We start from the raw sequence: 56,915 nt of genomic DNA on the forward strand, positions 1-56,915 counted from the left end.
CAAGCACCACACAACACCCGGAGGTCCTCTTATTGCGTCACATCAATCCCGTGTCACCAACCTGCCGGGACACTACAGCTAGGCTGCCAGCTGGCGGAAGCCCGCGCCGTGATAGATGAGCGGCTTGGACTCGAGGTTGATGGTGGTGGCTTTGACTTCCAGGACAACGATCGCGTGATCCCCGGCGGGCGTCTCCGACACAACTTCGCATTCGAAACCCAGCACTGCGCCGTCTATGAGAACCGCGCCTGAATCACTCACGCTGGTATCGAGCCCGGCAAAGCGATCACGGGTCTTGGAGGCCAGCTGAAGTGCGGCTGCTTCCTGTCCCTCGGCGAGGACTGAAACCCCCATCCGCTGGGCCTGGCGGAGCTTGGGCCAGGTGGTTGAGGAGTTCTGCACCGCGAACATCACCAGCGGCGGCTCCAGCGAGACTCCCACCGTGAAGGACGAGGCCACCAGCGCTTCCGGAGTGAAGTCCACCATCGCGCTGAAAGCAGCAACTCCGGACGGGAACTGCGCAAATGCTGCCTTGATGGCCGCCGTTTCTTCCACTGTGGTCTGTGTCATTCCGCTGTCCCCTTCGTGCGTTGCTTGAGTTCCCTTCCCATAATTCACGTGCTTCCCGGAACGGCAATATTTGTTGATCCGCAAGACATTTGTGTTGCCGCATGTCAAGAAATATCGCGAAGTAAGGCCGCTTCCATTACCCCGCAAGACGAAAAACGAAGAACTTCTACCATTTGCGTTTATGCCTCCGACGGCCGTGTGTAGCCTCGATTGAACATCCCGTCCACACCGCTGACTCAGTCGTGGACACCAGCACTGTCCCACCACAGGAAGCCGACATGAGCCTCAACGAGCTACGAACGCTTGGACGCACTGGCGCCCTGATCAGCCCCCTCACCCTGGGAACCCTGAACTTCGGCACCGGCGCCGCACCCACAGGTCCTGCCGAGAGCATCCGCATCATCAAAGCAGCCCTCGACGCCGGTATCACCAGCGTCGACACCGCGGACATCTATTCCCAAGGCGAGGCCGAGACCGTCGTGGGCCAGGCCATCCACAGTCGCCGCGACGACGTCTTCCTCGCCACCAAGTTCCACGGGCAGATGGGTTCCAACCCTGCGCACGCAGGCAACTCGCGCAGGTGGATCGTCCGGGCTGTGGAGGACAGCTTGAGGCGGCTGAACACCGACAGGATCGACCTTTACCAAGCGCATCGCCCCGACTACAACACCGACCTCCTTGAGACCATCACGGCCCTGAACGACCTCATCCGGCAGGGCAAGATCCTCTACTACGGCACCTCCGTGTTCAGCCCCGCCCAACTTGTCGAGGCCCAGTGGATCGCCAACACCAACCACCTGACCCCGCCGGTGGTGGACCAGGTTCCGTACTCGCTCCTGGTGCGCGCCAACGAACGCGACGTTTTCCCCATCACCCAGCAGTACGGCGTCGGGGTCTTAAGTTACGGTCCGCTCGACGGCGGGTGGCTGGCCGGCGGATACCGCGTTGGCGCCGGGCAGCCCGAGAGCTCCCGGTCCGCGGCAGTTCCCGGCCGCTTCGACGTAAACGCACCTTTCAACCAAGGCAAGCTGCACGCCGCCGACGCTCTTGCGCAGCTTGCGGCACGCCACGGTCTCACGCTCATCCAGCTCGCCGTCGCCTTCGCCCTAAACCATCCTGCAGTGACCAGCGTTGTTATCGGGCCGCGCACGGAGGAGCACCTCACCGACTATTTGAAGGCCGCGGATGTGGTGCTCAGTGAAGCCATCCTCGACGACATCGACGACATCGTGGCTCCCGCGGTCAACTTCCTGGAGCGCGACGCCGGCACCGTTGCCCCGCACCTTGAGTACCCGGAATTACGACGCCGGTAGCCACCTTCCGTTGTGGGGCCTGCTCTGCGTTCTTTGCGCCCGTCTTAGCGCGCAGAGCGGGCCTCGCAACGAGGTATTGACGCAGGTTCGCCCCCGGCGTGATCCTTGTCCTAAGTGCTGCGGCACTCCGCAGCGTTTAGCTTCCAGTAGAACGCCGCCGTCCCATGTCCAAACACCACACCAAGCAAAGAGCAGCGAAAACCGCAGCCCCCGGGCAGCCGACCGAAGGTCCCCTGACCCACGAAGAACTGCAGCTTTCCGGGCGGAACCATTCCATGCCGCTGGAGGCCCTGCAGGACGACATCACCCCGGCGGGCCTGCATTACCTGCTGATCCACTTCGACATCCCGCACCTGTCACCTGAGACTTGGCGGTTGCGACTGGGCGGGGCTGTTGACCATACCCTTGAACTCACCCTCGAGGACATCAAAGCCCGGCCGGCTGTCACCATGCCCGTCACTCTTGAATGCGCGGGCAACGGCCGCTCGCTTCTGGAACCCCGCCCCCTGAGCCAACCGTGGGTGCTTGGCGCGGTGGGCACAGCCGAGTGGACCGGAACTCCCCTGGCACCGCTGCTGGAGGAGGCAGGGTTGGCGAGTGACGCCGTCGAACTTGTTTTTACCGGTGCCGATAACGGCATCCAAGGCGGAGCCGAAGAGCCGTATGCGCGCAGTCTTTCTGTCGCCGAGGCCATGCATCCGGAAGTCATGCTGGTCTACGCCATGAACGGCCAGCCCTTACCACTGCAGCATGGATTCCCCTTGAGGCTCCTGGTCCCTGGCTGGTACGGGATGGCAAGTGTGAAGTGGTTGACGTCGATCGAAGCGGTGACATCGCGGTTCATGGGATGGCAGCAGTCTGTGGCCTATCACTATTTGCAGGGTCCGGACGGGCCTGGCATCCCTGTCACCCATATCCGCGTGCGCTCCCTGATGGTGCCGCCGGGGATCCCGGAGTTCTTCACCCGGCGACGGATCGTGGACGCCGGTCCGGTGATGTTGCACGGCCGTGCATGGTCCGGGCACGGTGAAGTGGAGCGGGTGGAAGTGGGGATCGACGGCGAATGGATGCCTGCGCATCTCGACGCGCCTTTGGGGGACTTTGCGTGGCGGTCGTGGTCCATGGTGTGGGTCGCGAGCCCAGGGGAACACGTGTTGCGGTGCCGGGCGATGGATACCTCGGGCGCGCTGCAGCCTACCGAGCAGGTGTGGAACTATCAGGGCATCGGGAACAATATGGCACAGCGGGTTGAGGTGACGGTGCGCTAGTTTCCTTGGCGCCCCTTGCGCCCCTTGAGAGCGCTGCGACGGTGCGAGTTCGCTGGAACGTTGCGAGTACGGTGGAGCGTTCCAGCGAACTCGGCACCTTTCCCGCGTTCCGGACTTCTTCCAGCGTTCTCGTCGTGCGCGTGACGCCCGGTTAGACTCGTTCAGATCATGAGTATTCCGTCGTCATCCCCAGCAAACGTCCGCGTTGATGCCTGGTTGTGGGCGATCCGAGCCTACAAAACCCGCTCCGCAGCCACCGCGGCTTGCCGAGCCGGGCACATCCGTATCAACGGCAATCCGGTCAAGGCGTCACAAAGCGTAATCATCGGCGACACCATCCGGGTCCGGGAATCCGGCTGGGAACGGATCCTCGAGGTAAGGCGGCTCATCGCGAAGCGCGTCGGAGCCGAAGCCGCCTCCCACTGTTTCACCGACCACACTCCGCCGCGCCCCGTAGCGCCCAAGCTGGGCCTTCCCCAGCGCGACCGCGGTGCCGGCCGGCCCACCAAGAAGGACCGCAGGGATATGGAGAAGCTGCGGGGGTAACCTTGCGGTGCACCACGCAAATTTTGCTGGATCATCAGGCTGGGCGCCGGCCAGAAACCGCGGAATCCCAAGCATTTTGCGATATCGACGTCCCGATCATCCAGCAGAAATTACCTGGCACTTATCCACAGGACCATTTTTCTGACGTGAATCCCCCCGCGCACGCTGCTTAGACTGGCCGCCACACCGTCGAACAGCTGTTGGGGAGCTTGCCATGTCACGCCTTTCGTCTGCCATGTTGTCGTCCATCCTGGCGGCGGTTCTTCTGAGCGGTTGCCAGGGCGGGTCGCCCGGTACGGGCCCTTCGGCAACACACACGACGACGGCGTCGCCCATCTCAAGCGCTTCGTCACCCGCTGCTTCGGCTGCTCCGTCTCAGTCGGCTGCGTACAAACCGGCGGATGCGAAGGGGAAAGCCCAGAATGTGCCGGTGCCTGTGATGCCCGAGCTGGCGAAGGAAAACTCAAAGGCCGGGCTGGAGGCCTTTATTGGGTATTGGTACGCGACGTACTCTTATGCGACTGAGACCGGTGACCTCGGCCCATGGAGTCTGGCAACTGATACGGCTACGGAGTCCGGAGCCGCCTATAAGAAGGCCATCGATGCAAACTACGCCAGCGGAAGCTGGCTGGTGGGAGGGCGGATTTCCGTACCTAGGATTGAGGTGCTTTGGCAGCCGGGAGCTGGCTCCCAAGTTGCCAAAGTGCAGGTTATCCAGGAGGAAATAGGTTATCTGGATGCACATGCAACTGTCAGACAGCGGACCTCGGAAGCATCAAACACAGCTGAGGCCGTAAAAGTCACCTTCAGAAACGGCGCTTGGCAAGTAATCGACAACGGCCTGATCTTGGGCTCATGACGCGAATCCGTCGATGCGCTGCGGGCATGCTCCTTCTCGGCATCGCGCTGTTAGTCCCGATTTGCCCTACGGCCGCGATAGCGGCAGATGAGCCGGAAATCCGGGCGAATAGAGGCGAAACGGGGATGACTTTGAGCGCCCACTACATACTCGATGGCAAAACCGGAGTACCCACCGCCGAGCTTGGCAATGATGCCGGCGGGGAAGATCCCTACCAATACAAGCCGGACTTTCGATGCAGTCTCGGTGGCCCCGGCGCGCGCGAAATGGGCTGCCTGACCCTTGAATGCCCACCTACAACACCCGACGGTGAGAAAGGCTCACCTGTCATCTGGTTGAAAGCACCGAAAGCCGTCACTAACCCGACATTCACCGATTGGCAGCCTGTCGATGGTAAGCCCGCGTGTCTCTATGACGCAGAGCCGCAAAACGTCCTGGCCAACATCGCAGCCAGAATCCTCAACGACTTCCGACAACTCCCCGTCAACCCCGGAACCCTCCAAGTCCAGCCCTTCCCCCACACCCTCAAAGGCGGACCCACCAACTTCTACACCACCGCCGGCGAACAGGCCTTCGACATCACCATCCTCGGCCAAGCCGTCCACCTCACCGCCACACCGGCCAGCTACACCTACACCTACGGAGACGGCACCACCCTAGGCCCCACACCAGCCGCAGGCTACGCCATCCCCGAAACCGAATGGCTCACCACCGAAACCCGCACCAGCCACAGCTACACCGAAACCGGAAACTACCCCGCCACCATCACCACCAACTTCACCGGCACCTACTCCGTCAACAACGGCCCACCACTACCCATCAACGGAACCCTGAACCTGACCACACCCACCAAAACCATCCACGTCTGGAAAACACAAAGAGCACTCGTCGCCGACACCTGCCAACAAAACCCCCACTCCTGGGGCTGCCCCGGGACTAGGACTGACGGCGATCCGGCACTCTTCACGAATGAAGGCTGCCTCGTTCCGACATGCCCAAAAGCCGTGGAGTCACAGACCGGTTCCACCGCTGTAGACCAGACCGGATTTGGCGCCACTCCGAACGATATCCACAGGGCCCGGACCATCACATCGCCTGGTTCCATTCAACCGATTTAGGCTGTTCGACACATCTCAACACATCGCCAAAACCACTGGGAGACCAACACATGGATCTGAGCCTCATTGCCCGCGTCACAACATCTGTTCACTGGCGCACGGCGGCGCTGGCCATCACGGGGGTGCTTCTCTTGAGCGGGTGCCAGAGCGGCGGGAACCCGGCTGGTTCGGCAACTACCGATCGGATGTCGGCCGATCCGACGTCCAAATATCCGGAGTTGGCGTCCGGTTCCATCGTGTCGGCCGATGGCCTCTATCAACTCATGCCAGATTTCCACTGCCGTGACGATGGTCCTGACTCCAAGGACGCCGGATGCTTGACCATGGAATGTCCAGCCACCGCAGACGGCGCTACAGAGGGTCGGCCAGTCATTTGGAAGCGGGCACTCCGCACGATAGCCAACCCCGGGTGGCAGGACTGGATTCCCGTCGGCGGGCCGACATGCTTCTACGATCCCCATGCCTAACACGCAGCCCCACCACCACTTTGACCAACGACGCCCCGGCAACACACCCACAACACGGCGTGTCCAGGCCGTCCAGGATTCAAAGTGGGTGTGAAGGCCAACGCCGGGAGTGAACCTTAAAGAAGAAAAGCACCAGTTCCAAAGAACCGATGCTTTCCGCCAGCTGAATCCTAGGAGAACCAGGTGCCTGGAGGGCCCATGAACAACAGGAAGCTGAACACTGCACCCACAGCCACCAGGGTCACCACAACAGCGAGAACCGGGTTCCGCAGGACCCAGGCCTGAGCCTTTTCAAAGCCCCCACGCGGCGTATCTCCCCCAGCGGCCAAACGCCATCCGCCAGCCAGGAGACCCCGGCGATCCAGCGACTTCTCCATCGGGATGGTGGCATAGGGAATCACAGCGGAGCCGATGGCGAGCAGGCCGGTCCGCATCGTCCACTTCTGGTTGATCCAGGTGAAGGCGGCCGTCGCTGCGTAGCAAAGGAACACGAAGCCGTGGATGCCTCCGGCGATACTCACGCCGAGGTCAGTGGTCTTCGTGACGTATTTAAGGAACAGCCCGATCAGCAGCAGCGTCCATGTCACGGCCTCGGCAAAAGCGACGGTACGGAACAGGGCACGGGGCTGCATGGAAGTCCTCTGGTTGAGATCTGGAGTCATGTCCAATTTACCGTGGCGGCCGGGCTCCGTCAGAATCACCCCTGCCCAGGGAGCGCCAGCCTGTTCCGGATGCGCGAGTCGCCGAATTCAATGGCCACCGGAGCGATCTCCACGGGCGGCTCGTGTCGCGACCGCGCCCTTCCCACGGCAATGTGCGGCAACCAGCGCGGAGACCTGTAGCCCAAAGCGGGTGAGCCCAGGATGAAGTCATCAATGTTGTCGAGGCCAAGATCATCAAGAAGCACGTGCAAGCCTTGCACCAGAAGCGCTTGGTAGTCGTGAACTTCCTGGGGAACGTCCACCTCAAGCCCCATCAGCCGACCGCCACCCAGCGGGACCACTTTGTCCGACTTACCCAGAAACCCCTGCAGCACCGGCAGTTCCGTCAACCAGCTCGTAATCTCGGGCAGAACCCTCTCCGGCGTCGCCCTTCCTTTGGTCCACGCGGCAATATCATCAGCGAGTTCGTCGAGGATCCCCACGTGCAGCAGCGTCATGTGGAGCCCTTGCGGCTTGCGCAGCGAATCAACGAATCGCTTGAGGCCCTCGTAATCGGCCTGCCCGCCACCGATCCGAAGGACAGGAACCTCTACCGTGATGCGCGGTTGACCCGCGGTGCTTCCAGTGGGGGTGCTGGCCGTCATGGACGCCATTATCCGCCGATCACCCACGCAGCGGGAGGCCGACGGCGGAAGGCACCTCCCGCCGTCGGCCTCCTTGGGCTATTTCCTGGCGCGCGCCTGGACGAGATTGGCGAACGGAAGGCGTCCGTGAGCGGAAATGAACGCGGCGTGATAGTCGGCTTCGGCTGCACTCAGCCCCTCCGCCGGCAGTTCCTTCCAAGCGATGACCAGGTCCAAGGCGTCCCGCAGCTGCCAAATGAGGCGCGCATCCCACACGACGGTTGGTCGCCCGCGGCCGTAGTCCATGAATTCCTGGATCTGCTTCCGGAGCCCCCGGTTGCCCTGACTGCCCGCGCTGGCTTTGCCGATGTAGAGCGCTGAGGCGTCTGCAAGCCACTCGGCCGCGAGTGCTTCGCGCTTCAATGATGGGTCCTTCTTCTTGAAGGTCCCGGCGGTGCTCTTGTTCAGAAAGACCGGTTCAAATCCGGCCGGGCGAAGGACCACGAATATCCCGGGGCCTTGTGGGATCCGCATGGGATCGAGTTCATCGAACACGCGAAATCCGGTGAATCCGTCCTCGGTGAGGGCCTTTTTGGTGAAGAGCATGGTCCATTGTGTCAAGCACCCGTCACACATCCCGCTACCACCCGGCCCGAAGCCTCGCCAAGACCACTTGTAGCTTAAAGTGTTCACGGCTGCTGAGCAGCCGACTCATCACTCCATTCGCATAAATAGGGGGACTATTTGCGCACCCAGAACCGGCTGTCCCACAGCCACCCTCCACTTCAGGCCCCAGTTGTGGGAGGCCAGACATCATGCGGAAGCTAATCATTGGAGCTACGGCAGCAGTCGCGATCGTGACTGGCTCCCTGGTAGCGGCGGCTGCCGCCAATGCCGACAGCGGAACCGTCGTCCGGGTAATCGATGGCGACACCATAGTCGTATCCATCAACAACATCGATCAGACAGTTCGCCTGCTGAACATCAATACTCCGGAAACTAAGGATCCGAACAAGCCCACCGAATGCCTTGGGCCGGAGGCGACAGATCATCTCGAGGGAGTACTGCCGGTGGGCAGCAAGGTCAGGTTGGAGTTCGACGTCGAACGCCATGACAAATACGGCAGAACCTTGGCGGGTGTCTTCAATGCCAAGAACCAGCTGGTCAACGCTGAGATCGCACGCCGGGGACTGGGGGTTCCAATGGTCGTCGGTGAAAACCGAAAGTTCCTGCCTCCTGTCGAAGCCGCCTTTGAGGAAGCGCGTACTGCCAAGTCCGGGCTCTTCGGAGAGGGCATCGAATGCACCCTCCCTGCGCAACTGGCAGCTGCCAACGAAGCACTGACAGCGGCACAGAGTGCGGCGCCGGCAACCACGTCGGCCGGAGCGGGAGCATCGGCTACTGGACTGGCGACGGCCATCGTTACTGCCAAGGCAGCAAAAGACCTTCTGTCCGCAGCCAGAGAAACAGAGAACTCCATCCTTTGGGCGGCTTACTCCGCCAGCGAATCAACCGCCAAGTTGACCGGCCTGACCGCAGTAATAAACCGGGCTGAGTCTGCACACAACCAGCTCAAGGAACAAGAGAAGACACTTGCCGCGGCCGAGAAGAAGGCAGAGGAAGAACGAGTAGCCGCTGTGGCGCGAGCGGAGGCAGAACGAAAGGCTGCTGCGGAAGCAGAGGCGGCAGCAAAGAAGGCTGCCGATGAGGCCGCCGCGGCGGAACAGGCTCGGGCAGCAGCAGCGGCTGCCGAGGCTGAACGGATACGCAACTTACCCGTACCAGCTCCCTATGTTCCGCCAGTCCAGCCGTATGTTCCGCCAGCTCAGAATTACGTACCGCCGGCGCCACCGGCCCAATCGAATCCCTACCCGGGGTACACGGGCCCCCGCTGTTACGCTCCCGGCGGCAAGTCCTGGCGTCCCTGCTGACAACCGGCTTGGCTGAAGGCCTGGTGTCCCTTAGGGGATGCCAGGCCTTCTCACCGATGGGCGTGGCTCACATGAGAACGCACTAAACTCGCATGAGTGATCACAGGTGAAATCAAGTCCCAAGTAGACAAAGTCTGGAATACGTTCTGGAGCGGCGGTATCTCGAACCCGCTGGAAGTCATCGAGCAGATCACGTACCTTCTGTTCCTCAAGCGCCTGGACGAGAACCAGACTCGGGCGGAGAAGCAGGCCAACATCTTGGGCGAGCCGATCGAGAACGCGGTGTTTCCCGAGGGTGTTGACCCCCAGGGCCGCCCCTATTCGGACCTCCGCTGGTCGAACTTCAAGGACTTTGGTCAGATTGAGATGTTCACGGTCTTCCAGCAGAACATCTTCCCGTTCCTCCGAACTGAGCTGACCAAGCAGTCCAACGGCGAAGACTCCACTTATAGCCACCACATGAAGGATGCGCAGTTCAAGATCCCGAACGCGGGTGTCTTGAAGCAGGTGGTGGATGTCATCGACTCCATCAACATGGAGGGCCGCGACACCAAGGGCGATCTCTACGAGTACATGCTGTCTAAGCTGGCATCGGCGGGTACCAACGGACAGTTCCGAACCCCACGGCACATCATCGACCTCATGGTCGCGATGACAGCACCCCAGCCACTCGAAGCCATCTGCGATCCGGCCGCTGGCACCTGCGGCTTCCTGGTTCAGGCCGGCGAATACCTCCGTAAGAACAACAGCAATCTCCTCACCAATGACGAGACCAGTAAGTTCTTCCATCACGAGCAGTTCCATGGCTTCGACTTCGACTCCACCATGCTCCGCATCGGTTCAATGAACATGCTGCTCCATGGGGTCGAGAACCCGGATGTTTCCTACCGCGATTCACTTGCCGACCTGCACTCCGTCGAGGAAGAGAAGTACAACGTCATCCTCGCCAACCCGCCGTTCGCTGGCAGCTTGGACTACGAGAACGTGTCGAAAGAGTTGCTGAACGTCGTCAAGACGAAGAAGACCGAACTCCTCTTCCTGGCACTTTTCATCAAGCTGCTTAAGCCAGGTGGACGCGCTGCGGTTATCGTTCCAGACGGCGTCCTCTTCGGCTCCACCGGCGCACACAAGTCCCTCCGCAAGACACTGGTCGAAGGCCACAAGCTCGACGCCGTCGTCAAACTCCCGTCCGGCGTGTTCAAGCCCTACGCCGGTGTCTCCACCGCCATCCTCTTCTTCACGAAAACCAACTCCGGCGGCACGGATAACGTCTGGTTCTACGACGTAAAGTCGGACGGGTTCAGCCTCGACGACAAACGGACGCCGATCGGCTCTTCCGACCTTGAGGACGTCCTCTCGCGTTGGAATCAGCGCACGACGGCGGAACTTGAGCGGGCGCGCACGGAACAGTCCTTCTGTGTTCCGCTTTCAGAGATCGTGGCGAACGACTACGACCTGTCGCTGAACCGGTACAAGGAGATCGAGTACGAAGAGGTCGAGCATGCTGCCCCTGAGGAGATCCTGGCTGCACTGGATCAGCTCGAGACTGAAATCACCGAGGGCATGAACGAGCTGCGGGAGCTGCTGAAGTGAAGCTTGTGCCACTCGTCAAGGTCGCTCGTGTCGTCTCTGGCGGGACGCCCAAGACTGCCGTCGCAGAGTACTGGGACGGGGACATTCCATGGGCAACACCCAAGGACCTAAGCAGCCTCAGGGCTGTAGAAATCCACTCAACTCCCCGGGGACTGACCCCGGCGGGTTTGAATGCTAGCAGCGCCGAGGTTCTACCCGCTAATTCGGTTTTGTTCAGTTCCCGTGCGCCAATCGGTCTGTTGGCCATCAACAGCGTTCCCATGGCAACAAACCAAGGGTTCAAAAGCTTTGTTCCCGACCCTACCCAGCTTGAGGCCCGGTATCTCTACCGCTGGCTCGAATTCAACCGGAAATGGCTACAAAGTCTTGGTGTTGGTGCGACTTTCAAGGAGGTTTCAAAAGCCACTGTTTCGCGGATTGAACTTCCTCTGCCATCCTTAGCGGAGCAGCGGCGGATTGCGGCGATTTTGGACAAGGCCGATGAGCTCCGCGGCAAGCGCCGCCAAGCAATCGCCCACCTGAACACCCTCACCCAGTCGATTTTCCACTCCATGTTCGGCACCACGACTTGGCCTACGAAAAACCTGGGTGACTTAGCAATGTTCCGATATGGATCGTCCAACAAATCCGCTGGCGCCGGAGAAGAATGCTTGCGAATACCTAATGTGGTGGGAGGGCAAATTGATTGGTCGAACTTGAAACTGGTGCCCGTCACGAATGACGAACTCGACAGGCTTCGTCTGCTGGACAACGATCTTCTGTTCGTGCGGAGTAACGGTAATCCGGATTACGTCGGAAGGGCCGCTGTTTTCAGCAGTCGCGATGAAAGCAATGTAATCTACGCGTCTTATCTCATCCGAGCCCGGTTCCACGACTTCAACGCTTTGTCACCTCGCTTTGCTCACGCCTATCTCGAGTCGACCAGTGGACGAGACCAGCTTCGTTCTGGAGCCAAGACCTCGGCTGGACAATACAACATCAACACTCAGGCTCTAGGGGCGCTGAAAATCCCAGTGCCCCCGCTTGAACTGCAGCAGACCTTCGCAAACCGAGTTGCCGCCGTCGAGCGCTTGAAGGAAACCCACCGCAAGCACCTGGCGGAATTGGACGCGCTCTTCGCTTCGCTCCAAAGCCGCGCGTTCAAGGGTGAACTCTAGGCAGGAACCCGGCGCTCAGACAGGTCTGTCGCCGTACGGCAACAAATGCTAAAGTCGGCGTACGGCGACATTCGTGAAAGTTGCCGTACGGCGACAGGAGCAGCTATTGCGTACGGTTCGAGAGGCAGGGCCCTTGGTCCGGGAACTCAGGGAAGAGCGAGCCTGGTCACAGGCAGAGCTGGCCCGACGGGCCAGCGTCTCACGCACCTTTGTCATCGATCTTGAATCCGGTAAAGCATCGGTGGAAACGTCCAAGTTCATGGATGTCTTTCAAGCCCTTGGTTTCGAGATCGCCATACGCGACAGCGAGACGGGCGCAGTTCGGTGGTGAGTGCGCGCGCTCTTGAAGTGTTCATGGACGGGACACTTTGCGGCCGGGTTGAACAGTCGTCGTCGGGGAATCTGACGTTCCGCTACTACCCCGAATACCAGGCAGCCCCCAACGCGACACCGCTGTCACTGTCCATGCCCTTGGCCGCCACCCTCCACAAGAAGCGAAACGTCCTGCCCTTTCTCCAGGGCCTCTTGCCCGACAGTGAAGGGGCCCTCCAGACGATTGCCCGACGGTTCCGGGTGTCCCCGTCCAACCCCTTCGCCATCCTTGAACATATCGGTGCCGATGTCGCGGGTGCGCTCCAGTTCATGCGGCCGGGAACCGGATCTTCGGATGGCACCCTCGCAAGAACGGCGGTGAAGCCAGTTTCGGACAGGGATGTGGCCGAGATGCTGGACCACGTCGTGACTGAGTACAAAGACGGCACGCCCTACGACGACTCCGCAGGACGCTTCAGCCTCGCCGGGGCTCAGCCAAAGATCGCCCTGCACCAACTTCCCAACGGCGACTGGGCGGTACCCGAAGACGCTACCCCCACGACGCACATCCTCAAACCGGCAGCTGGCACATTCAGTCGCTTGGATATTGTGGAACAGCTGACCATGAGGGCAGCATCTTTTCTGGGGCTCGAGGTGGCCAAGTCCGAACTCCGCCGCATCGGCGACTGGGACGTCTTTGTGACACGTCGCTATGACCGCCAGGAAGTGGGTGGAACCTGGCGTCGCATCCATCAAGAAGACTTTTGCCAGGCATTGAGCGTTCCTCCAGCCAAGAAATACCAGCACCGTGACGGCGGGCCGGGCGCGAGCGATATGGCCGCCCTTATCCGGTCGCTTCCTTTTGAAGCGGACCGCCGGGCAGCAGGAGCAGGGCTGTACCGGGCCTTTGTTTTCAACACAGTGGCCGGTTGCACCGACGCGCACGCCAAAAACTACTCCCTCCTCCTCAATGGCAGTAGAGCGCAGCTATCGCCACTCTACGACCTCGCCACCTATGCCCCGTATTGGGACGCGGACTCAGGTATCGACTTGGCCATGAGTGTGAAAGCCGAATACAGGCTTCAGAAGATCAGCAAGCAGATGCTGGTCTCGACAAGCACTCAGTTTGGCGTTGATGCTGAAGCAGCCCGGGAAATGGTCGAACACTATTCTCGCGGCATAGTGGAAGCATTCGAAGCTGCCAGGGAAGGGCTGAAATCCCAGCTGGGATCCCTGCCGAAAATCACCGATGACACTATTGCAGGTACGACTGCTGCCACTCGTCGAGGCCACGGGTCTGAAATAAGGCATAAACGGTCGCAGTCCCATGATTGACTACCTTCAGGACATCGGAGCAACGGATCGGAGACGGCTGCATGGGGGCAGTTACCAGCAACTTTGGGTTCATGCTGGGCGAGTGGCCCGAGTTGGCCCAGCAGGCACGCCGGGCCGAACAATTCGCCCGGGTCGATCCACGAGCTTCCGTGTTCTACGCCCGTTACACCATCGAACGTATTGTTGAGTGGCTTTATCAAGTGGAGCCAGGGTTGGTGACCCCCTACAAAGATGACCTCAACGCGTTACTGAACGAGCCCACCTTTAAGAATCTTGTGGGCGGTCCTATTGCCAACAAGCTCACGATCATTCGCAAAGCCGGCAACAATGCGGTCCACAATTCCGTTGGCCCCACCATCCAGGGCGCTGAGCTCGTCCTTCGCGAGCTGCACCACGTTTGCTATTGGCTCGCCAGGAACTACGCCAGAACCGGTAGCCAGCTGCCGCCGTCGTTGGTCTTCGACGCCAGTATCCTGGCCCCAAAGCCGAAGACGCCGGCACAGCAGCAGTCGCCCGAAGAACTCCAGGCACTCGAGAGCCAACTCAAAGCCCAAAACGAGGCCCTTGCACAAGCAGCAGCGGATTCGGCAGACCTTAAGGCCCAGCTGGAGATTCTGCAGGCTGAAGTCGCGGAGGCCAAAAAACAGAACCAGACCGTCCCTGACCACCACGACTATGACGAAGCCCTGACCCGCAGGCACCTCATCGATCTTGAGCTGAACGAGGCAGGCTGGCCGCTCACCAATACAGAAGACCGCGAGTTCAAGGTAGACACCATGCCCACGGCGAGCGGCACGCTCAGCGGAGTGGGTTACGTGGATTACGTGCTGTGGGGCGCTGACGGGCTGCCCCTCGCAGTGGTCGAGGCGAAAAGGACAACCAAGGATCCCCATGTAGGGAAGCAACAAGCCAAGCTGTACGCCGACTGCCTGGAACGTCGCTATGGTCGACGACCGATCATCTACTACACCTCCGGTTACGAGACATGGATCTGGGACGACACCATGTACCCGGAGCGCTCGTTGCAGGGCTTCCACACAAGGGATCAACTTCAACTGCTGATCAACCGCCGTCAGAGCCGAAAGCCTCTGGCTGAACAGACAATCGACAACTCCATCGTCGAACGCCCCTACCAGCACAACGCCATCCGGGCCGTCACGGAGGCCTACGAAAAGGACTTCGAGCGCAAGGCGCTTGTAGTCATGGCGACAGGCACGGGCAAGACGCGCACCGTCGTCGCACTCGCCAAGCTCCTGCAGGAAGCCAACTGGGCCAAACGCGTTCTGTTCCTCGCGGATCGGGTTGCGTTGGTCAAGCAAGCGGCCAACGCGTTCAAGGCCCACCTTCCCGGTTCCAGCCCTGTCATTCTGGGCTCGGGCGACGAAGCAGACAGCCGCATCCATGTGGCTACATATCCGACGATGATGAACCTCATCAACCGGACCGAGGGAAAGCTCGGCCAGCGGACCTTTGGCATTGGCCACTATGACCTCATCATCGTTGATGAAGCCCACAGGTCGGTCTACCAAAAATACAGGGCCATCTTCCACTACTTTGACTCACTCCTCATCGGGCTGACAGCCACGCCACAGTCAGAGGTGGACCGCAACACCTACAGCCTTTTCGGCATCGAGGACAACGTTCCAACGTTTGCCTATGAGCTCAGCGAGGCCATCGAGGCCGGATATCTTGTGCCACCGCGGGTCGTTCCGGTTCCGCTGAAGTTTCCTGACCAAGGCATCTCGTACGAGGACCTCCCAGAAGCTGAAAAAGAGCAGTGGGACGAGCTCGAATGGGACGAAGACGGCGAGATCCCGGACTCGGTCGATTCAAGCGTTATCAATACCTGGCTGTTTAACGCCGACACAGTGGATAAGGCACTGGAAGTCCTTATGACCCGCGGCCACAAAGTCGCCGGCGGGGATCGCCTGGGCAAGACCATCATCTTCGCGAAGAACAACAGACACGCGGAGTACATTGCTGAACGCTTTGACAAGAACTACCCGGCTTACAAGGGTCAGTTTGCTCGCGTCATCACCTATCAGGTGAACTACGCCCAGATTCTCATCGACCAATTCTCGACCACCGAGAGTGATCCCCACATCGCTATTTCGGTAGACATGCTGGACACCGGCGTTGACGTGCCGGACGTCGTCAACCTCGTCTTCTTCAAGATGGTTCGGTCCAAGACCAAGTTCTGGCAGATGGTGGGCCGCGGTACGCGACTCCGGCCGGAACTGTATGGGCCGGGCGAGGACAAGAAGGACTTCTTTATCTTCGACCTCTGCCGCAATGCCGAGTTCTTCAATGCGGGAATGCCCAGCAATGAAGGCTCTGTGGGTAAGTCACTCGCGGAGACTACGTTCGCTGCGCGCGTCCAGCTCCTGCAAACTTTCACTGACCTTCAATGGGACCCGCAAGCGCCCGTAGTTGCCGACCTCCGGCAAACCCTGAAACACGCAGTTGACCGGCTCCCGCTGGACAACTTCCTCGTTAAACCGGCACGCAAATGGGTGGACAGGTTCGCCGAAGAAGCAGCCTGGAAATCGTTGGGAGCCGAGGACTTCCAGGCTTTGCAAACCCAGATTGCCAGGCTCGCTACCATCAGCGCGCCTGCGGACACGGAAGAGGCCAGGCGGTTCGACTACCTGATGCTTCAGGCAGAGTTGGCGTCGCTGCAGGGATCGGCGGTTGGGCCGTTCCGGATAAAGATCCAAGCCATCGCCTCGGCCTTGCAGGACCAGCAGAGCATCCCGGCCATCGCCGCTCAGTTGCCCCTGCTGGAAACCATTCTCCACGACGACGAATGGGAATCCATTTCGTTGGAATGGCTTGAGGACATCCGCAAGCGGCTCCGCGGATTGGTCTATCTGATCGAGAAGCGGAAGCGCAAAGTGGTCTACACAAACTTCCAGGACGAGCTCGGCGTGCTTGAGGAAGTCGAACTGGTGGGGACAACCAATGGCTTCGTCGACCTCCCTCGGTACAAAGAAAAAATGCGTTCGTACTTGGCGCAATACGAGGAGCATGCAACCATTCAACGGCTCCGGCGTAACAAGCAACTGACGGCGTTGGACCTTGCCGAGCTTGAACGCATTCTTCTGGAAAGCGGTTTGGGTTCGCTTGAAGACTTGAATCGTGCCGCCAACGATGGCCTCGGCCTCTTTGTCCGTTCCCTGGTTGGTTTGGACCGCGAGGCCGTCGAGGAAGCGTTGTCAGAGTTTGTGGCTGGTACTACGCTCACAGCCCAGCAGCTCAACTTCCTCAACGTTCTGACCAATCACCTGATGGAAAACGGAAAGGTCAGCCCGAAGGCGTTGTTCAATTCCCCGTACAACGAGCTGGCCCCGTCCGGGCCGGATATGCTGTTCGGCGATGAAAAAATCGGGCAGCTGATCAGCATCCTCCGCTCCATTGAGAACCACGCGAAGGTGAGCTGAAAACCCACGGCAGCTGCCGCCGTCGACCCCCCAACCGTGAAGCGGTTCTTTCAGCGTTGACAGCCCCTTGTGACCCGTGCCATATTCAAAGCGTGAACCTGTCAGACAGCCGGACAGCCGGACAACCCGAATTCCCGGGCAACTCCGCTGCGCATACGCCTATCTCACGCATTTCCGCAGCTGAAGCGGTCTTTGCGGCCCTCCGGCGAGCCATCGAGGGCGGTCAGTTCGACATCGGCACCAAGCTGAGCTCTGAAGCGACGCTCGCGGCACAATACGGCGTCAGCCGCTCCGTCATCAGAGAAGCGCTGCGGTCCTGCAACACCTTGGGCCTCACCATGACCAAGACTGGCAAGGGCACGTTCATTGTGGCCAACAAGGTTGCTAACGACCTTACCTTGGGCCAGTACAGTGCGCGTGATCTTAACGAGGCACGTCCGCACATCGAAATCCCGGCGGCCGGACTTGCCGCACAAAGGCGGACGGATGAAGAGCTTGAGCACCTCAAGGACATCGTCCAGGAAATGCTCAACGAGAACGACCCCGAAGCGTGGGTGAACCTGGACGCCACCTTCCACTCCGCCGTCGCCCGCGCCAGCGGAAACCGCGTGTTCGCCAGCGTCGTCTCGGATATCCGCGAAGCGCTGGCCCACCAGTCGGAAACCCTCAACCTCGTTGCTGACAGGCAGCACCGCTCGGACGAGGAACATGTGGCCGTGCTCAACGCTATTGAAGCCGGCGACTCTGAAGCAGCAAGCAAGGCGATGGCCGACCATCTTCAGGCCGTCAGCGTTGCACTGGACACGATCCTCAACAAATGACACACCCAAAGGACACCATGCCCGTCCCCGCAGCACCGGCCCATCAGGCCGCGGCGCAGAATATTAAAGCGCCAAACCACGTCCCGCTTGTCGAGGTCACCCGCGACGGCTTGGTGGAGAGCATCCACTACGGCTCACTGATCGCGCTCAAAGCCGACGGCAACACAGCGATGGATGCCGGCGAGCCGGACGCCCCGATGTACCCGCGCTCAAGCCTGAAGCCCCTGCAGGCCGTGGCGCTCCTCAAAGCCGGCCTGGACATCCCCCAGGAACTCCTCGCCCTGACGGCCGCCAGCCACTCCGGCGCAAAGACGCACCGCGACGGCGCCACCGAAATCCTGAGGCTGCACGGCCTCACCGAAGCGGCGTTGGGCAACAGCACGGACTTGCCGTACGGCGTCGCGGAACGTGAAGAATGGCTCCGCGCAGGCAACGGACCCACCCAGATCGCGCAGAACTGCTCCGGCAAGCACGCATCAATGACTGCTGTCTGCGTCGTCAACGGCTGGCCTGTGGAGGGGTACTTGCACCCGGAGCACCCACTGCAGGTCTTGGTCCGCGACACCATCACGGAGTTGACCGGCGAGGAAGCCGCGGCAGTCAGCACTGACGGCTGCGGGACGCCGCTTTTTGCGCATTCCCTGCACGGCATGGCCCGCGCCTACGGCCGCCTCGCCGCGGCCGACGAGGACACCAACGAGGGCAAGGTTGCCCACGCCATGCGCCGCTTCCCGGAAATGGTGGCCGGCGAAGGCCGCGATGTCACGGCGCTGATGCGTGCGGTCCCCGGGTTGCTTGCCAAGGACGGCTTCGAAGGCCTCCAGCTGGTCGGCCTCCCGAATGGCACCGGGCTGGCGGTCAAGATTTCCGACGGCGGCGATCGCGCCCGCATGCCCGTCACCGTTGAGGTTCTTCGCCGGTTGGGTGTCGACGGCGGCAGCTTGGACACGCTTCAGAGCCCACCTGTGCTGGGCGGCGGCCTTCCGGTCGGCGAGCTCCGCGCAGCCCAAATTTTCAGCAACTAAACCAAGGACAGCTATGACCACCGTCGATCAGGCGATCCCCTTCCGTTCCGAACACGACCTCTTGGGCGACCGTAATGTCCCCGCGGATGCCTACTGGGGCGTCCACACGCTCCGCGCAATCGAGAACTTCCCGATCACCGGGCAGCCGCTCTCCACCAATAAGCACTTGGTCCGGGGCTTGGCCGCGGTAAAGCAGGCTGCCGCCTGTACCAACCATGAACTCGGCCTCTTGGATGCCGAACGGGCCGGTGCCATCGAGCAGGCCTGCCAGGACATCATGGACGGCATGCTGCAGGACCAGTTCATGGTGGACGTGATCCAGGGCGGCGCCGGCACCAGCTCCAACATGAACGCCAACGAGGTCATCGCCAACCGCGCGTTGGAGATCCTGGGCCACCCCAAGGGAAACTACTCCAAGCTGCACCCGAATGACCACGTCAACCTGAGCCAGTCCACCAACGACGTCTACCCGACGGCGGTGAACCTCGCCACGATCTTCTCCGTGAAGGAGCTCCTGGAAGCCCTGGAAGAACTGGAGCTGGCGTTCGCCGAGAAGGGCCGGGAGTTCCGGACCGTCGTGAAGATGGGCCGTACCCAGCTGCAGGACGCGGTTCCCATGACGCTGGGCCAGGAGTTCGGTGGCTACGCCGTGACCATCGGCGAGGACCGGGCACGCCTGGACGAGTCCCACATGCTGATCCACGAGATCAACCTGGGTGCCACCGCCATCGGCACTGGTTTGAACGCCCCGGCCGGCTACGCGGAAGCCGCGTGCCGCCATCTGGCTGAGATTACCGGCCTCCCCCTGCTCACCGCCGCGGACCTCATTGAGGCCACCCAGGATGTGGGCGCGTTCGTTCACTTGTCCGGTGTGCTGAAGCGCGTCGCGGTGAAGCTCTCCAAGATTTGTAACGACCTCCGCCTGCTGTCCTCCGGACCGCGCGCGGGTTTGGGTGAGATCAACCTTCCGGCAGTGCAGTCCGGTTCGTCGATCATGCCCGGCAAGATCAATCCGGTGATCCCGGAAGTGGTCAGCCAGGTGGCGTACGAAGTCATCGGCAACGATGTCACCGTCACCATGGCCGCGGAGGCGGGCCAGCTCCAGCTGAACGCCTTCGAACCGATCATTGTGCACAGCCTGCACAAGAGCATCTCCCACCTGGAAGCAGCGTGCCGCACCCTTACGGCACGCTGCGTCCGGGGCATCACCGCAAACACCGAACGGCTACGGCTTACCGTGGAGCAGTCGATCGGTCTCGTCACGGCATTGAACCCCCATATCGGTTACGCCTCCGCCACCGCTATCGCCCAGGAGGCGCTGGCAACGGGCAAGGGTGTGGCAGAGCTCGTTCTGGAACATGGCCTGCTGACCGCAGCCCAGCTTGAAGAACTCCTCAGCCCCGAACGTCTGGCAAATCTCAGCAAATAGGTCGAAACTGACCACTAAGCCCAGCGGCTTCAGCCAGCCGTCCCGCCCGATGAGGCATACCGCCACGAGGCGTTGTCTTGCGTGCCCGGATCCCCGACCGGACGCGCCCAGGACACCCCCAACAGGACACTCCTAAGGATTCCAATGACCAATCCCATCACGGACCACACGGTCCCGGCCCAAGCGCACGCCAGCGAGAAAGCCCTCCACAAGGAGGACTCCGGCTACCACAAGGACCTCAAGCCCCGCCAGATCCAAATGATCGCGATCGGCGGCGCCATCGGCACCGGCCTGTTCCTGGGCGCCGGCGGTCGGCTCAACGCGGCTGGCCCGTCCCTCGTCATCGCCTACGCAGTGTGCGGCTTCTTCGCGTTCTTGATCCTCCGCGCCCTCGGTGAACTTGTGCTCCACCGCCCCTCCTCGGGTTCCTTCGTTTCCTACGCCCGTGAGTTCTACGGCGAGAAGGCTGCCTTCGTTTCGGGGTGGTTCTACTGGATCAACTGGGCCACCACCACCATCGTGGACATCACCGCGGCCGCGCTCTACATGAACTTCTTCGGCAAATACATTCCCTGGATGGGAGCCGTGCCGCAGTGGGCCTGGGCGCTCATTGCCTTGGTGGTAGTGCTCTGCCTCAACTTGGTATCCGTGAAGGTCTTCGGCGAGATGGAGTTCTGGTTCGCGCTGATCAAGGTGGCCGCGCTGGTGGCCTTCCTTCTGGTGGGCACCTACTTCGTCATCTTCGGCACCCCGGTTGATGGCCAGGAAGTTGGCTTCAGCCTCATCTCGGACAACGGCGGCGTGTTCCCGAATGGCATCCTTCCGATGATCATCCTCATGCAGGGTGTGCTGTTCGCTTACGCCTCGATCGAACTCGTGGGCACCGCAGCCGGTGAGACTCCCAACCCGGAGAAAATCATGCCCAAGGCCATCAACTCCGTGGTCTTCCGCATCGCGGTCTTCTACGTCGGCTCCGTCATCCTGCTTGCACTGCTGCTCCCGTACACGTCCTACGAGAAGGGTGTCAGCCCCTTCGTGACGTTCTTCGGTTCCATCGGCGTGGAAGGCGTGGACGTCATCATGAACCTCGTGGTCCTCACCGCAGCCCTGTCGTCATTGAACGCCGGCCTCTACTCCACCGGCCGTATCCTGCGGTCCATGTCCGTGGCCGGTTCGGCTCCGAAGTTCGCCCAGCGCATGAACAAGGCAGGTGTGCCATACGGTGGCATCGCCATCACTGCCGGTGTCTCGCTGCTGGGTGTCCCCCTGAACTACCTGGTTCCCTCCGAGGCCTTCGAGATCGTTCTGAACGTCGCTTCCGTGGGCATCATCGTCACGTGGGCAACCATCGTCCTGTGCCAGATGCAGCTCAAACGCTGGTCCGACAAAGGCTGGTTGAAGCGTCCCTCCTTCCGCCTGTTCGGTGCCCCGTACACGGGCTGGCTGTCCTTGATCTTCCTGGCAAGTGTCCTGGTCATGGTATTCATCGAGTCTCCCCTCACCATGTTGGTCACTGCCGTAGCTTGTGGACTCATGGTCTGGGGCTGGTTCCTGTGCCGCAAGCAGATCCATGAGCTTGCTGCCACCCGCGACGGCTACACGGGCAGCGCCCCGGTGATCGCCAACCGCCCGCTGCCTGGCAGCGATAAATAGCAGCAGTACCCATAAGCGCCCGACGGCGGCACTCGGGTTCCGTAGCAACGGAACTTGGGTGCCGCCGTCGTTGGTTAACGCCCCCAAACAGGGGGAGGACGCGACATCAGCAGACATCCGATCAATCGTGGCTACTATTGGTCCATGGCTGTCACAGACGAGGCGATCAGCAAGATCAAAGACATGCTGATCCGCGGGGAACTCAAGGCCGGCGACCGACTTCCGCCGGAAAAGGAACTGAGCGAGCGGCTTGGTCTCTCACGGAGTTCGCTGCGCGAAGCCGTGAAGGCGCTGGAACTGATTCGCGTGCTGGACGTCCGCCGCGGCGATGGGACCTACGTGACCAGCCTCGATGCCAAACTCCTCAACGAGGCAGTGGCGTTCGTGGTCGACCTGCACCAAGACCGCTCCATTCTTGAGCTCTTTGAGGTCCGACGAATCTTGGAGCCCGCTACGGCCCACTTGGCGGCCAGCAAAATTACTCCGGATGAGCTCTTGGCGCTTCGGAGGACCATGGACGGCATTGACGAGAACACGGACGTGGAGGAACTGGTTGCCCATGACCTTGAGTTCCACAGCATCATCACCGAAGCCGCAGGCAACGACTACCTGGGAAGCCTCTTGGAAGCCCTTTCGAGCAGCACCGTGAGGGCCCGCATCTGGCGTGGGTTGACGCAGGAAAAGGCCGTGGCGCACACCTTGGCGGAGCACCGGGCCATCGCTGACGCTTTGGAGCGTGGCGACGCGGAACTGGTGCGGGCCCTCGTGACCGTGCACATCAGCGGCGTGGAGAACTGGCTGCGGCAGGCGCTCTAGCTAGACGGCGGTCTGGCTAAGAGGGGCACCGTCGAGCTTGTACGTGCGGATCGCCGTCTCCTCCAGCACCGCATCCTGCTCGGCTGGGCTTAGCGAGGAGACCAGTTCCAGCAGCACATCGAGCGTCCGGCCGTAGGGCGCCCCGAGGGTGCTGACCGGCCAGTCCCCGCCGATCATCAACCGCCCCGGACCGAAGGCCGCCAGCGCTTCTTCGAACAGCGGACGTAAGGATTCCGCAGTGTACTCAACACCCGGAAGGTGCAGTCCGGAGAGCTTGGCCACCGCATTCGGCTCCCGGCCGAGGGCCTTGAAGTCATTGCGCCACGCATCCATCGCGACAACGTCGGCGAGCGGTGGTTTCCCAAGGTGGTCCAGTACCAGGGTCAGTTCCGGAACGTCCCGGGCAAGCCGGGCGACTGCGTCCAGATGCCGCGGAAACGCGTCCGGAACATCGAAAGCGAGCCCGCGTTGCGCCACCAACGCCAACGACTCACGGACGGCGGGGAGGTCCAGGAAGTCGTCCCGAGGATCGTCGTGAACCAGGTGCCGCACGCCCTTGAAAGAGGAATGGGTGGAAAATCGGTCCAACTGTTCTGCAGCTTGGTCCGGGGTGTCCATCCGGACCCAGCCCACCACGCCGAGCACCCATGGATTGCGTTTCGCCACAGCCAACATGCTCTCGGTGTCGGCAACAGTGTCATCAGCCTGGACCAGCACAGCTCCCGTGACGCCGGCGGCATCCAACGTCTCATGGGCCTCGTCTTCGCCGAAGCTGCGGAAAAGTTCGCCGTGCTGAGGTCCGAGCCACGAGTAGTGGCGCGGACCGCCAGTTACGAACGTGTCCAGCGTCCACAGGTGCAGGTGCGCATCAATCACGCCGTGTGGCCTCCACAGCCGCCCACAACTCTTCCGGCACAGGCGCTCCCATCCGGGCCGCATTAGTGACCACCTGTTCAGGAGAAGTCGCCCCTACGGTCACGTTCACCACGGCCGGATGCCGTAGCGGGAACTGCAGGGCCGCCGTCGGAAGGTCAACGCCAAAGTCGCGGCACGCTGCTGCAAGCCGGCGCGCTCGCGCCAAGACGGTCGGCGGCGCTTGGTTGTAGTTGTAATGCGCGTCGTCGGGGACTTCCGGCCGGGCCAGCAAACCCGAGTTGTAGGCGCCCACGTTGACGACGCCGGTGCGGCGCTCCACACAGCGCTCAAGCAGCGGGACGCTGGGCTGCTCCAGCAGCGTGTAACGGCCGGCGAGCATCACAAGGTCCAGGTCCGCGGCTTCGACACATTCGAGGGCGGCTTCCGCTGAGTTGAGCCCAACTCCAATGGCCCGCACTACCCCTTCGTCGCGCAACTTCTCCAATGCTGGGAGACCCTGGGAGATTCCGGCCTGGAGATCGTGGACATCAGCGTCGTGCAGGTAGGCGATGTCCACGTGGTCCAGTCCGAGCCTTTCAAGGGAGTCCTCGATGCTGCGTCGAATCCCTGCCTCGGAGAAGTCCCACACCCGGCGGGTGGTGGCCGGAACATCGAAACCCTCGGGATCCTGGCCGCCGGAGGAGTTAGGTTCCAACAGTCGGCCCACCTTGGTGGAAATGATGAATTCGTTCCGTGGTTTGTCCCGGAGAACGGCTCCAAGCCTTTGCTCGGACAGACCCAGGCCGTAGTGCGGCGCGGTGTCAAAGTAGCGGATGCCCGCATCCCAGGCGGCCAGTACTGTAGCGAGGGCTTCACCGTCCGGGATGGCCCGGTACAAGTTTCCAATGCCCGCTCCGCCGAAGCCGAGCTTGCCGAGATCGAGTGAGTTCATGGCAGTTCCCATACTTTCTGAATACCCGCGTCCTCCCCCGAGTAATCGTCCTGGACCGCCAAAAGTTCAGCCATTCGGGCTTGCCACGGGACGTTGGCCGGGTGATCGGCGAGCGCGTGCCGCATGGACTGGTAGTCCTCGACGTCCACCACGTGGAAGAGGTCCAGCCCGCTGCGCCAGATCCGCCAGTTCTTGACCCCGGCTTCTTTGAGGGCCGCAACCAGTTCAGGGGGAATATGCGCGTGGGCGTCGGCGTATTCCTCTTCGGCTCCCGGCTTGAGGCGGGTGTGGAGGGCGATGCTTTCAGTCATCGGTGACCTCAGGCTTAAGGAACAATTCCAGCACAGGCACGGCGACGTCCGGCCGCTGCACCGGCAGCTTGATGGTGAGCGTTCCCGGAGGTTGGCCGCCCGGGGTCATGTTCATGGCCTGCTGCGCGGGATCCACCTCCTTGAGGAACACCTCTGACGCATCGTTCAGCAGCTGGGCGTACTCCACTTTGCCCGCCAGCTCCGGGAGATGGACGTACTCGAACGGCCACGCGAACAGGTGTACATACAGCCGGTCGCCACGCTGGGTGTAGCGCGCGTCAGCCGGGGCAGTGAAGGCTGAAGCCCCCGCACCGTAGATGGCCCGTGAGTGCAACTTCATCCATTCGCCGATGCCCTCCAGCGAATGCAAAGCCCGGGGATCAATGCTGCCCCTGCCGGTGGGGCCAACGTTGAGCAGCAGGTTGCCGCCCTTGGACACGCCGTCCACCAGCATCCGGAGGAGCAGGTCCACGGACTTGTAGTTCAGGTTGTCCCGGTCATACCCCCAGCTGCCGTTCAGGGTCTGGCAGGCCTCCCAGGTGACAGGCACGCCGTCGAGCATCATGGGGCCGGCGGGCTGGTACTGCTCGGGCGTAACGAAGTCTCCCGGGATGTCCAAGCGGTCGTTGACGACGATGCCCGGCTGCAGCTCCCGCACCATGGCGAGCAGCGCTTCCGAAGCCCAGTCCTTTCGGCCCTTGCCACCCCAGAATTCCTCTTCGTGGCCGAGCCCGGCGTAGGAGAAGTCGAAAAACAGGTAGTCGATGGTGCCGTAGTTGCTCAGGAGCTCACGCACCTGGCCATGCAGGTAGTCCCGGTAGCGGGCCATGTCCCGTCCGCTGTTTAAACTTTCGACGTCGGCCGCGTTGCGTTGCGGATGTACGCCGTCGATGGTGAAGTCCGGGTGGTGCCAGTCGATGAGCGAGTGGTAGAAACCGACCTTCAGTCCCTCGGCCCGGAGTGCCTCCACGTACGGTGCGATCAGGTCGCGGCCGGCGGGCGTGTTGGTGGCTTTGTAGTCCGTCAATGCCGAGTCCCACAGGCAGAAGCCGTCGTGGTGCTTGGTAGTGAGGACCACATACTTCATGCCGGCTTGGCGCGCGGCACGTGCCCACTCGCGGGGGTCGTAGAGATCAGGGTCAAAGCGCCGGAAGTACTGGGAGTACTCCTCAACAGTGGTCTCTTCCCGGTTCATCACCCACTCATGGCGTGCCGGGAGCGCGTAGAGGCCCCAGTGCACGAACATTCCAAAGCGTGCTTCTTCGAACCAAGGTGCATGCTGGATCAACGGGTTTCCTTCCATACCGGGCCGTCCGGAAAGCTGTAGGCGGCCAGTGTTTCACGGTACATTTCGTTGCCGGCTCCAGGAGCGGACGGCGGCCAGTACACGCCGTCGTGGACGTCCACGGGAGTGACGAAGTGTTCGTGGAGGTGGTCCACGAACTCAATGGTCCTGTTTTCTTTGGTCCCGGATACGGCGATGAAGTCGAACATGGACAGGTGCTGCACAGCCTCGCACAGGCCCACCCCACCGGCATGCGGGCATACGGGCACGCCGAACTTGGCAGCGAGGAGCAGGATGGCGATATTCTCGTTCACCCCTGCCACACGGGCGGCGTCGATCTGCAGGATCTGGAGCGCGTCGGCCTGCAGCATCTGCTTGAACACCACCCGGTTCTGGACGTGTTCCCCGGTGGCCACGGGAATTGGCGCCACTCCACGGGCGATCGCAGCGTGGCCCAAAATGTCGTCCGGGCTGGTGGGCTCCTCGATCCAGGCGATGTCGAAGGGGGCGAGGTGGGCCATCCACTCGATGGCATCCTGGACGTCCCAGCGCTGATTGGCGTCGACGGCAATCCTGATATCGGGTCCGACAGCAGCCCGGGCAGCCCTGACACGGCGGATATCGTCCTCCAAGGATGCCCCCACCTTCAACTTGATCTGCGCGAATCCGTCAGCCACGGCCTCCTTGGCCAGCCGTGTCAGTTTCTCGTCGCTGTAACCCAGCCAGCCCGGCGTCGTGGTGTACGCGGGGTAGCCGTCGGCACGAAGGGCGGCTTTTCGCGCTTCCTTGCCGGGTTCGGCGGCGCGAAGAATGGCCAGTGCGTCTTGGGGAGTGAGGGCGTCGGTGAGGTAGCGGAAGTCAACCAGAGCCACGAGCTCTTCCGGGGTCATCCCAGCGAGCAACTCCCACAGGGGCAACCCGGCACGCTTCGCCTTCAGGTCCCACAGCGCGTTGATTACCGCACCGATGGCCATATGCATGACGCCCTTCTCGGGCCCCAGCCAACGGAGTTGGGAATCGTGGGTTAAAAGTTTCCACGTCGCGCCCATGTCGCCGAGCAACGAGTCAACGTCCTGCCCAAGAATGTGGCCGCGCAAAGCATTGAGCGCAGCCGTTTCCACCTCGTTGCCGCGTCCGATGGTGAACACGAAGCCGTGGCCTTCAAGGCCGTCACCGGCGTCCGTGCGAATGATGAGGTAGGCGGCTGAGTAGTCGGGGTCCGGATTCATGGCATCCGAGCCGTCCAGTTCCAAGGATGTTGGGAAGCGGATATCGAATGTATCCACCGCGGTAACGATGCTCATACGGCTCCTGAAAGTGCGTCATGATTCTTCACCGAGCCTAAACATCCGATGTCTGCCTTGTCAATGGGTCACATTTCCGTATTATGGGGGAAAACAGCACACTAGAGCTCGGATGTTAGTCCCGAACGCACGGAGGAAGCCATGACCTTGAAATTCGCCAGGCTGGGTACGGCCGGAAACGAACAACCGGCCGTCATTGCCCAGGACGCCGACGGTACCGAGAAGTACTTCAGCCTTACGGCCCTGACCAACGACATCGACGGCGGTTTCCTCGCCTCGGACGGCATCGAACGCACCCGTGAAGCCCTGAACAAGGGGGAACTTCCGGAAATCTCTCCGGAAGGCCTCCGCATTGGCGCACCAGTCGCCCGCCCGGGCGCCGTGGTGGCCATCGGCCTCAACTACACCGCGCACGCCGCCGAATCCGGCGCCACGCCGCCCGAGGTTCCTGTCGTCTTCCTGAAGCCGACCAACACCATCAGTGGCCCCTTCGACGCCGCTCCCATCCCGCCGTCGTCCACAAAGTACGACTGGGAAGTGGAACTGGCCATCGTCATTGGCCAGGAAGCGTCATACCTTTCCATCGTTACAGAGGCGGCGGCCTGCATTGCCGGCTACGCGGTGGCCAACGATCTCTCCGAGCGCGAGTACCAGATTCCCGGCGCTGCAGGACAGTGGACCAAGGGCAAATCGCTGCCCGGTTCCACTCCCCTGGGTCCCTGGCTGGTTCCAGCCAACGACATTGATGCCGGCAACCTCCGCCTCCAAACCTTGGTCAACGGCGAACCACGGCAGGACTCCAACACCTCGGACATGATCTTCGAGCCCGCCACGATCGTGCACCACCTCAGCCAGTACATGGTTCTCGAGCCCGGTGACGTGATCATCACCGGCACCCCCGAGGGCGTGGCTTTGTCCGGCCGCTTCCCGTTCATCCAGCCTGGCGACGTGGTGGAACTGGAAATCGAGGGACTGGGACGCCAGCGCCAAGAGTACTTCCAGGCCAACGCAGCACAGGCTGGCGCTGCACAGGCCGTCTCCCTCGCCGGCACCCACGCCTAAGGCATGGCATCCTCGGTGGGCAACGATTTCGACGGCCTCGCAGCCCTCGTGACCGGCGGCGCGTCCGGCATCGGGGCGGCCATCGCCGACCGCCTCGCAGCCGGCGGGGCACAGGTAGCGGTCCTGGACCTCGCACCCGAAAGCAGTCCGCACTTCGGCGTGCAGTGCAACGTAGCCGACGACGCCTCGGTGCGTGCCGGCGTCGAGACCGTTGTAAGCCAATTCGGCCGCCTGGACATCGTGATCAACAATGCCGGAATCGGCGCCCAAGGCGACATCACCGCGAACGACGACGACGAATGGCTCCGTGTCCTCAACATCAACGTGGTGGGCATCGCCCGCGTCAGCCGTGCGTCCCTGCCCTATCTGCGACAATCTCCAGCGGCCGCGATCGTGAACACCTGCTCCATCGCGGCAACGGCAGGGCTCCCTCAGCGGGCACTCTATTCGGCGTCGAAGGGTGCGGTCCTGTCGCTGACGCTGGCCATGGCGGCGGACCACGTCCGTGAGGGCATCCGGGTGAATTGCGTGAACCCCGGCACCGTAGACACTCCATGGGTGGACCGGCTGCTGGACTCCGCCGCCGACCCCGCCGGCGAGCGCGCGGCCCTCAACGCCCGCCAGCCACACGGCCGGATGGTGGACCCCGTCGAGGTAGCCGGCGCCGTTGCCTACCTTGCGAGCCCACTGTCAGGCTCGACGTCGGGAACCTCCCTGGCGGTCGACGGCGGCATGCAGGGCTTGCGGTTGAGGCCGGTTCAGTAGGGGGCTGCGTAACGCAACTGTCCCGCAACGTCCTGCCGTCAGTGTTCGCCTATGCTCAACTCCAAGGAATCAACGGCGATCCACCAAGGAGACACGGCCATGAGCAACTGGCGCATCAGGGACTTCCACTCGTCCGACCTGGACGGCATCCTGCACCTGTGGGAGTCACTCAAGGCCGACGGCGTCGAGCCCGTCTACGCGTTGTCCGAGGTCCTCGCGTCCTGCGAGAAGGACCACGCGGTGGTGGCGGTGCAGGGTGAGCAGGTGGTGGGTGCTGCCGTCGGTCGCGCGGCACATGACCAGGGCTGGATCGTCTTCTTGGCCACGCTGACCGAGTTCCGGGGCCGCGGCATCGGCACTTCGCTGCTGTCCGCCGTCGAGAACCGCATGGCTCCGCATGGCCTCAACAAGTTGTCCGCCCTCATGCCGGAAACCGAGACCCGGGTGGAGGCATTCCTGGGCCGCGGCTTCGTGGTCAAGAAGAACCTGCGGTATTTCGAGCGGACCATTCCCGTGCAGCGCCAGGAGCTCGGCGCGTTGGGGCTGCTGGGCGGGCGGATCCTGGCACGGGATCTTTGGGAGAACGTGGCAGGCATGCGCCGCGAGAAGGAGCTGCTGGAGCGCCGCTTGGTCCTTCCCCTGGCCGAGGCCGACCTCGCCGACGAATACGGTGTGGTCCCTCCGCGGGCAGTGGTGCTGTTTGGCCCTCCGGGCACGGGCAAGACCACCTTCGCCAAAGCCATTGCGTCCCGTTTGGAATGGCCGTTTGTTGAGGTCTTCCCCTCCCGCCTGGCCTCGGATCCCAAGGGCTTGGCGGGGGCCTTGCGCGAGACCTTCCTGGAAATCGCCGAGCTGGAGCACGCCGTGGTGTTCATCGACGAGGTGGAGGAGATCGCGTCACAGCGTGCCGGGGATCCGCCGTCGCCGTTGCAGGGCGTCACCAACGAGCTCCTCAAGATCATTCCGGCCTTCCGCGAACAGCCCGGCCGGTTGCTGGTCTGCGCCACCAACTTCATCCGCGCGCTGGACACCGCGTTCCTGCGTCACGGCCGCTTCGATTACGTCATCCCCATCGGCCTCCCGGATGTCCACGCCCGCGAAGCCATGTGGCAGCGCTTCATTCCCTCCACCGTGGTGGACACCGTGGACATCGCCCAGCTGGTGGAGCGGACGGAGGGCTTCTCCCCCGCCGACATCGAGTTCGCGGCGCGCAGTGCCTCCCAGCGGGCCCTGGAAAAAGCTGTATACGACGACGAGGGCTCCGGTCTTGCGACCAACGGACGCAAGGGGCCGGTCACCCAGGACTACCTTGACGCGATCGCTGATACCCGGACAACGGTGAGCGCCGAGGTGCACCAGGACTTCCTTGAGGACATCGACGTGCTGGGCCGCGTGTAGGGCTTCTGGCCGCGAGATCGCCGGAATGCTGCAGGATCGCCGTGCCTATCCGGCGAGATGGACGCATTCCCGCGATCTCGGCGTGGATCCAATGCGAGCCGGTAATCTTTGAGCCATGTCCACGAATCCCCTTCGCCATGCCCTTTCACGCATGGGCGGCCGCGATCCCCATGAGAAGCACCGCACAGCCACCCCATTGGAGCTGTTCTTCGACCTGACGTTCGTCATTGCGTTCGGTGTTGCCGGCAGCCAGTTCGCCCACGCCGTGGCTGAAGCCCATGTGGGAGCCGGCCTTCTGGGCTTCGGCTTCGCCATGTTCGCCGTCATCTGGGCATGGATCAACTTCACCTGGTTCGCCAGCGCCTACGACACCGATGACTGGGTGTTCCGTGTAGTCACCATGGTCCAGATGGTGGGTGTGCTGATCCTGGCCATGGGCATTGAGCCGATGTTCCACTCGATCGTGGAAGGGGACCACGTCAACAATGTGGCCATCCTCATTGGCTACATCATCATGCGCGTCGCACTGATCTTCCAGTGGCTGCGTGCCGCCCGGCAGGATCCCGAACGCCGCGAGACCTGCCTCCGGTACGCGAAGTACCTGGCGATCGTTCAGGTGGGCTGGGTCATCGCCCTGGTCATCGAGACGGATGTCCTCACCACGTTCCTCATGGCGGCCCCGTTGTTCGTCCTGGAGATGGCCACTCCCTACTTTGCCGAGCGCAAGATCCGCACCCCGTGGCATGCACATCACATCGCCGAAAGGTACGGGCTCCTGGCGATCATTGCGCTGGGCGAGTGCTTGATCGGAGCCATTGAGACCCTGCGGGCGATCGTGGCCCTGCACGGCTGGACCCTGGACGCTGCTTTGGTGGGGTTCAGCGGAACCGGGCTGGCCTTCGCCATGTGGTGGATCTACTTCATCCTGCCTTCAGGGCCTGCACTCCATTTCCAACGGCACCGCTCCTGGATCTTCGGCTACGGACACATTTTTGTCTTCGCGGCCATCGCGGCCACCGGCGCCGGCCTTCATATCGCTGCCTACTTCATCGACCACGAAGCGCACATTTCCGCCGCAGGTGCAGTGGCTTCCATCGCCATACCGATCATCCTGTTCAAGGTCTCGCTCACCACCCTTTACAGCATCATGCTCGGCCCGGACCGGGAACTGCTCTGGAGCTCCGCGTTGGTGGTCCTGGGATTGGGTGCAAGTATCGCCATGGCCGCAGCAGGCGCGTCCGTCCCACTGTGCATGCTGGAAATGATGGTGGTCCTGGGGTTGTCCATTGCTTACGATGAGCGACGCGGACACAAAGGCCGGGCAGCAGCGCTCCGACGACTGGAAACCGCCGCCGGCTAGCTCCACGTGACTACTCCGGAACGATCTCGTCCAGCTCGGCAAGCAGATGCGGATTGATCCGTTGGAGGATCATCCTGACCTCTTCCCTGGGCACGGCCGTGTACAGGACCGGACGGGCGTCGGCGTAGCGGGTTGTCGGCGGCTTGTCCGGCCATTTTTCGGCGAGCGCCTGGACCCTCTCGGGAAGTGAGTTGTGCGCGTTGTCCGCGATCTTCACCAACGTGGCGTCGTGGTCCTCGGCGACGTAACGGATGCCGGCGTCGTAATCCTCGGGATCGTCGTGAAAGCGGCGGGTGACGCGCTCGATAATGGCAAGGGCCCGCTCCGAGACCCCCATGTCCAGCAGGGCCTGCCGGGTGATGGGCGTGTCCTCTGCGATGTCGTGCAGGTAGCCCGCGATCTGGATGTCGTCGTCGAAGTCGGCGAGGGCATCACCCACGGCCAGAACGTGCTCCCTGTAGGGTCGCTTGAGTTTGTCCTTCTGCCGGTTGTGGGCCACCTCTGCCAGGACTTGGGCTGTCTCTACGGTGAATCGTGGTTCGGTCATGTTGGCCTCCGGATTGGTGAGGTGCCGACAGTGATCGGTCCTGCCTTCAGGCTATCGGCTTCCCCGGACAGGGAACACCTGGGTTACCAGTCCTGCACGGCCCTTGCGGCAATGGCGACGGTGACGGCCCTGGGCAGGCGCTGCGCGAAGCCTGCCGCCACCCGGTTGACCCAGCCGGAGACCACGCTGCCGGGCGTTCCCTTGCGATCGAGCGCCTTGATGGCCGTTCCTACAACCTGCGCCGAGGTCTGCATCCGGCCGACCGCAGCGGACTGGCTGCCCAAAACGTCGAAGAACTCGGTGCGCGTCGCTCCGGGGCAAAGAGCGAGGACGTTGAGTCCGGAGTCCTTGGTCTCGTGGGCAACGGCCTCCGTGAAACTCAGGACAAAAGCCTTGGTGGCACCGTACACGGCCATCCCCGGAATGGGCTGGAAGGCGGCCGTGCTGGCAACGTTCACCAGGGCGCCCTTCGCGGAGGACAACATGCCGGGAAGAAAAGCGCGGGTGATGTCCACCAAAGCAGCAACGTTGAGGGAGATCTCAGAGGCAATGACCTCCGGATCCTCGTCCACGAAGGCAGAGTGGGTGCCGAAGCCCGCATTATTGATCAGCGTGTCCACGGTGATGTCGCGGCTGCTCAGTTCGCTGAGAAGCTCGCGGCCAACGCCTGGACGCCCCAAGTCCATGGGCAGGACGGTCACGTTGACGCCATGCTTGGAACGCAGGTCCTGGGCGACTTCTTCCAAGCGGTCTGCGCGGCGGGCCACCAGGACCAGGTGGGAGCCGCGGGCTGCGAGTTGACTGGCGAACTCGGCACCGAGCCCGGAGCTGGCGCCGGTGATGAGAGCAGTGGTCCCGGAGTAAGTCATTGTCATGGCATGTCCAATCATTTGGAGTCTGATGTAGTCGCTGTCAACATGGTAGGCAGTGTCTACTTTGTTGTCAATGGCTACATTGGCCTAGACTTGGCCCATGACCGACCAGCCTTACCACCACGGCAAGCTCCGCGAGGCCCTGCTGGAGCGCGCCATGGAAACCATCGAAGAAGCTGGCGTGGACGGCCTCTCCCTGCGTCAGCTTGCCCGGGATGTGAACGTCAGCCATGGCGCTCCTGCCAAGCACTTCCGCGACAAACAAGCCCTGATTGACGCCCTGGCGTTGGCTGGCTTTGAGTCGATGAACCGTCGCATCCACGGCGCCGCCCAGTCGGGAGACCACCTCCGCGGCCGATTCGTCGGCGTAGCGCAGGCGTACGTTGACTTCGCTGTAGCCCACCCGGCGCTCCTGTCCGTGATGTACTCCACCAAGCATCACCCTGACTCCAGCGCCGAGCTGCGAAGCACAGGCGAACAAGGGATACAGGTAGCCCAGGCCATGATCACCGAGGCCCAGGAGGCAGGTGACCTGGCTGCCGGCGACCCGGAAACACTTGCCATGGTGTGCTTCGTGAGCCTCCACGGCGCTGCCGTTCTGGCCGCGGGCAAACACTTGGACGGAACCACCGTGGAGGATGTCGTGGCTGCCACCACCGACATGCTCTGGGCCGGCATGGCCGCCGGCGTTCCCGCCGCGCAGCTCAGCTAAGCCGACAGCATCCAAACAGCCGACTTGGTGGGCTGCTTATGCCTGGGGATTTTTCCACACCCAGGGTGTCTTGGGCAGCTTCTTCGGATCGAATTCCGACAGCGCATCCCGCAAGGTTCCTGCGGGCAGTCCCAGCGACTCAAGGATCAGGTCCCGCACGCGCTGCGCTGGAATTCCGACGGCGGCGAGGTCGCCCAGCGTGACCGCGCCGTCGCGCTTGGCCAGCCTCGCGCCGGCGTGATTCACCACCAGCGGAACGTGGGCGTATTCCGGGGCCGGCAGGCCCAAGAGCGTTGCCAGATACGCTTGCCGCGGCGTGGAGGGAAGAAGGTCGTCACCTCGCACTACCTGGTCGATCCCTTGGGCGGCATCATCCACGACGACGGCGAGGTTGTAAGCGGTGACGCCGTCATTGCGACGTAGCACGAAGTCGTCCACCATCCCCACAAAGGTGCCGTGCAACTGGTCCTCAACAGCCCACTCAGCGGTGTCCGAGCGCAGGCGGATCGACGCGGGACGCGACGCCCTGCGGATCTCGCGTTCGGCGTGGGACAACCGCAGGCACGTCCCCGGGTACGCGCCTTGCGGCGCATGCGGTGCGGACGGCGCCTCCTGGATTTCCCGCCGCGTGCAGAAGCATTCGTAGGTACGGCCCTCAGCGGTCAGGCGGGCAATCGCGTCGTCATAGAGCGCCGCGCGCTCAGTCTGGCGAACGACGGCGGCGTCCCAGTTAACACCGACGGCTTGCAAATCGCGGAGCTGCTCCGCTTCCGCGCCTGACCGGGCGCGGTCCAGATCCTCGACGCGAAGCAGGAAGCTGCGGCTGCTCGACTTCGCGAACAACCAGGCCAGGATGGCAGTCCGCAGGTTCCCAACGTGGAGTTCACCGGAAGGGCTCGGGGCGAAGCGGCCAGCGGAAGTCATGCCCCAAGCCTATGTGTCCCCGCCCGGGGCAGGGCAACGCAAGAGCCCCTCAGCTACCGCAACGATCCGGTGGCTCAGGGGCTCTTACTTTGTGCCGCCCTGACGACGGGCGGGTGCAGAATGACAATGCTGTGAACAAGAGTCAATCAGCGGCTGTTTCCTTGCGGGAAACCTCTGCAGGGTTCCGGGTGGTGTGCCGGGTGCCTGGTGCCTGCGGGATCCGGCGGTAGCCTCGCCCTGCTTCGTTGTCACCATTTCAACAGGAGACATACAGTAGGTGCAATGGACGAGGAAAAACTTGGTCGATCTGACCAGTACCAACCGAAAAACCAGACAGGAAGTGGTCACTTTGCAGGAACTCGACGCCACAGACCGACGCATCCTCGCCGCGCTGGACGAGGATCCCAGGGTCCCCATCATGGTGTTGGCCCAGAAGCTGCACCTCGCGCGCGGCACCGTCCAATCGCGCCTTGAACGGATGACGGCATCCGGAGCCTTGCGCGCCAACAGCAGCCGGGTCCTGCCCACGGCGCTGGGTCGCGGGGTGGCTGCGGCAGTCAGCGCGGAGCTCGACCAAAGCCATTTGAATGAGGCCATCGCAGCACTTCGGGACATCCCCGAAGTCCTCGAATGCCATGCGCCTGCCGGTGACACCGACCTCATCATCAGGGTTGTGGCCAGGAGCCCGGATGATCTCTACCGCGTCTCCGAGGAAATCCGGCTGTGCCCTGGAATTGTGCGCACATCAACCAGCATGTTTCTCCGCGAAGTGATCCCCTACAGGACAACAGGCCTGCTGGAAGACAGCCAGCCCTAGACCGGCGGTCCGATGTTGGTTTTCAGATTCTTCATCACCAGCGTTGAGGTCAGGCGCTCGACAGCTGGCAGGGCCGCGAGTTCGTCATCATAGAAACGCTGGTAGGCAGGCAGGTCCGCGGCGATGACCTTCAGCAGGTAGTCCGGGGAACCGAAGAGCCGCTGGGCCTCCACGATGTTGGGACTCGCTGTCACACGCTCCTCGAAGTCCGCCATGATGGTGCGCTCCACCTGCCGGAGGGTGACGAAAACGATTGCCTCGAAACCCAGCCCCACCGCGGCAGGATCGATGTCGGCCCGGTAGCCACGGATCACACCCGAGGACTCCAGATCGCGGAGCCGACGGTGGCAAGGAGCCACAGTCAAACCCACCTTTGCAGCGAGAGCCGTGGCAGTCATTCGACCATCTTCTGCGAGGTGGCGCAAAATACTTCTATCGATTCCATCAATCACGCAAATATCTTACCGAGAATCAATGCGCGAGGGCTAAATGAGGGAACACTTATGGGCAAATTTTCCCTAGAGTTTTCTTACCCCCTAGCCCCGGAGAGACCCGTGAATCCGCAACTGTTCCTCGCCTTCATTCTTGTAGCCGTCACCTTGGCGTGCACCCCCGGCGTCGACTGGGCGTATTCCATTTCAGCTGGTCTTCGCCAGCGCAGTTTCGTACCGGCGGTTGCGGGCCTGTGCAGCGGCTACGTGGTCCATACGCTGCTGATGGTTGCGGGGCTGGCCGCCCTCCTGGCAGGAGTCCCGGGACTTCTAGGCTGGCTGACAATTGCCGGCGCTGCCTACCTGCTGTGGCTCGGCATCGGCACCATCCGCTCCTGGCGAGGTGCCAGCTTCAGCGCGGAAGACGCCGTCGTACATTCCGGCAATCAAGTCCGCACGTTCTTTCAAGGTATGGGAACCAGCGGCATCAACCCCAAGGGCTTGCTGTTCTTTGTAGCGCTGGTTCCGCAGTTCGTGAGTCCGGAAGCAGCACTCCCCGTTCCGCTGCAGTCAGGCCTGCTGGGCCTGACCTTCGTGATACTCGCCGGCACGGTCTACACGGCGGTCGCCCTGACCTCCCGGAAATTGTTGGCTTCCAGGCCGGGTGCCGCCAAGGTAGTGACACTGGTCAGCGGAATCATCATGATCGGGCTGGGGGCAGTGCTGCTGTCGGAGCAACTCCTTCCGCTTCTTCCGCAGATTTCTGCGGCAAGCACCTAGGCCGCCAGCAGCTCGTCCAGGCGCTCGTAGCCTTCCACCACGCCGTAGTTCATCCCGGTGGCCAGCGCCATATCCCGCGCTTCAACCGAGGGGTAGACCTCGTGGGCAACGATGCGGGTGCGGCCGTCCACTTCCTCAAACGTGGTGGTGCTGAGGCCAACCTGATTCGGGGCGCCATCGAATTCGAACGTCATGATGATCAGCGCATCAGCATCCACGGTGTGGAAAATGCCGCGGAAGCCATACATTCCGCTGTCATCTCCGCTCTCGTAATGCCAACTGCCGCCGGTGGTCGCGTTGTATTCGGTGACTTTGGTGACCGTACTGCGTGGGCCCAGCCACTTGGCCAGCAGGTCGGGATCCACATGGGCCTTGAAAACTGCACTGACTGGGGCATCGAATTCGCGGGCTGTGTCAACGAACGGGACGCCATCGTCAGCGGTGATTGTTGTTGGATTGCTCATTTCAGTTCCTCTTTCTTCTTTGCTGGTTTCTCATGCGGTTCTTCAGTGCCTGCGCCCAGCAGTTGGTCGAGCTGCCGGTAACGCGATTCGGCGATCAATCGGTATTGGTCAATCCAGGCCGTCAGGTGCTCCAGGGCTGCCGCGTCCAGGTGAACCGGCCTGCGCTGCGCATCACGGGAACGCGTCACGAGCCCCGCGTGCTCCAGCACCTGAATGTGCTTGGAAACTGCCTGTTTGGTGATGGTGAATGGTTCTGCGAGCTCGTTGACAGTGGCGTCTCCGCGGGAGAGCCGGGCAACCATGGCCCGCCGCACCGGATCGGCCAAGGCCATGAAGGCCTTGTCGAGAGCATCTTGTTCCATCGCCGCGTAAATCCTTTCGTAATCAACCGAATCGTTTATCAATGATTTGGTTGATTACAACGTTACGCCTTCCTGCGGAAGAGCACAATGGTCCCCTTACTCGCCGCCCAGTTGCCTGAAATCGTTCTCCCACAACCGGCGCATCTCAGCGTCCTTGCGGATGACTTCCATCGTCTCGAGCTCCGCGGGAGGGGCCGGTCGCTTGGACCGCGGCGTCAGCGTGCGCCGGCCTTGATCCAACGCAAGGAGCGCCCGGTCGGTGAGGGCATCATTCTTCAACGCCAGGTTGGTTTTCCGGCGTCGGAGTACTTCCTTCAACGCAACTTGGGCCGACTCGAAATCACCACGTGCGCGCTGGGACCGCGCCCGGATCAGCAACAAGGCAGCCGAGAGGTCGTCGGTGTTTAACAGCCCTTCGGTCCACAGCACCACGTCCCGGTGACGGTCCAGCGAATACGCCGCCGTGCAACGCGCTAAAGCTGAAGGCAACGACGGCGGCAACCCCACCACCGCTTCCAGCGCCGACTCCGTCATACCCATCTCCCGAAGGCAGTGGGCCAGGGCAAGGAACACCGACTCCTCGCTGAACAGAACCGGAACCTCTATGCGTTCGGTGACCTCAACCCGAGTGACCACCTGCCCAAGGTAGATCGCCGAGAACTGGCTGGCGTCGTCGTCGATCCTTGTTGTTAAACCGCGCTGCAGCAGCTCGGAAGCCCTCAAGAACCCGCCGTGTTTGTACGCCAGCAGGCCTGCCATCACGTGGCACAAGCCGGCCCACCCGGGGTTCATCCGGCCGAACGCCAGCAGGGAATCAGGTTCCGTAGAGGTAAAAACCGCTTCGTGCATGGCCTTGGCGGGCTTGGACGACAACATCTTCAACCGCGGAACATTCCCCACCACGGACAGCCTGGCATGGTCACGGCCGCCAAGGACACCGGAAAGCACCTCATTCATGCCGTCCGCCAATCCGCGCACGGGCGTCCGGACATAACCCTCGCGGAACGGCGTGAAATCCCGCGTGTCATGGAAGATCGTGTGCATTCGGCCATTCGGGGGTTGGCTCATAAAACCATGCTAACCGGCCCTGAACTGGGCTCATCCCCTGCTATCGGAGGCATTTCAGGAGTATTATGGCGGCGTCGGCAAGGTTTTGCCACACCCCTTGCCGCAGGTCGGCTCTCCAGGAGAAGAGCCGGATAACCGCGTGAAAGGGAGGACTGATGACCACCGCTTCGCACCCCGCCGAACACCACCACATGATGGGGTTGACACTTCGCAACACCGCCATGGGCGTTGGCATTGTATTTCTGCTGGTAGGCATCCTGGGCTTCATTCCGGGAATCACCACCAATTACGGCGCCATGACCTTCGCGGGACATGAATCCGGCGCCATGCTGCTTGGAGTCTTCCAAGTGTCCATACTCCACAACATCGTTCACCTGCTGTTTGGCGTGGCCGGCTTGGCCATGGCAAGGAACGCACGCATGGCCCGCCTGTTCCTCTTGGGCGGCGGCGCTGTGTACATCGTTCTTTGGATCTATGGCCTGGTCATCAACCAGGAAACGGGCGCCAACTTCGTCCCGTTTAACACCGCTGATAACTGGCTGCACCTGATCCTTGGCGTTGCCATGATCGGTTTGGGCGCTTGGCTGGGCAGGGATGCCATGGACGAATCACCCACGGCGCGGAGGAACATGTAGCACCCGTGGATTAACCAACGACGGCGGCCGACCCCTTCCCGGGGACGGCCGCCTTTTCGTGTCCCGAGATGCCAGTTGATGACAATGTTTGTGCCCGCGACTGTCATTAATTGCCACCTCGGCAGCGCCAGGCGCTACTGGGCGCTACTGGGCAGCCGGCATGGGACGAACATCCGTGAACGTGTTTCCCGTCGAGTACTGGTCCAGGCGCCAGGGATTGGCGTTGTTCCGCACACTCTGGAACGTCACGCCGTCAAACGTGGAATCCTGCAGACCCTTGATGTTGGCGGGGTTCACGTTCCGGAACACCACATCCTGGAAAGTGAAGGCACTGAGGCTGGCCGTTCCTTCGCCGAGGGACGGCCCTGCCTGGATATCGATCACCGGTTTGCTGTCGGATACAGCCATGCCGCAGGTGGGCGAGTTGTTGCCGTCCACGGAAACGTTCCGGACCACCACGTCCTTGAAGGTGGCCGATTCAGCGGCGACATACCCGGACGGTGACTGGTTATAGCTGAGGGACATGATGAACGCGCTGCTGCCCATGCACGCCATCGCAGTATCGCGGAACAGGAAGTCCCGGCCGCCTCCCGCCATGTCCGAGGTACTTTTCATCCGGAGGCCGCCGGTTTCAACTTTGTACATGACGTTGTCCTCAGCGAGGACCCGGTGCACCCAGGCTGCCGTGTTCGAACCGACAGCGACTCCCCCGTGGCCCATGCGCATGTAGTTGTTGAAGATCCAGACGTCCTCGCTGGGCCTCCCTTGGGCTCCGTACTTGCCTTGGCCGGCCGCGAAATTGACCTGGTCATCGCCAGTGTCAAAGAAGTTGTTGAGCACAATCCCGTTGCTGGTCCCGCCAAACTCCAGGCCGTCACCGTTGTTGGCGTTGAACGTGGTGTGGCGCATGGCGTTCACAGTGGTGTTCCGGCTGTCCAGGATCATCACGCCATGGAAGGCCGGGTTGTCCGCGGTGACTCCCTCGATGTACAGGTTCTCCACGCCCATGAACGTCATAAGGCTTGACCGGTACTGGCCGTAGAGAACAGAATCCTCCAGCGTTTCAGGCTTGTTGACCACGCCGGTGAGGAAGTCCGGATTCTCCTTCGCATTACGGAACTGCTCGGCCGCCAACAAGCCATCGTCCAATACTTTTCCGGCGGAACTTGCTGCGTATTGGGGAAGTTCGTTGCCCGCTTCGTCAGTTATCGACCCCCCGGCCGTCCGCTTCCAGCCATTTCCGTCCACCACGCCTTTGCCGACGATGCGGACATTGCTGGCCGCAGCGCCTGGCTCGCGCCCCGCCGTCGAGCGGCCGTTGTCCTCCGGAAGGACATTAAGGAGCGACGGCGGCCGGCGGTAGTTCCGGTATTCGGCCTCGGCGGGGAGGGGCTCAGGTACCGGGTAGAGGTAATAGCCCTTGTCCAAGGGGTAGTCCTCCGCCTGGTCGGAGCCGAGCAGACGTGCGCCCTCCTGGAGTTCCAGGGTCATGTCCGAGTGGAGGAAAAGTGCCCCCGTTGTGAAGGTGCCTGCAGGAACCACCACGGTGCAGCCCGGTGTTCGACAGGTGTCAATGGCCTTCTGGATTGCTTTGGTGTTGAGGGTCTTTCCATCGCCCACCGCCTTGTACGCGGGATTGGTGATGGTGACTTTGTGCCGTGACGGGGTGGTGGTCACGGTGATCGGCGCACTCGCCGCAGATTCAGTCCCGTCTTTCCTCACAGCGGTGACAGTGAACTGGTAGCTGGTGCGCGGAGACAGGCCGGTCACCGTGAAGTTATGGGCCACGGTCCGGATGTGGAATCCATCCTTGTCGGCGGCCCGGAACGCGTCCACGTACTCCTGGGCCGGCGAGAAGATCCGCGCGTTCTCCTCCGCGGTTCCCAACGCCCTGCCGTTCATGTAGACGCGGTAGTCCACGACGTCGTCGTAAAGGTCCGGCTTGTTCCACACCAGCAGAGTCTTGTCACTGCCGGTGGCTTGCGAAGGGACACAAAGGTTTTGTGGCGCCCTGCCGGTGCCTGAATCAAGCTGGATGCTGGAGCTGGAACACGCCGGGCTGTCTGTTTTGCCTGCGGGAGCCCCAGTGGCCGGCGGGCCCGCGGCCACGACGCAACCTAACCCCATCACTGCTGCAAGCGCGAGGCCTCCCACGCTTCGGCGTATTTCCGGTTTTCTTCGGGTCGATCGCATGGATGATCCTTCCCGGGGCACAACGGCGTGCCCCAGTACTTGGAGGCTCAGGGCTCTCCGGGAATGGTTGAGAAACGGTAAGAAAACGCTTTCTCAGAACACCCTAGGAAGGTTTGAGGGCGGGGTCAAGCACTCTGATCCGCGCCGACGTGGCACTTAATGACAGTCCGGGAGCGGCGGATTGTCATCAACTGCCATCTCGACGGCGGATGGGCGCCTACCGCGGGGAGCGGCCACCCAGGCGTGAAGTGACCTTGGCGGCCGCTGCAGCGCAGGCTTCGCCGAGGCTGGCCAAGGTGTCCTGTGAAACCCGGAATTTGGGGGCAGGAATCAAGACGGAGGCCACGATGTCGCCCCTGTGGTCGTAGACCGGCGAAGCAACGCCCACCTCTTCGATGGAGGTTTCGCCAAAGTTGGCGGCCCAGCCCCGCTTTGCGGCTTCCCCAAGCCGAGCCAGGTAACTTTCCACAGAAGCTTCGTCCAGGCCCGGCAGGGTGATGGAACCACTGCGCAGCAGGTTCCGCACCCTGTCCTTGTCTTCGTTGGCAAGGAACACCTGCACCGATGAACTCAATGCCTCGTTGTAGCGGGCTCCGAGCGGGGCCAGGTGTTTCACCTGATGGCGGCTGGGGATCTGCTCCACGCACATGGACTCGACGCCGTTCCACACCATGAGGGCGCTCGTCTCTCCCGTGCGTTCGGTCAACTCCCGCAGTACGGGGTAGGCCACGCGTCGCTCTTCGAGTTCCGCCAGGAGGGGGCCCGCCATCGCGATCATCCCCAGCCCCAAGCGGAACCTGCGCGAATCGACGTCGCGCTCTACCAGGTTTTCCTGCTCCAGCGTGGCCAGGATGCGCGAAACCGTACTCTTGTGCAGGCCGATCCGGCCCGCGATTTCGGTGACTCCCAGGAGCGGCTCGTCTGCAGTAAAGCTCCTCAGCACCGCGATGGCGTTGACGATGACGGACGTGCTCTTGCTGTCGCCGTTACCGTTGTTGCCGTCAGGAGTCTCGCTGGTTTCCGTGGGAGTCATGGGATCACTATATTTCGCCGGGGCCGTCCGGAAGTTCCGAACCGGGGCCGGCGGACGCCGTGCACTGCGCCCGCCGGCCGTTCCACCTAGGCTCCGATGATGTTGTACTCGGGGCCGAACGGGAACTTGGTGATGTTCTCCGCGCCGTCTTCGCCTACCACCAGGATGTCGTGCTCGCGGTATCCGCCGGCACCCGGCTGGCCGTCCAGCACAGTGATCATGGGCTCCATCGAAACCACCATGCCGGGCTCGAGGACCGTGTCGATGTCCTCGCGCAGCTCCAGCCCGGCTTCACGTCCGTAGTAGTGGCTAAGCACACCGAACGAGTGGCCGTAGCCGAAGGTCCGGTTCGCCAGGAGGCCGTGGCTGATGTAGATCTCGTTGAGCTCCGCAGCGATGTCCTTGCAGACAGCGCCGGGCTTGATGAGTTCAAGGCCGCGCTTGTGGACCTCAACGTTGACGTTCCACAGTTCCAGTGAGCGGGCGTCCGGTTCGCCGTAGAACAGGGTGCGCTCCAGGGCGGTGTAGTAGCCGCTGGTCATCGGGAAGCAGTTCAGGGACAGGATGTCGTGTTCCTGGATCTTGCGGGTGGTGGCCCAGTTGTGGGCGCCGTCGGTGTTGATGCCCGACTGGAACCACACCCAGGTATCGCGGATTTCCGAGTCCGGAAAGGTCCGGGCAATCTCGTGGACCATGGCCTCGGTGCCGATCAGGGCAACCTCGTACTCCGTGATACCCGCAGTGATCGCGTTACGGATGGCTTCGCCGCCCAAGTCACCGATGCGCGCGCCGTGTTTGATGACAGCGATCTCTTCGTCGGACTTGATCATGCGCTGGCGCATGGCCGACTGCGCAACGTCCACCAGCGTCGCGCCGGAGAACGCGGCCTGGATCTTGTTCCGATTGTCCAAGGGCAGCGAGTCATCCTCGACGCCGATGCGGCGCGGGTTGATGCCGCGGGCCCGCAGGACTTCCTGGATGGCGTAGATGTAGTTGTCCCTGCGCCAGTCCGTGTACACCAGGTTGTCGCCGTAGCTGCGGCGCCAAGGCATACCGGCGTCGATATTTGCCGTAATGGTGACCGTGTCATCCTTGGTGACCACCATGCCGTAGGACCGGCCGAAGTAGGTGAAGAGGAAATCGGAGTAGTACTTGATGGAGTGGTAGCTGGTGAGGATGACGGCGTCGAGGTCCTTCTCGGCCATGATCCGGCGAAGGCCTGCAAGGCGGCGCTCGAATTCAGCGTCGGAGAAGGTCAGCGAGACTTTCCCGCCATTGTTGAGGACCTTGGTGCGCTCGAGTTTGGCGACATCGTTGACGGACTCGTTCTGGGTGATGGTCATGGTGGTTCCTTTCAAGGGTTGGTTGTTCTAGTCCTGCAGCAGAGGCTTCTTGGAAGTCTCCGCGGCGAACAGGACTGCGATGAGGGAAACGAGGGCGGCGGCCACGAGGTACCAGCCGGGGGCCAGCGTGCTGTGGGTCATGCCGATCAAGAGGGTGGCCATGAAGGGGGCGGTGCCGCCGAACAGGGCGTTGGAGAGGTTGAAGCTGACAGCAAAGCCGGTGTAGCGGACCTTTGTGGGGAAGAGTTCGGCGAGGAAACTGGGCAAGGTGCCGTCGTTAAGGGTGAGCATCCCGCCCAGCAGGATCTGCACCAACACGATCACCAGGAAGTTGCGGGTGTCCAGGAGCATGAAGGCCGGGACGGTCAGCAGTATGAAGAGGACTGATGCCGTGATGAGCATGCGCTTGCGGCCGAATTTGTCCGATGCAATGCCGGTCAGGAAGATAAAGCCGATGTAGCTGGCCAAAGCAATGGTGGTGGCCAGGAACGACTCCGTGGCTCCGAAGCCCAGCTCCTCCGACAGGTAGGTGGGCATGTAGCTGAGGATCACGTAGAAGCCGACGGCGTTGAGCAGCACCGCACCGGTGGCGATGATGAGCTGCTTCCGGTAAGTCCTGAACATGGCGAACGCCGGGGCCTTCACCGCATTGTCTTTCTCGGCCAGTTCACGGAATGCCGGCGTATCCTCCAGCTTGGTCCGGATGTACCGACCGATCAGGCCCATGGGTGCCGCGAGCAGGAAGGGCAGGCGCCATCCCCATTCGTTGAGCTGTTCTGTGGTGAGGACAGAACTCAGCAGGGCGGCCAGCAGGGATCCCAGCAGCAGTCCGGCTGCGGTACTTGCAGGCACGACGGCGGCATAGAGTCCGCGTCGATTGGCCGGCGCGTACTCCACCAGGAAGGCGGAGGCGCCTGCGTATTCGCCTGCGGCGGAGAAGCCTTGGACCACTCTGACCAGGAGGAGCAGGATCGGCGCCATGACGCCGATGGTGGCGTAACCCGGGATCAGTGCGATGCAGAAAGTGGCCACCGACATCAGGACGATCGAGAGGCTGAGTGCTTGTTTGCGGCCGAGCCTGTCGCCGATATGCCCCCAGATGAAACCGCCGAGGGGCCTCACGAAGAAGCTGATGGCGAAGACTCCGAAGGTCGCGAGCAGGGCGGTTTGCCGGTCGGACTCAGGGAAGAAGACCGAGGAGATGATGCCGGCCAGATAACCGTAGACGGCGTAATCGAACCATTCGACAAAGTTGCCGATGAAGCTGGCAGTGACAACCCGCCGTCGGGTGTCCTTGCTGACTGTGTTCTTGGGGCTGGGTGTGTGGTTGTGGCCGGAGGCGGGTGAGATGCCTTGCTCGGCTGCCACAGAGGATTCATTGCTCATGTGTCCACCAAAATCATTGGGGTTGCATACAACGCAACGCTGTTGCACCAGAGTATGTGTGAGCGCCGCCACGGTCAAGAGCTATTTTTTTGCTGGTGCAGGTGGCTGCACTCCAATGAAGTCACCGAGAGTGCCGAGCGCCCTTTTGTGATCTGTTGCATTCAAACAAACACTGTTGCAGCAAGTGGATCAGATGCCCCAACCTCACGGCCCTCTCTCACCTCCCAACCCCTTTACGCCGACCCTCTCTCACATCCCACCCCCTTCCCACCGACCCTCTCTCACATCCCAACCCCTTTCCGCCGCCCCTCTCTCACATCCCAACCCCTCCCACCGACCCCCTCTCACATCCCAACCCCTTCTCACCGCCCCTCTCTCACCTGGGTGAAGAAGGCCCGACGAGTAAGGACTATGCCGCAGCCAAGGCGAGGAAAGTCGCGACGGACTGACGCGACGGTCCGTCGCGACGGGATATGAGAGAGCGACCCGAAAAACCGGTCGGGACGTGAGAGAGCGACCCGAAAAACGGGTCGGGACGTGAGAGGGGGTCAGAGGACCTTGCGGATGGTCTCTTCGAAGCTGACCACGTGGTGCAGGGCGAGCTCGGCAGCGCGGTCTTCGTCGCCGTCGGCGATGGCGGTCAAGAGGTCGGCGTGCTCGGAGATGTGGCCGGAGACGGAGGGCATTTTCTCGAGCATGTGGCACCAGATGCGGGTGGCGAGGTTGTCGTAGCGGATGAGGACGTCTTCCAGGTGCGCATTGGCGGAGGCCTTGTAGATGAGCCGGTGCACTTGGATGTCGTAGCGCATGAGTTCCTGCGAGGAAGCATCCTGGCCCTCAAGCTCGCGAATCGCCGCAGCGACAGCACGGAGCTCTGAACGCATGCCCGGACTTGCCATGCGCGCCGCTTTCCGGGAGGCCAGGGGTTCCAGGAGCTCGCGGATTTCGGAGACCTCGGCGAGCTGCGTGATGTCCACGCCGGTAGCGAAGGTGCCCCGCCGAGGGTAGGAAACCACCAGGTGGTCGCTTTCGAGGCGTTTGATGGCTTCGCGGACGGGGGTTCGCCCAATGCCGAGTTCCGCAGCGATCTGACCGTCATTGATGGGATCGCCGGGCTTGATGTCCAGCATGATGAGCCGGTCGCGCAGCAGCAGGTATGCATTCTCTGCGAGGGACGTGCCCTGCGGAGCTGTCTCCAGTGCTTCCAATGCTGCGCTCATTGCTCTCTCCCGTTGTCGTAATCCCAGTCTGTTGGATGAGTTACCGAAGACCTGTTGACGACTATGTGATCTCCAACATACTATGGCAATAGTTCTAATATATCAGTTGCCTAACAGATGGCCGCTTCAAGTACTTCAGAAGGAGAACACCATGGTTGAACCGCTGATCCGCCCGCTCGCACAGGCGGACCCGGAGGTCGATCAGGCGATCGCCCAGGAACTCATCCGACAGCAGTCCACGTTGGAAATGATCGCCTCTGAGAACTTCGCCCCGACGGCTGTCATGGAAGCCCAGGGCTCGGTGCTGACCAACAAGTACGCCGAGGGCTACCCCGGCAAGCGCTACTACGGCGGCTGCGAACACGTTGATGTGATCGAACAGCTGGCCATCGACCGCCTGAAGTCACTATTCGGAGCCGAATTCGCCAACGTCCAGCCGCACTCCGGTGCACAGGCCAACGCTTCGGCGATGCACGCGCTGATCACCCCGGGCGACACCATCATGGGCCTGAACCTCGCCCACGGCGGCCACCTGACGCACGGCATGCGGATCAACTTCTCCGGCAAGCTCTACAAGGTTGTCCCCTACGGAGTCCGCGAAGACACCCACACCGTGGACATGGCGGAGGTAGAGCGCCTCGCCCTTGAGAGCAAGCCGCAGCTGATCGTGGCCGGCTGGTCCGCGTATGCGCGGCAGCTGGACTTCGCAGAGTTCCGTCGCATCGCGGACCTGGTGGGTGCCTACCTCATGGTGGACATGGCGCACTTCGCCGGCCTGGTGGCCGCTGGCTTGCACCCGTCGCCGGTCCCGCACGCCCACATCGTTACCAGCACCACGCACAAGACCCTCGGCGGCCCCCGCGGCGGCGTGATCCTGACCAACGACGCCGACATCGCCAAGAAGGTCAACTCCGCAGTCTTCCCCGGCCAGCAGGGTGGTCCCCTGGAGCACGTCATCGCAGCCAAGGCCGTGGCCTTCAAGATGGCAGCCGAGCCGGAGTTCCAGGAACGCCAGGTCCGCGTGCTGGAAGGCTCAAAGATCCTGGCCCAGCGCCTCCTCCAGGAAGACGTAGCTGCAGCCGGCATCTCCGTGGTCAGCGGTGGAACTGACGTCCACCTGGTCCTCGCCGACCTCCGCCACTCAGTCCTTAACGGCCAGCAGGCCGAGGACACCCTGCACCGCATCGGCATCACGGTCAACCGCAACGCAGTCCCGTTCGACCCCCGCCCGCCGATGGTTTCCTCCGGCCTGCGCATCGGGACGCCCGCCCTCGCCGCCCGCGGTTTCGGTGCTGAAGAGTTCACCGAAGTTTCGGACATTATTGCGACGGCGTTGATCGCCGCAGCGAACAGTGGCACCAAAGACAGCGGCACCAAAGACAGCGGCGCCCAAGCAGGCACAGAAGCAGGCAGCGAAGGTGACGTCGCGCTGGACGACGCGACCGCCGTCGAACTCCGCGACCGCGTGACCGCACTGGCGGACAAGTTCCCCCTCTACCCGCATCTCGGCAATGGCGCCGCAACCGCAACCGAAGCAGAACTGATTGGAGCAGCCCAGTGAGTGCAGACCACCTCCCCGAGCACCCGGACTTCCTCTGGCGCAACCCGGATCCGAAGAAGAGCTACGACGCCGTGATCGTAGGCGGCGGCGGGCACGGCCTGGCCACCGCGTACTTCCTGGCCAAGAACCACGGAATGACCAACATCGCCATCCTGGAAAAGGGTTGGCTGGCCGGTGGCAACATGGCCCGCAACACCACCATCATCCGTTCCAACTACCTCTGGGACGAGAGCGCAGCAATCTACGAGCATGCCCTCAAGCTCTGGGAGATCCTTCCGGAAGAGCTGGAGTACGACTTCCTGTTCAGCCAGCGCGGCGTCATGAACCTCGCGCACACCCTGGGCGACGTCCGCGAAAGCGTTCGCCGCGTGGGCGCCAACAGGCTTAACGGCGTGGACGCTGAGTGGCTTGACCCGCAGCAGGTCAAAGAACTCTGCCCCATCCTCAACATCAGCGACAACATCCGCTACCCCGTCATGGGCGCCACGTACCAGCCGCGCGCAGGCATCGCCAAGCACGACCACGTGGCGTGGGCCTTCGCCCGCAAGTGCGATGAACTCGGTGTGGACATCATCCAGAACTGCGAAGTCACCGGCTTCATCAAGGACGGCAACCGGGTAACCGGCGTGCAGACCACCCGCGGCACCATCAACACTGAAAAGGTGGGCCTCTGCGCCGCCGGACACAGCTCCGTGCTGGCAGAGATGGCAGGCTTCCGCCTGCCGATCCAGTCCCATCCGCTCCAAGCGCTGGTGTCCGAACTGCACGAGCCCGTCCACCCCACGGTGGTCATGTCCAACCACGTTCACGTCTACGTCTCCCAGGCCCACAAGGGCGAGCTGGTGATGGGCGCCGGCGTCGATTCCTACAACGGTTACGGTCAGCGTGGCTCGTTCCACGTGATCGAGGAGCAGATGGCCGCGGCCGTTGAACTCTTCCCCATCTTCGCCCGGGCCCACGTGCTCCGGACCTGGGGTGGAATTGTGGACACCACCCTGGATGCTTCTCCGATTGTGGGCCTCTCCCCTGTGGAGAACATGTTCGTCAACTGTGGTTGGGGAACCGGCGGCTTCAAGGGCACCCCCGCAGCAGGCCTGACGTTCGCGCACACCATTGCCACCGGTGCCCCGCACAAGCTGAACAAGCCTTTCGCGCTGGAACGCTTCGAGACCGGTGCCTTGATCGACGAACACGGCGCCGCAGCCGTGGCCCACTAGCCAGGACAGGAAAAGACATGCTCCTCATTTCATGCCCCAACTGCGGGCCACGCGACGAAACCGAATTCCACTACGGTGGCCAGGCGCACATCGCCTACCCCGAGAGCCCGAATGACCTCACGGACCGGGAATGGGCTGAATACCTGTTCTACCGCGAGAACACCAAGGGCACCTTCGCCGAGCGTTGGGTCCACAGCACAGGCTGCCGGCAGTGGTTCAACATGCTCCGCGACACCGTGAGCTACGACATCCACGCCATTTACGCGATGGGCCAGCCCCGCCCGGATCTGAAGACAACCAGCCCCAAGAGCGAACCGGAACAGCCTGGCGAGTTCACCCAGTCCGGCGACTTCGGCCAGGCCGGCGAACCAGGCCTGGCTCCCGGCGCCACCTCACCCACGGCCACCACCCCCATCTCCTCGGAAGGAGTCTAGAAGTGACCAGCAAGAACGCACGCCTCGCCACCGGCGGACGCATCGATCGCAGCATCTCTTGGCGCTTCACCGTGGACGGTCAGGAATTCACCGGCCACCCGGGTGACACCATAGCTTCGGCGCTGCTGGCCAACGGCCACATCAACGCCGGCAACTCCCTTTACGAGGACCGCCCCCGCGGCATCATGGCCGCCGGCGTGGAAGAGTCCAACGCCTTGGTCAAGATCGCTCCCCGTTTCCGCGGCCATGTTGCCGAATCCATGCTCCCGGCCACTGCGGTTTCGCTGGTGGACGGCATGAACATCGAGCTCCTGTCCGGCTTGGGCAAGCTTGACCCGAACGAGGACAAAGCCGAGTACGACAAGAAGTACGTCCACACGGACGTCCTGGTGGTCGGAGGCGGCATCGCCGGCCTGGCAGCAGCCCGCGAGGCTGTCCGCACCGGCGCCCGCGTCATCCTGATCGACGACCAGCCCGAACTCGGCGGCTCGCTGCTCTCCGGTTCAACCGCCGAAGGACTCGCCGAGCAGATCGAAGGCAAGCCGGCACTCGAATGGGTGGCAGACGTTGAGGCAGAGTTGGTTTCCGCCGCCGAATGCACGGTGCTGAACCGTACTACGGCCTTCGGTTCCTACGACTCCAACTACTTCATCGCAGCCCAGAACCGCACGGACCACCTGAGCGTTCCGGCCGCTTCGGGCGTCTCCCGCCAGCGTATTTGGCACATCCGTGCCAAGCAGGTTGTCTTGGCTCCCGGCGCCCATGAGCGTCCCCTGGTCTTCGAGAACAACGACCGCCCCGGCATCATGCTCGCCTCGGCCGCCCGTACCTACCTGAACCGTTACGCGGTGGCAGCCGGTTCACGTGTCGTCATCGGCACCACCAACGATTCCGCTTACGCGCTTGCCGCGGACCTGTTGGCAGCAGGCGTGGCGGTTGCCGCCGTCGTCGATGCCCGTCCGCAGATCAGCGCGAAGGCCGCTGCCGCCGTCGAGTCCGGTGTCCGTGTCCTCATCGGCAGCGCCGTGGCCGACACGTCCGCGGATGAAAACGGCCGCCTGAACGGCGTCACCGTCCGCAGTATCAACGACGACGGCGAACTCACCTCGGGCGTCGAACAGCTGGCTGCCGACCTGCTCGCCGTTTCAGGTGGCTGGAGCCCGGTGGTCCACCTCCACAGCCAGCGCCAGGGCAAGCTGCGCTGGGATGACGAGCTCGCCGCCTTCATCCCCACCACGCCGGTCCGAGACCAGCAGGTTGTGGGCGCAGGCCGTGGCAGCTACGAACTCCAGGACTGCCTGGCTGAAGGCATCTCGGCGGGAGCAGCGGCGTCCATCGCTGCCGGCTTCGAATCCGCAACCACCCCGGTGGAACTGCAGGCCCCTGTGGCGAGCGCGCCGAGCCGCCAGCTGTGGCTGGTTCCCGGCCAGTCCGGTGAGCCCGGTGAGTGGCACCACCACTTCGTCGACTTCCAGCGTGACCAGTCCGTGGCGGATGTCCTCCGCTCCACCGGTGCCGGCATGCGGTCCGTGGAGCACGTGAAGCGGTACACCTCCATCAGCACGGCCAACGATCAGGGCAAGACCTCCGGAGTCAACGCGATCGGCGTCATTGCCGCCGCGTTGAAGTTCGGTGGCGCCGAAAGCGTTCCCGGCGTCGGCGAGATCGGCACCACCGCCTACCGTGCACCGTTCACCCCCGTGGCTTTCGCAGCCTTGGCCGGACGCCAGCGCGGCGAGCTCTTCGACCCGGCCCGGGTCACCTCCATCCACCCCTGGCACGTTGCTCAGGGCGCACTGTTCGAAGATGTTGGACAGTGGAAGCGTCCTTGGTACTACCCGCAGGGCAGTGAAGACATGGACACGGCCGTCCTGCGCGAATGCGCAGCCGTCCGCGAATCCGTGGGCTTCATGGACGCCACAACGCTGGGCAAGATCGAGATCCGCGGCAAGGACGCCGGCGAATTCCTGAACCGCGTCTACACCAACGCGTTCAAGAAGCTCGCCCCGGGATCCGCCCGTTACGGCGTGATGTGCACCTTGGACGGCATGATCTTCGATGACGGCGTGACCCTGCGCCTGGATGAAGACCGCTACTTCATGACCACCACCACCGGCGGCGCAGCGAAGGTTCTGGACTGGCTGGAAGAGTGGCACCAGACGGAGTGGCCGGAACTCGATGTGGTCTGCACGTCCGTGACCGAGCAGTGGAGCACCATCGCCGTCGTCGGACCGAAGTCCCGCGCCGTGATCGCGAAGCTTGCACCCGAGCTCGCCGTGGATGGCGGCCTGGATGCCGAGGCCTTCCCGTTCATGACCTTCCGCGAGACCACGCTGGCTTCAGGAGTGCAGGCCCGCGTTTGCCGCATCTCCTTCTCCGGCGAACTGGCCTACGAAATCAATATCCCGTCCTGGTACGGGCTCAACACCTGGGAAGCCGTTGCGGCCGCGGGCGCCGAGTTCAACATCACCCCATACGGCACCGAAACCATGCACGTGCTCCGCGCCGAAAAGGGCTACCCGATCGTCGGGCAGGACACCGACGGTACAGTCACCCCTCAGGACGCAGGCATGGACTGGATCGTTTCCAAGGCCAAGGACTTCATCGGCAAGCGCTCCTACCTCCGTGAGGACGCCAGCCGCGAGGACCGCAAGCACCTGGTCAGTGTTCTTCCCGTGGACCACTCGCTGCGGTTGCCGGAAGGCACACAGCTGGTGGAAAAGGGCATCCCGGTCAACCCGGCTGACGGACCCGTTCCCATGGAGGGCTTCGTGACCTCCAGCTATCACAGCGCCGCGCTGGGCCGTTCCTTCGCCCTGGCACTCATTCAAAACGGCCGCAACCGCATCGGCGAGACCCTCGTGGCTTCGCTGGGAGACCAGTTGGTGGACGTGGTTGTTGGCGAAACCGTACTTTTCGATGCTGAAGGGACCCGCAAAGATGGCTGAAACAGCAACACCATCAGAAACAGTCAACCGTGTACGGGGCGCCCGCCGCAGCCCGGCCGAGCACTTGGCTGACGCCTTCACCTCCGGCTCCGTGCCGGGCACGGTGACGCTCACCGAGATTCCGTACCAGGCCATGGTGGGGATCCGGGTTGACCGAACGTCCGACGCCGCTGCCCGCGTTGCGTCCGTGACCGGCGGCTTGCCTGCTGCTTGCGGTGAGGTGACGGGCGCCGTTTCGGACAAGGACTCCGTCAACACCTTGTGGCTTGGCCCCACCGAGTTCCTGGTGGTCGCACCGGAGGAGGCCCACGATTCACTCGGGGGCACCTTGGTCAGCGATCTGCTCGCGGCCTTGGGCAACGATGCGGGTCAGGTGGTGGACCTGTCCGCCAACCGCACCACGTTCGAGCTCTCGGGCAGCCATGCCCGGGCGGTGCTCGAGAAGACCTGCGCGCTGGACCTGCACCCCCGTGTCTTCAAGGCCGGCACGGCTGTCTCCACCGAGCTCGCCCACATCCCGGTGATGCTGTGGAAGACCTCTGACGAGAGCTACCGGATCTTTCCCCGGGCCTCGTTTGCCGACTTCCTGGGACGCTGGCTCCTCGACGCCATGCGGGAGTACGCCTCCCCCGAGGTCCCCTAATGGCACTGAGTGTGCTTGACCTGTTTTCTGTTGGCATCGGGCCGTCGTCCTCACACACGGTCGGCCCGATGCGCGCGGCAAAGCAGTTCACGGACGGTCTTGAATCGTCCGGCCAACTCCCGGCCACAGTGCGCGTCCAGGCCGAGCTCTTCGGCTCCCTGGGCGCCACTGGCCGGGGCCACGGCTCAGACAAGGCCGTGGTGTTGGGGCTGCAAGGCCACTCCCCTGAGACTGTGGACACTGCCACGGCTGACGACCAGGTTGCAGCTGCGGCGCTCGACGCCGAACTGCGCCTGGGCGGCAACCACCGGGTGGACTTCAACTGGGACGAGGACGTGGTCCTGCACCGCCGCAAGTCGCTGCCTGCCCACCCGAACGGGATGACTTTCCGGGCGTTGGACCACACCGGGGCAGTGTTGCGGGAACGCAGCTATTACTCCATAGGCGGCGGCTTCGTGGTGGATGGGGACGCAACCGGTACCGACAAAGTGGTGGTGGACGACACCGTTCTCCCGTACCCCTTCACCACCGCTGATGAACTGCTGGCCATTTGCATGCGCGAAGGCAAGTCCATCTCCGACATCATGCTGGCCAACGAGCTCGTGTGGCGCTCCGAGGAAGAACTTCGCGAAAAGCTGCTGGGAATCTGGGCTGTCATGCAGGAATGCGTGGACAACGGCTGCTCTGCAGAGGGCATCCTGCCTGGCGGCTTGAAGGTCAGGCGACGGGCGCCGTCGTTGTTCAAGACGCTCGCGGCCACCGACGCCGCAAACAAGGCCGACGGGGCTGCATCCAATCCTTCGGACCCCCTCCTCGCCATGGAATGGGTGAACCTGTTCGCTCTGGCCGTGAATGAGGAGAACGCCGCGGGCGGCAGGATTGTCACCGCGCCCACCAACGGTGCCGCCGGAATTGTCCCGGCGGTCCTGCACTATTACACAAAGTTTGTTCCCGGGGCCAACGACGACGGTGTCGTACGCTTCCTGCTCGCGGCGGCCGCCGTCGGAATCCTGTTCAAGATCAACGCGTCCATCTCCGGCGCCGAAGTGGGCTGCCAAGGCGAGGTGGGTTCTGCCTGCTCCATGGCCGCCGCTGGGCTCTGCGAGGTCCTGGGCGGAACACCCGAGCAAGTGGAAAACGCGGCCGAAGTTGGCATCGAACACAACCTGGGCCTCACCTGCGACCCCGTGGGTGGTCTTGTGCAGATCCCCTGCATCGAGCGCAACGCGATTGCCAGCGTCAAGGCCATCAATGCCGCCCGCCTTGCCCTGCACGGCGACGGCAGCCACAAAGTGTCCCTCGACAAAGCCATCAAAACCATGCGCGAGACCGGCGCCGACATGAAATCCAAGTACAAAGAGACCTCCCGCGGAGGCCTCGCCGTCAACGTAGTGGAGTGCTAGCCATGACTGCCATCCAAACTGAAACGTCCGCTGTTTCTTCCGAGACCACCGTGGAACACGTGTTGACCCTCGACTGTCCGGAGGGGCCCGGAATCGTCCACGCCGTGTCCGGCTTCCTGCTGGAACACGGCTGCGACATCATCGACAACAAGCAGTTCGGCGATCGCGCCGAGGCGCACTTCTTCATGCGCGTGCATTTCGCGTCCGACGGCGATGCCTCCACGCTTGATGCGCTGCGGGAGGCTTTCGCCCCGGTCGGCGAGAAGTACGCCATGAACTGGCAGCTGGAGCGTCAGGGGTCCAAGCGCAAGGTGCTGATCATGGTCTCGAAGTTCGGGCACTGCCTGAACGACCTCCTGTTCCGTGCCCGGATTGGTGAGCTCCCGATCGATGTGGTGGGCGTCGTCTCCAACCACACCGATCACCAGGGCATTGTGGAGTGGCACGGGATTCCGTTCTTCCATGTGCCAGTCACCGCCGCCACCAAGCCGGCGGCCGAGGCGCGTTTGCTGGAACTCATCGACGAACTCGACGTGGAACTCATTGTGCTGGCGCGCTACATGCAGGTGCTCAGCGATGACCTTGCCCGGAAGCTCGATGGCCGGGCAATCAACATCCACCACTCGTTCCTGCCGAGCTTCAAGGGCGCCAAGCCGTACCACCAGGCATACGCGCGCGGCGTTAAAACTGTTGGCGCCACCGCCCACTACGTCAATGGCGAGCTGGATGAAGGACCCATCATCGCCCAGCAGGTAGTGGAGGTGGACCACACGTTCGGACCGGACGATCTCGTAGCCGCCGGTCGGGACACCGAATGCAAGGCCCTCAGCAACGCCGTTCGTTGGCACTGCGAGGGGCGGATCATCCTGAATGGGAATAGGACGATTGTGTTGAAGTAGGACCTTGCTGCGCCGAGATCGCGGGTCCGCTGCACGTTCGCCGTTCCGCAACGGCGAAGTGGTCAGTGGACCCGCGAATTGGCGTTTAAGGAGCTACAGCCGCTCCAACCGGGTAGCCAAATGCAACGCTGCAAGCCGCCCCGATCCCCGGGGATCTCCTCCGCACAGCTCAAAGATCCGCTGAAGACGGTGGTGCAAGGACTGCCGCTCCAGGTGCAATTCCCGGGCGGCCTGGGCCGTGTTGCAGCCCGTATCCAACCAGACAGCCAAGGTCCGCATCAGTTCGGACTTCTTCAGGCGGTCATGCTCGACGACGGCACCCAACTGCCGCAGCACAAACCCCTCGCGGGTGGCCGGGTCCAGGGATTCGCCAGCCAGGAGTTCAACGGCGAGGGTGTCTGCATCCACCACTCCGCGTCCAGTCGTATCGAGGTCGAAGGCTCTCCTTGCTTCAGCCAATGACCACGGCGCTTCGGAAATACCCCTGCCCGTCGGGCCCACAGCCACCACGGACCCTGATGGCACGTCGAGTGCCCGCAGCGCTTCCAGCAACATCTGCCGGGTGGCACTCCCGCCCAGGGAGGCGAGCGCGATCAGCTCCGCGTTATTGGCGTAGCTCGCACTGTGCGGGACGCAGCCGCGGAGCAGCGCGTCAACGGCCGGACGCAGATGTCCCGCGCTGGTGGATCGAATCACGACGGCGGCCACCGCACCATCCACGGGGAAGCCTGACGCCGGTCCAAGCTGTTGCAGCTGCCACTCCTGGCTTCCGGAATTGATGGCCCGCATGAGC

The 56,915-nt window shown here is 62.6% G+C and carries 54 protein-coding genes (1 of these 54 running past the window's edge); 32 read left to right on the forward strand and 22 right to left on the reverse strand.

What is annotated here, in order from left to right; genetic code table 11:
* Positions 1-78: 78 nt before the first annotated feature.
* Complete coding sequence (locus tag FQP90_RS20185; RefSeq protein ID WP_144652857.1) at positions 79-570, reverse strand: flavin reductase family protein; 492 nt, start codon at positions 568-570, stop codon at positions 79-81.
* 278 nt (positions 571-848) lie between these two features.
* Between FQP90_RS20185 and FQP90_RS20190 the strand changes: the two genes are divergently transcribed.
* The 6 genes from FQP90_RS20190 (at position 849) to FQP90_RS20215 (ending at position 6,141) form a co-directional block, all read left to right on the forward strand.
* Positions 849-1,883: an aldo/keto reductase gene (locus FQP90_RS20190; protein WP_144652858.1), complete on the forward strand. Its 1,035-nt coding sequence runs from the start codon at positions 849-851 to the stop codon at positions 1,881-1,883.
* 164 nt (positions 1,884-2,047) lie between these two features.
* Positions 2,048-3,151: a sulfite oxidase gene (locus FQP90_RS20195; protein WP_144652859.1), complete on the forward strand. Its 1,104-nt coding sequence runs from the start codon at positions 2,048-2,050 to the stop codon at positions 3,149-3,151.
* A gap of 168 nt (positions 3,152-3,319) precedes the next feature.
* Positions 3,320-3,697 (forward strand): RNA-binding S4 domain-containing protein, encoded by a 378-nt coding sequence (locus tag FQP90_RS20200; RefSeq protein WP_018779945.1) that lies wholly within the window; start codon positions 3,320-3,322, stop codon positions 3,695-3,697.
* A 235-nt stretch (positions 3,698-3,932) separates the two neighbouring features.
* Positions 3,933-4,556 (forward strand): DUF6318 family protein, encoded by a 624-nt coding sequence (locus tag FQP90_RS20205; RefSeq protein WP_280115998.1) that lies wholly within the window; start codon positions 3,933-3,935, stop codon positions 4,554-4,556.
* A 125-nt stretch (positions 4,557-4,681) separates the two neighbouring features.
* Positions 4,682-5,674 carry a hypothetical protein gene (locus FQP90_RS20210; RefSeq protein ID WP_244296886.1) on the forward strand — a complete coding sequence of 331 codons (993 nt, stop codon included), beginning with the start codon at positions 4,682-4,684 and terminating at the stop codon, positions 5,672-5,674.
* Between the two features lie 50 nt (positions 5,675-5,724).
* Positions 5,725-6,141, forward strand: coding sequence for a hypothetical protein (locus FQP90_RS20215; RefSeq protein ID WP_144652861.1), 417 nt, complete (start codon positions 5,725-5,727; stop codon positions 6,139-6,141).
* A gap of 170 nt (positions 6,142-6,311) precedes the next feature.
* Here FQP90_RS20215 and FQP90_RS20220 read toward each other — a convergent pair whose 3' ends face one another.
* The 3 genes from FQP90_RS20220 to FQP90_RS20230 form a co-directional block, all read right to left on the reverse strand.
* Positions 6,312-6,803 (reverse strand): DUF3817 domain-containing protein, encoded by a 492-nt coding sequence (locus FQP90_RS20220; protein WP_144652862.1) that lies wholly within the window; start codon positions 6,801-6,803, stop codon positions 6,312-6,314.
* Positions 6,804-6,838: 35 nt separating this feature from the next.
* Positions 6,839-7,456 (reverse strand): hypothetical protein, encoded by a 618-nt coding sequence (locus FQP90_RS20225; protein WP_144652863.1) that lies wholly within the window; start codon positions 7,454-7,456, stop codon positions 6,839-6,841.
* Between the two features lie 69 nt (positions 7,457-7,525).
* Positions 7,526-8,032 (reverse strand): hypothetical protein, encoded by a 507-nt coding sequence (locus tag FQP90_RS20230; protein ID WP_144652864.1) that lies wholly within the window; start codon positions 8,030-8,032, stop codon positions 7,526-7,528.
* 209 nt (positions 8,033-8,241) lie between these two features.
* Between FQP90_RS20230 and FQP90_RS20235 the strand changes: the two genes are divergently transcribed.
* From FQP90_RS20235 to FQP90_RS20285, 11 genes are all read left to right on the forward strand, one after another.
* The gene (locus tag FQP90_RS20235) at positions 8,242-9,357 is read left to right on the forward strand and encodes a thermonuclease family protein (RefSeq protein WP_144652865.1); all 1,116 of its coding nucleotides are present in this window, start codon (positions 8,242-8,244) and stop codon (positions 9,355-9,357) included.
* A gap of 96 nt (positions 9,358-9,453) precedes the next feature.
* Positions 9,454-10,950, forward strand: coding sequence for a type I restriction-modification system subunit M (locus tag FQP90_RS20240; RefSeq protein ID WP_144652866.1), 1,497 nt, complete (start codon positions 9,454-9,456; stop codon positions 10,948-10,950).
* A 5-nt stretch (positions 10,951-10,955) separates the two neighbouring features.
* Positions 10,956-12,107 (forward strand): restriction endonuclease subunit S, encoded by a 1,152-nt coding sequence (locus FQP90_RS20245; RefSeq protein ID WP_167510527.1) that lies wholly within the window; start codon positions 10,956-10,958, stop codon positions 12,105-12,107.
* A gap of 106 nt (positions 12,108-12,213) precedes the next feature.
* A complete protein-coding gene (locus FQP90_RS20250; RefSeq protein ID WP_167510528.1) occupies positions 12,214-12,438 on the forward strand; it encodes a helix-turn-helix domain-containing protein in 225 nt (74 codons plus the stop codon).
* Between the two features lie 23 nt (positions 12,439-12,461).
* Positions 12,462-13,754, forward strand: a complete 1,293-nt coding sequence (locus tag FQP90_RS20255; protein ID WP_144652869.1) for a HipA domain-containing protein — start codon at positions 12,462-12,464, stop codon at positions 13,752-13,754.
* 41 nt (positions 13,755-13,795) lie between these two features.
* Positions 13,796-17,194, forward strand: a complete 3,399-nt coding sequence (locus FQP90_RS20260; protein WP_144652870.1) for a DEAD/DEAH box helicase family protein — start codon at positions 13,796-13,798, stop codon at positions 17,192-17,194.
* A 92-nt stretch (positions 17,195-17,286) separates the two neighbouring features.
* Positions 17,287-18,015, forward strand: coding sequence for a FadR/GntR family transcriptional regulator (locus FQP90_RS20265; RefSeq protein WP_144652871.1), 729 nt, complete (start codon positions 17,287-17,289; stop codon positions 18,013-18,015).
* Positions 18,012-19,040, forward strand: a complete 1,029-nt coding sequence (locus FQP90_RS20270) for an asparaginase (RefSeq protein ID WP_439898661.1) — start codon at positions 18,012-18,014, stop codon at positions 19,038-19,040. The genes FQP90_RS20265 and FQP90_RS20270 overlap by 4 nt, the downstream gene beginning before the upstream one ends.
* 13 nt (positions 19,041-19,053) lie before the next feature.
* On the forward strand, positions 19,054-20,469 hold the full coding sequence (locus FQP90_RS20275; protein WP_144652872.1) for an aspartate ammonia-lyase: 1,416 nt from the start codon (positions 19,054-19,056) through the stop codon (positions 20,467-20,469).
* A gap of 144 nt (positions 20,470-20,613) precedes the next feature.
* A complete protein-coding gene (locus FQP90_RS20280; RefSeq protein ID WP_144652873.1) occupies positions 20,614-22,122 on the forward strand; it encodes an amino acid permease in 1,509 nt (502 codons plus the stop codon).
* A 144-nt stretch (positions 22,123-22,266) separates the two neighbouring features.
* Positions 22,267-22,938 (forward strand): FadR/GntR family transcriptional regulator, encoded by a 672-nt coding sequence (locus FQP90_RS20285; protein WP_144652874.1) that lies wholly within the window; start codon positions 22,267-22,269, stop codon positions 22,936-22,938.
* Here FQP90_RS20285 and FQP90_RS20290 read toward each other — a convergent pair whose 3' ends face one another.
* Genes FQP90_RS20290 through FQP90_RS20310 form a run of 5 tightly spaced genes read right to left on the reverse strand, consistent with a single transcriptional unit; the run spans position 22,939 to position 27,645 of the window.
* On the reverse strand, positions 22,939-23,814 hold the full coding sequence (locus FQP90_RS20290; RefSeq protein ID WP_144652875.1) for an amidohydrolase family protein: 876 nt from the start codon (positions 23,812-23,814) through the stop codon (positions 22,939-22,941).
* Positions 23,807-24,745 (reverse strand): aldo/keto reductase, encoded by a 939-nt coding sequence (locus tag FQP90_RS20295; RefSeq protein ID WP_244296888.1) that lies wholly within the window; start codon positions 24,743-24,745, stop codon positions 23,807-23,809. The genes FQP90_RS20290 and FQP90_RS20295 overlap by 8 nt, the downstream gene beginning before the upstream one ends.
* Positions 24,742-25,056 (reverse strand): L-rhamnose mutarotase, encoded by a 315-nt coding sequence (locus FQP90_RS20300; protein WP_144652877.1) that lies wholly within the window; start codon positions 25,054-25,056, stop codon positions 24,742-24,744. Before FQP90_RS20300 ends, FQP90_RS20295 begins: the two co-directional genes overlap by 4 nt.
* Positions 25,049-26,344 (reverse strand): alpha-L-fucosidase, encoded by a 1,296-nt coding sequence (locus tag FQP90_RS20305; protein WP_144652878.1) that lies wholly within the window; start codon positions 26,342-26,344, stop codon positions 25,049-25,051. The genes FQP90_RS20300 and FQP90_RS20305 overlap by 8 nt, the downstream gene beginning before the upstream one ends.
* Positions 26,341-27,645, reverse strand: a complete 1,305-nt coding sequence (locus FQP90_RS20310; protein WP_144652879.1) for an L-fuconate dehydratase — start codon at positions 27,643-27,645, stop codon at positions 26,341-26,343. Before FQP90_RS20310 ends, FQP90_RS20305 begins: the two co-directional genes overlap by 4 nt.
* A 141-nt stretch (positions 27,646-27,786) precedes the next feature.
* On the opposite strand from FQP90_RS20310, the gene FQP90_RS20315 reads away from it, so the two are divergent.
* The 4 genes from FQP90_RS20315 to FQP90_RS20330 all read left to right on the forward strand — a co-directional run bounded on the left by FQP90_RS20315 (position 27,787) and on the right by FQP90_RS20330 (position 32,230).
* A complete protein-coding gene (locus FQP90_RS20315) occupies positions 27,787-28,707 on the forward strand; it encodes a fumarylacetoacetate hydrolase family protein (protein WP_144652880.1) in 921 nt (306 codons plus the stop codon).
* A 3-nt stretch (positions 28,708-28,710) separates the two neighbouring features.
* Entirely contained in the window at positions 28,711-29,472 is a 762-nt protein-coding gene (locus FQP90_RS20320; RefSeq protein WP_144652881.1) for an SDR family NAD(P)-dependent oxidoreductase, read from the forward strand.
* A gap of 99 nt (positions 29,473-29,571) precedes the next feature.
* A complete protein-coding gene (locus tag FQP90_RS20325) occupies positions 29,572-30,870 on the forward strand; it encodes an ATP-binding protein (RefSeq protein ID WP_144652882.1) in 1,299 nt (432 codons plus the stop codon).
* Positions 30,871-30,985: 115 nt separating this feature from the next.
* A complete protein-coding gene (locus tag FQP90_RS20330; protein WP_144652883.1) occupies positions 30,986-32,230 on the forward strand; it encodes a low temperature requirement protein A in 1,245 nt (414 codons plus the stop codon).
* A gap of 10 nt (positions 32,231-32,240) precedes the next feature.
* Here the strand turns inward: FQP90_RS20330 and FQP90_RS20335 are convergent, their stop codons facing one another.
* Both FQP90_RS20335 and FQP90_RS20340 read right to left on the reverse strand, forming a co-directional pair.
* Complete coding sequence (locus FQP90_RS20335) at positions 32,241-32,777, reverse strand: HD domain-containing protein (RefSeq protein ID WP_144652884.1); 537 nt, start codon at positions 32,775-32,777, stop codon at positions 32,241-32,243.
* Between the two features lie 83 nt (positions 32,778-32,860).
* On the reverse strand, positions 32,861-33,652 hold the full coding sequence (locus tag FQP90_RS20340) for an SDR family NAD(P)-dependent oxidoreductase (RefSeq protein ID WP_144652885.1): 792 nt from the start codon (positions 33,650-33,652) through the stop codon (positions 32,861-32,863).
* Positions 33,653-33,749: 97 nt separating this feature from the next.
* Between FQP90_RS20340 and FQP90_RS20345 the strand changes: the two genes are divergently transcribed.
* The gene (locus FQP90_RS20345; protein WP_144652886.1) at positions 33,750-34,361 is read left to right on the forward strand and encodes a TetR/AcrR family transcriptional regulator; all 612 of its coding nucleotides are present in this window, start codon (positions 33,750-33,752) and stop codon (positions 34,359-34,361) included.
* A gap of 36 nt (positions 34,362-34,397) precedes the next feature.
* Here the strand turns inward: FQP90_RS20345 and gluQRS are convergent, their stop codons facing one another.
* Positions 34,398-35,285, reverse strand: a complete 888-nt coding sequence (gluQRS, locus tag FQP90_RS20350) for a tRNA glutamyl-Q(34) synthetase GluQRS (RefSeq protein WP_144652887.1) — start codon at positions 35,283-35,285, stop codon at positions 34,398-34,400.
* A 349-nt stretch (positions 35,286-35,634) separates the two neighbouring features.
* Between gluQRS and FQP90_RS20355 the strand changes: the two genes are divergently transcribed.
* Positions 35,635-36,102: an Lrp/AsnC family transcriptional regulator gene (locus FQP90_RS20355; protein WP_208760048.1), complete on the forward strand. Its 468-nt coding sequence runs from the start codon at positions 35,635-35,637 to the stop codon at positions 36,100-36,102.
* On the opposite strand, the gene FQP90_RS20360 is transcribed toward FQP90_RS20355, so the two are convergent.
* Entirely contained in the window at positions 36,099-36,554 is a 456-nt protein-coding gene (locus tag FQP90_RS20360; protein ID WP_144652888.1) for an Lrp/AsnC family transcriptional regulator, read from the reverse strand. The genes FQP90_RS20355 and FQP90_RS20360 overlap by 4 nt on opposite strands.
* A gap of 102 nt (positions 36,555-36,656) precedes the next feature.
* On the opposite strand from FQP90_RS20360, the gene FQP90_RS20365 reads away from it, so the two are divergent.
* Entirely contained in the window at positions 36,657-37,313 is a 657-nt protein-coding gene (locus tag FQP90_RS20365; protein WP_144652889.1) for a LysE family translocator, read from the forward strand.
* Here FQP90_RS20365 and FQP90_RS20370 read toward each other — a convergent pair.
* From FQP90_RS20370 to FQP90_RS20380, 3 genes are all read right to left on the reverse strand, one after another.
* Complete coding sequence (locus tag FQP90_RS20370) at positions 37,310-37,777, reverse strand: SRPBCC family protein (RefSeq protein WP_144652890.1); 468 nt, start codon at positions 37,775-37,777, stop codon at positions 37,310-37,312. The genes FQP90_RS20365 and FQP90_RS20370 overlap by 4 nt on opposite strands.
* Positions 37,774-38,139, reverse strand: a complete 366-nt coding sequence (locus tag FQP90_RS20375; protein ID WP_144652891.1) for an ArsR/SmtB family transcription factor — start codon at positions 38,137-38,139, stop codon at positions 37,774-37,776. Before FQP90_RS20375 ends, FQP90_RS20370 begins: the two co-directional genes overlap by 4 nt.
* A gap of 96 nt (positions 38,140-38,235) precedes the next feature.
* On the reverse strand, positions 38,236-39,207 hold the full coding sequence (locus tag FQP90_RS20380; RefSeq protein ID WP_144652892.1) for a hypothetical protein: 972 nt from the start codon (positions 39,205-39,207) through the stop codon (positions 38,236-38,238).
* 155 nt (positions 39,208-39,362) lie between these two features.
* On the opposite strand from FQP90_RS20380, the gene FQP90_RS20385 reads away from it, so the two are divergent.
* Positions 39,363-39,842 (forward strand): DUF4383 domain-containing protein, encoded by a 480-nt coding sequence (locus FQP90_RS20385; RefSeq protein ID WP_144652893.1) that lies wholly within the window; start codon positions 39,363-39,365, stop codon positions 39,840-39,842.
* A gap of 144 nt (positions 39,843-39,986) precedes the next feature.
* On the opposite strand, the gene FQP90_RS20390 is transcribed toward FQP90_RS20385, so the two are convergent.
* The 5 genes from FQP90_RS20390 to FQP90_RS20415 all read right to left on the reverse strand — a co-directional run bounded on the left by FQP90_RS20390 (position 39,987) and on the right by FQP90_RS20415 (position 47,017).
* On the reverse strand, positions 39,987-42,035 hold the full coding sequence (locus tag FQP90_RS20390) for a glycoside hydrolase family 28 protein (protein ID WP_144652894.1): 2,049 nt from the start codon (positions 42,033-42,035) through the stop codon (positions 39,987-39,989).
* A 217-nt stretch (positions 42,036-42,252) separates the two neighbouring features.
* Positions 42,253-43,068, reverse strand: a complete 816-nt coding sequence (locus FQP90_RS20395; protein ID WP_144652895.1) for an IclR family transcriptional regulator — start codon at positions 43,066-43,068, stop codon at positions 42,253-42,255.
* A gap of 86 nt (positions 43,069-43,154) precedes the next feature.
* Positions 43,155-44,411, reverse strand: coding sequence for an aminopeptidase P family protein (locus FQP90_RS20400; RefSeq protein WP_144652896.1), 1,257 nt, complete (start codon positions 44,409-44,411; stop codon positions 43,155-43,157).
* 27 nt (positions 44,412-44,438) lie between these two features.
* Positions 44,439-45,797 carry an MFS transporter gene (locus tag FQP90_RS20405; RefSeq protein ID WP_144652897.1) on the reverse strand — a complete coding sequence of 453 codons (1,359 nt, stop codon included), beginning with the start codon at positions 45,795-45,797 and terminating at the stop codon, positions 44,439-44,441.
* Between the two features lie 548 nt (positions 45,798-46,345).
* Positions 46,346-47,017: a GntR family transcriptional regulator gene (locus FQP90_RS20415; protein WP_144652898.1), complete on the reverse strand. Its 672-nt coding sequence runs from the start codon at positions 47,015-47,017 to the stop codon at positions 46,346-46,348.
* 151 nt (positions 47,018-47,168) lie between these two features.
* Here FQP90_RS20415 and glyA point away from each other — a divergent pair, with 151 nt between their 5' ends.
* The 7 genes from glyA to purU are packed head-to-tail and all read left to right on the forward strand — an operon-like array spanning position 47,169 to position 56,122.
* Complete coding sequence (gene glyA / locus FQP90_RS20420) at positions 47,169-48,578, forward strand: serine hydroxymethyltransferase (RefSeq protein WP_144652899.1); 1,410 nt, start codon at positions 47,169-47,171, stop codon at positions 48,576-48,578.
* Complete coding sequence (locus FQP90_RS20425) at positions 48,575-49,795, forward strand: sarcosine oxidase subunit beta family protein (RefSeq protein WP_011776430.1); 1,221 nt, start codon at positions 48,575-48,577, stop codon at positions 49,793-49,795. The genes glyA and FQP90_RS20425 overlap by 4 nt, the downstream gene beginning before the upstream one ends.
* A 17-nt stretch (positions 49,796-49,812) precedes the next feature.
* Positions 49,813-50,229 (forward strand): sarcosine oxidase subunit delta, encoded by a 417-nt coding sequence (locus tag FQP90_RS20430; RefSeq protein WP_144652900.1) that lies wholly within the window; start codon positions 49,813-49,815, stop codon positions 50,227-50,229.
* Positions 50,230-50,231: 2 nt separating this feature from the next.
* Positions 50,232-53,177 (forward strand): sarcosine oxidase subunit alpha family protein, encoded by a 2,946-nt coding sequence (locus tag FQP90_RS20435; protein WP_144652901.1) that lies wholly within the window; start codon positions 50,232-50,234, stop codon positions 53,175-53,177.
* Positions 53,170-53,820: a sarcosine oxidase subunit gamma gene (locus FQP90_RS20440; protein ID WP_144652902.1), complete on the forward strand. Its 651-nt coding sequence runs from the start codon at positions 53,170-53,172 to the stop codon at positions 53,818-53,820. Before FQP90_RS20435 ends, FQP90_RS20440 begins: the two co-directional genes overlap by 8 nt.
* On the forward strand, positions 53,820-55,223 hold the full coding sequence (locus FQP90_RS20445; RefSeq protein WP_144652903.1) for an L-serine ammonia-lyase: 1,404 nt from the start codon (positions 53,820-53,822) through the stop codon (positions 55,221-55,223). The genes FQP90_RS20440 and FQP90_RS20445 overlap by 1 nt, the downstream gene beginning before the upstream one ends.
* 2 nt (positions 55,224-55,225) lie before the next feature.
* Positions 55,226-56,122 carry a formyltetrahydrofolate deformylase gene (gene purU / locus FQP90_RS20450; protein WP_144652904.1) on the forward strand — a complete coding sequence of 299 codons (897 nt, stop codon included), beginning with the start codon at positions 55,226-55,228 and terminating at the stop codon, positions 56,120-56,122.
* Positions 56,123-56,215: 93 nt separating this feature from the next.
* Here the strand turns inward: purU and FQP90_RS20455 are convergent, their stop codons facing one another.
* Positions 56,216-56,915, reverse strand: the final stretch of a protein-coding gene (locus FQP90_RS20455; protein WP_144652905.1) for a PucR family transcriptional regulator. 764 nt of this gene lie beyond the right edge of the window; only the last 700 of its 1,464 coding nucleotides appear in the window; the start codon falls outside the window, past its right edge; the stop codon is at positions 56,216-56,218.

Origin of the sequence: Paenarthrobacter nitroguajacolicus (genome assembly GCF_007786235.1) — a bacterium.
In the GTDB taxonomy this organism is placed as follows: Bacteria; Actinomycetota; Actinomycetes; order Actinomycetales; family Micrococcaceae; genus Arthrobacter; species Arthrobacter nitroguajacolicus_A.

What these genes read in the sequence shown, in the direction of transcription:
- FQP90_RS20185 (WP_144652857.1), bottom strand. Translation starts at nt 570, where the DNA reads ATGACACAGACCACAGTGGAAGAAACGGCGGCCATCAAGGCAGCATTT.
- FQP90_RS20190 (WP_144652858.1), top strand. Translation starts at nt 849, where the DNA reads ATGAGCCTCAACGAGCTACGAACGCTTGGACGCACTGGCGCCCTGATC.
- FQP90_RS20195 (WP_144652859.1), top strand. Translation starts at nt 2,048, where the DNA reads ATGTCCAAACACCACACCAAGCAAAGAGCAGCGAAAACCGCAGCCCCC.
- FQP90_RS20200 (WP_018779945.1), top strand. Translation starts at nt 3,320, where the DNA reads ATGAGTATTCCGTCGTCATCCCCAGCAAACGTCCGCGTTGATGCCTGG.
- FQP90_RS20205 (WP_280115998.1), top strand. Translation starts at nt 3,933, where the DNA reads ATGTTGTCGTCCATCCTGGCGGCGGTTCTTCTGAGCGGTTGCCAGGGC.
- FQP90_RS20210 (WP_244296886.1), top strand. Translation starts at nt 4,682, where the DNA reads ATGACTTTGAGCGCCCACTACATACTCGATGGCAAAACCGGAGTACCC.
- FQP90_RS20215 (WP_144652861.1), top strand. Translation starts at nt 5,725, where the DNA reads ATGGATCTGAGCCTCATTGCCCGCGTCACAACATCTGTTCACTGGCGC.
- FQP90_RS20220 (WP_144652862.1), bottom strand. Translation starts at nt 6,803, where the DNA reads ATGACTCCAGATCTCAACCAGAGGACTTCCATGCAGCCCCGTGCCCTG.
- FQP90_RS20225 (WP_144652863.1), bottom strand. Translation starts at nt 7,456, where the DNA reads ATGGCGTCCATGACGGCCAGCACCCCCACTGGAAGCACCGCGGGTCAA.
- FQP90_RS20230 (WP_144652864.1), bottom strand. Translation starts at nt 8,032, where the DNA reads ATGCTCTTCACCAAAAAGGCCCTCACCGAGGACGGATTCACCGGATTT.
- FQP90_RS20235 (WP_144652865.1), top strand. Translation starts at nt 8,242, where the DNA reads ATGCGGAAGCTAATCATTGGAGCTACGGCAGCAGTCGCGATCGTGACT.
- FQP90_RS20255 (WP_144652869.1), top strand. Translation starts at nt 12,462, where the DNA reads ATGGACGGGACACTTTGCGGCCGGGTTGAACAGTCGTCGTCGGGGAAT.
- FQP90_RS20260 (WP_144652870.1), top strand. Translation starts at nt 13,796, where the DNA reads ATGGGGGCAGTTACCAGCAACTTTGGGTTCATGCTGGGCGAGTGGCCC.
- FQP90_RS20270 (WP_439898661.1), top strand. Translation starts at nt 18,012, where the DNA reads ATGACACACCCAAAGGACACCATGCCCGTCCCCGCAGCACCGGCCCAT.
- FQP90_RS20275 (WP_144652872.1), top strand. Translation starts at nt 19,054, where the DNA reads ATGACCACCGTCGATCAGGCGATCCCCTTCCGTTCCGAACACGACCTC.
- FQP90_RS20280 (WP_144652873.1), top strand. Translation starts at nt 20,614, where the DNA reads ATGACCAATCCCATCACGGACCACACGGTCCCGGCCCAAGCGCACGCC.
- FQP90_RS20285 (WP_144652874.1), top strand. Translation starts at nt 22,267, where the DNA reads ATGGCTGTCACAGACGAGGCGATCAGCAAGATCAAAGACATGCTGATC.
- FQP90_RS20295 (WP_244296888.1), bottom strand. Translation starts at nt 24,745, where the DNA reads ATGAACTCACTCGATCTCGGCAAGCTCGGCTTCGGCGGAGCGGGCATT.
- FQP90_RS20300 (WP_144652877.1), bottom strand. Translation starts at nt 25,056, where the DNA reads ATGACTGAAAGCATCGCCCTCCACACCCGCCTCAAGCCGGGAGCCGAA.
- FQP90_RS20310 (WP_144652879.1), bottom strand. Translation starts at nt 27,645, where the DNA reads ATGAGCATCGTTACCGCGGTGGATACATTCGATATCCGCTTCCCAACA.
- FQP90_RS20315 (WP_144652880.1), top strand. Translation starts at nt 27,787, where the DNA reads ATGACCTTGAAATTCGCCAGGCTGGGTACGGCCGGAAACGAACAACCG.
- FQP90_RS20320 (WP_144652881.1), top strand. Translation starts at nt 28,711, where the DNA reads ATGGCATCCTCGGTGGGCAACGATTTCGACGGCCTCGCAGCCCTCGTG.
- FQP90_RS20325 (WP_144652882.1), top strand. Translation starts at nt 29,572, where the DNA reads ATGAGCAACTGGCGCATCAGGGACTTCCACTCGTCCGACCTGGACGGC.
- FQP90_RS20330 (WP_144652883.1), top strand. Translation starts at nt 30,986, where the DNA reads ATGTCCACGAATCCCCTTCGCCATGCCCTTTCACGCATGGGCGGCCGC.
- FQP90_RS20335 (WP_144652884.1), bottom strand. Translation starts at nt 32,777, where the DNA reads ATGACCGAACCACGATTCACCGTAGAGACAGCCCAAGTCCTGGCAGAG.
- FQP90_RS20340 (WP_144652885.1), bottom strand. Translation starts at nt 33,652, where the DNA reads ATGACAATGACTTACTCCGGGACCACTGCTCTCATCACCGGCGCCAGC.
- FQP90_RS20345 (WP_144652886.1), top strand. Translation starts at nt 33,750, where the DNA reads ATGACCGACCAGCCTTACCACCACGGCAAGCTCCGCGAGGCCCTGCTG.
- gluQRS (WP_144652887.1), bottom strand. Translation starts at nt 35,285, where the DNA reads ATGACTTCCGCTGGCCGCTTCGCCCCGAGCCCTTCCGGTGAACTCCAC.
- FQP90_RS20370 (WP_144652890.1), bottom strand. Translation starts at nt 37,777, where the DNA reads ATGAGCAATCCAACAACAATCACCGCTGACGATGGCGTCCCGTTCGTT.
- FQP90_RS20375 (WP_144652891.1), bottom strand. Translation starts at nt 38,139, where the DNA reads ATGGAACAAGATGCTCTCGACAAGGCCTTCATGGCCTTGGCCGATCCG.
- FQP90_RS20380 (WP_144652892.1), bottom strand. Translation starts at nt 39,207, where the DNA reads ATGAGCCAACCCCCGAATGGCCGAATGCACACGATCTTCCATGACACG.
- FQP90_RS20385 (WP_144652893.1), top strand. Translation starts at nt 39,363, where the DNA reads ATGACCACCGCTTCGCACCCCGCCGAACACCACCACATGATGGGGTTG.
- FQP90_RS20390 (WP_144652894.1), bottom strand. Translation starts at nt 42,035, where the DNA reads ATGCGATCGACCCGAAGAAAACCGGAAATACGCCGAAGCGTGGGAGGC.
- FQP90_RS20395 (WP_144652895.1), bottom strand. Translation starts at nt 43,068, where the DNA reads ATGACTCCCACGGAAACCAGCGAGACTCCTGACGGCAACAACGGTAAC.
- FQP90_RS20400 (WP_144652896.1), bottom strand. Translation starts at nt 44,411, where the DNA reads ATGACCATCACCCAGAACGAGTCCGTCAACGATGTCGCCAAACTCGAG.
- FQP90_RS20405 (WP_144652897.1), bottom strand. Translation starts at nt 45,797, where the DNA reads ATGAGCAATGAATCCTCTGTGGCAGCCGAGCAAGGCATCTCACCCGCC.
- FQP90_RS20415 (WP_144652898.1), bottom strand. Translation starts at nt 47,017, where the DNA reads ATGAGCGCAGCATTGGAAGCACTGGAGACAGCTCCGCAGGGCACGTCC.
- glyA (WP_144652899.1), top strand. Translation starts at nt 47,169, where the DNA reads ATGGTTGAACCGCTGATCCGCCCGCTCGCACAGGCGGACCCGGAGGTC.
- FQP90_RS20430 (WP_144652900.1), top strand. Translation starts at nt 49,813, where the DNA reads ATGCTCCTCATTTCATGCCCCAACTGCGGGCCACGCGACGAAACCGAA.
- FQP90_RS20440 (WP_144652902.1), top strand. Translation starts at nt 53,170, where the DNA reads ATGGCTGAAACAGCAACACCATCAGAAACAGTCAACCGTGTACGGGGC.
- FQP90_RS20445 (WP_144652903.1), top strand. Translation starts at nt 53,820, where the DNA reads ATGGCACTGAGTGTGCTTGACCTGTTTTCTGTTGGCATCGGGCCGTCG.
- purU (WP_144652904.1), top strand. Translation starts at nt 55,226, where the DNA reads ATGACTGCCATCCAAACTGAAACGTCCGCTGTTTCTTCCGAGACCACC.